The following is a 52,576-nucleotide window of genomic DNA, read 5'->3' as shown; positions in this document are numbered from 1 at the left end:
GACCTCCTTGGCCACCAGGTTCATCCCGTCCCTGATGGGGTTCACCAGGGCCACGTCGGCCATCCGGTACGCGGCCAGCGACCGGGCGAAGTCGTCCTTGACGTGCACGACGACCGGCGTCCAGCCGTCCGTGCCGTACTGGGCGTTGATCTCGTCGGCCAGCCGGGAGACCTCGGCCGTGTAGTCGCGGTAGACCGCGAGATCCTGGCGCGAGGGATAGGCGAGCGCGATGTGCACGACCCGCTCGCGCCACTCGGGGTGCTGTTCCAGCAGCTCCCGGTAGGCCAGCAGCCCCCGGACGATGTTCTTGGACAACTCGGTGCGGTCGACCCGCACGATCGTCCTGCGGCCCTCTCCGACCTGCTCACGCAGTGCGGCCATGCGCTCGTCGACGTCCGGCCGGCCGGCGCGTTCGCGCAGGAAGTCGGCGTCGGCTCCGAGGCCGTGCACCCCGAGCCGGGTGTGCCTGCGGCCGTGGCCGGGCATCCGGTACTCGAAGGCCGGCTCCTGGTCCTTGGGCCACAGCGACACCCCGTCGTACTGGGACAGCACGGAGGCGGCGCAGCTCTGGAACGAGCGCATCCAGCGCCTGGTGAGGAACCCGAGCCGGTCCGCGCCCAGCATCCCCAGCAGCAACTCCTCCGCGATGTCGTCCGGCAGCAACCCGAAGTACTCGGGCGGCGCCCACGGGGTGTGCGAGAAGTGTCCGATCCGCAGGTCGGGGCGGAGTTCGCGGACCATGCCGGGCACCAGGGCCAGGTGGTAGTCCTGCACAAGGACCACCGCGTCGTCGGCGGCTTCCGCGGCGATGGCCTCGGCGAACGCCCGGTTGCACAGCCGGTACGCGCTCCACTGCCGCCTGAAGTCCTGGTCGAAGACCGGCTGCAGCGGCGTCTGGTACAGCATGTGGTGGACGAACCACAGCACGGAGTTCGCGATGCCGTTGTACGCGTCGGCGTGGACGGCCGCGTCGATGTCGAGCATCCGCACACCGGGTTCTCCCACCCCGCGCCGTACCGCCTGCCGGTCGCCGTCGCTCAGCGCCGAACACACCCACAGCGACTGTGCGTCGGAGCCGATGGCGGACAGGCCGGAGACGAGCCCTCCGCCGCCGCGGCGGGCGTCGAGCCCGCCGTCCTCGGTCAGCGTGTACGAGACAGGGCCGCGGTTGGACGCGACGAGGATCTGTGCTGCGTCGGAGACCATGTGCCGAAACCTAGCCCGTACCGCCGGGCCTCAAACGTGCGGTTCCGGGCGGGTCGCGGGCCGGGCCACGCTCGGGCCCGGCCCGGTGCGGGTGGTCTGCGTCCGGTGCATATGTGCCTCCTTGGACGGGCCGGGCCAGGGCGTGAGGTCAGTGGTCGCGGCGGCGGCGGCCGCGGGTGGCCGCCACCGCGACGATGCCGGCCGCGGTGAGGCTCAGCGCGACGCCGCCGAGCAGCCACAGCTGTTCCGCCGTGCCGCCGGTGCGGGCCATCTCCACCTGGTGCACGCGGGGCGTGTCCTGCTCCGCCGGGGCCGCCGTCGCGGGGGCCGCGGGCGCCGCCAGTGCCGTCGCCGCGGCGGCCGGGCCGAGGGCCGCGGCGGCGGTGACCGCCAGCGTGCCGATGAGTCGGGTCAGCCGCTCGCGGCCGACAGAGGGCGTGGCCCTGCGGTGCCTGCCGCGCGCCGGTGCAAGAAATCCGATGAGTCCCATACGCCGGAAATGTATGCAAAATGACCGGCGGTTCCTGGTTATGCCGCGCGACGCGCCGCGTACTCACCGATCTCGAGCATCGGCGGACGCTCCTCGGTGTCCACCCGGTAGGTCCGCGGTGCGAAGCCGCCGTCGACCCGCTCGAACTGGGTGATCGACGGACGCACCAAGTGGGGCCGGGACAAGCGCAGTTGGGCGGTGCGGTAGATCGTCGCGGCCATTCTGCCGAGCGCCTGCCCGTCCTGGTGGCGGTGCTTGCGGGTGCCGACGTCGACCTGCGCGAGAGCGTCCAGGCCGACCAGGTTCAGCGAGTCGACCAGCAGGCCGAGCTCCACGCCGTAGCCGACGGGGAAGTGCAGTCGCTCCAGCAGGGAGCGCCGTGCCGCGTACTCGCCGCCCAGCGGCTGGACGAAGCCGGCGAGCTGCGGCCAGTGCAGATTCAGCAGCGGGCGGGCCACCAGCTCGGTCACCCGGCCGCCCTGGGCCGGTGTCCCGTCGGGCCCGGGCGCGGCGCCCCCGCCCAGCGGGCGGTCGTACATCGCCTTGACGAACTGGACCTCGGGCTCCGTCAGCAGCGGGCCGACGATGCCCGAGACGAAGTCGGGGGAGAAGTCGCGCAGATCCGCGTCGACGAAGCAGACGATGTCGCCGCTCGTCACCATGAGTGACCGCCACAGCACCTCTCCCTTGCCGGCCACCGCGGGCAGGCCCGGCAGGATCGAGTCCCGGTGCACCACCCGGGCACCTGCCGCGGCGGCCACCTCGGACGTGCGGTCGCTCGAGGCCGAGTCGATCACCACCAGCTCGTCGACGAGCGGGACGGCCTCCATGAGCTCCCGGCGGATGATCCGCACGATGTCTCCGACCGTCGCTTCCTCGTTCAGCGCCGGCAGCACCACACTGACCGTCGACCCCTGCCTGACCTTGGCGGATATCAGCCGGTCGAGCGAGCGGTCGGATGCGGACCAGGAGCGCCGGCTCAACCAGCGCGCCACCTCATCGAGCACGTCGCGTCTCCCTTGACAGTAGGTCGTGTGATCCATCTCGCGGGTCGGACGACTATCTCAACCGTCCGAGGGTTCGGTTACAGTCTTGAGCAACGCGAAGGACCCTCGCATCTCGGGGGTGCACGCACACAAACGCCCGGACCGCACGTCCGGTGCCATACCGCTCATCCAGAGGGGCAGAGGGAACGGCCCGTTGAAGCCCCGGCAACCCTCCCGCCGACCGCGAGGTCACGGTGGGGAAGGTGCCAATTCCGTCTTGTGGCGAAATGCGTCACGAGGAAGATGAGGAGAAAGGGCCTCGCCATCATGGCTGCGCAGACTGTCGCAAGCACCCCCGCCACCACGCCCGTGGATCTCGGACCCGCCGCCGCACTGTCGTGCCGCGAGTGCGGACAGCGCTTCGAACTCGGCCCCATCTTCGCCTGCGCCGAGTGTTTCGGGCCGCTCGAAGTCGCCTACGACCTGCCGAGCGGCGACGTCGAGAAGCTCCGCGCACAGATCGAGGCGGGCCCCGCCAACATCTGGCGCTACGCCCCCCTGCTGCCCGTCCCCGCCGACGTGGCCGACAAGCCCAACCTGAACCCGGGCTGGACCAAGCTCGTCAAGGCCGACAACCTCGCGCGCGAACTGGGCGTCACCGGCGGTCTGTTCATCAAGGACGACTCCGGCAACCCGACGCACTCCTTCAAGGACCGCGTCGTCGCCCAAGCCATCGAGGCCGCTCGTGCCTTCGGCTTCACCACCCTGTCCTGCTCCTCCACCGGCAACCTCGCCGGCGCGGTCGGAGCCGCCGCCGCGCGGGCCGGCTTCCGCTCCTGCGTGTTCATCCCGCACGACCTCGAGCAGGGCAAGGTCGTCATGGCCGCGGTGTACGGCGGCGAACTCGTCGGTATCGAGGGCAACTACGACGACGTGAACCGCTTCTGCTCGGAGCTCATCGGCGACCCGCTGGGCGAGGGCTGGGGCTTCGTCAACGTCAACCTGCGCCCGTACTACGCGGAGGGCTCCAAGACCCTCGCGTACGAGATCTGTGAGCAGCTCGGCTGGCGGCTGCCCGACCAGCTCGTCGTCCCGATCGCGTCCGGCTCGCAGCTGACGAAGATCGACAAGGGCCTTCAGGAGCTCATCAAGCTCGGGCTCGTCGAGGACAAGCCGTACAAGATCTTCGGTGCCCAGGCCGAGGGCTGCTCGCCGGTCTCCACGGCCTTCAAGGCCGGGCACGACGTCGTGCGCCCGCAGAAGCCGAACACCATCGCCAAGTCGCTCGCCATCGGCAACCCGGCCGACGGGCCGTACGTGCTGGACATCGCGCGCCGCACGGGCGGCGCGGTCGAGGACGTCAACGACGAGCAGGTCGTCGACGCCATCAAGCTGCTGGCCCGCACCGAGGGCATCTTCGCCGAGACGGCGGGTGGCGTGACCGTGGGCGTGACGAAGAAGTTGATCGAGGCGGGCGTCCTCGACCCGGCGCTCACCACCGTCGTCCTCAACACCGGTGACGGCCTCAAGACCCTCGACGCGGTCGCGGAGACCTCGCAGGCGACCGCCGTCATCCGCCCGAGCCTGGACGCGTTCCGCGACGCGGGCCTGGCCGCTCACTGAATCCGCAACCCGCCGTACTCCGCCGAGAGGTGACGAACATGAGTGTCAACGTCCGCATCCCCACCATTCTCCGTACGTACACGGGCGGCCAGGCCGAGGTCCCGGCGGAGGGTGCGACCCTCGCCGAGGTCATCGCGGACCTGGAGAAGAACCACACCGGCATCGCGGCCCGCGTCCTGGACGACCAGGGCAAGCTGCGCCGCTTCGTCAACGTCTACGTGAACGACGACGACGTCCGTTTCGAGCAGGGGCTGGAGACGGCCACGCCGGACGGCGCGGGCGTGTCGATCATTCCTGCGGTCGCCGGCGGCTGACGCGATATGGGGGCGGGCGACTGATCCATCCCCAGAGATTTACCCGCAGTTACAGAAATTGCCCCCTCCGCGAGAGAAGCGGAGGGGGCAATTCTGCATGGTTGAGCGCGATAGAGTCTGGGAAGCCCCCTCCGCCGGCCGCTCGAGAATGCCTTCAAGTTCCGCAAGAATGCGGCCAAACTGTGCGATCGAATTGCCTCTTAGGCGTCATTTGCCGGGCCCGACTTGCCCCGGAATTACATGAATTCATATGAATCAGCCGTTCGGTCCTGCCCAGATTTCTCGTCCGATTGACCTGTTGCAGAGGGCAGTTGGGCGGATACATTCAGCCGCGGTCGACGCGTTCCGGCGCACACCCCTCCTGCTGGGGTGAGGTCTGACCCAGGTCCGCGAAGTGCGGTCCTGCGCAAGGGCCAGTAATAGGGGAGTTAGGCATGGCTCAGGGCACCGTCAAGTGGTTCAACGCGGAGAAGGGGTACGGCTTCATCGCGGTCGACGGTGGTGCGGATGTTTTCGTCCACTACAGCGCGATCCAGATGGACGGGTACCGCACCCTTGAAGAAGGTCAGCGAGTCGAATTCGAGATCTCGCAGGGCCAGAAGGGTCCGCAGGCGGACATGGTGAAGCTCGCCGTCTGATCTGTTCCAGGCGCGATCGGCCACCGACGCACTCACGCGCGAGGGGCCCGCAACCCGGTCACGGGAGGCGGGCCCCTCGTGCGTGTGCACGAGGACGCGCCCGCGTGTCCGCATCCTCGAAGCCGCTTGCACTCTCGGGGGTCGAGTGCTAATCATTGGCGTTAGCACTCTCCCAGTGAGAGTGACAGAACTTGGATCGGGTCGGTGAGGTCCGCACACCTGGTGGGGCAAGGAACCACAGGGTACGCAGGCCGTCCGTCGCGGGCACCGGATGCGATCCGAAGCAATCCACCCCAGTCCGGGAGGACCACTTCACATGGCCAAGATCATCGCGTTCGACGAGGAGGCACGGCGCGGTCTCGAGCGCGGGATGAACCAGCTCGCCGACGCCGTCAAGGTCACCCTTGGCCCCAAGGGCCGGAACGTCGTCCTCGAGAAGAAGTGGGGCGCCCCCACGATCACCAACGATGGTGTTTCCATCGCCAAGGAGATCGAGCTCGAGGACCCGTACGAGAAGATCGGCGCCGAGCTGGTCAAGGAAGTCGCCAAGAAGACGGACGACGTCGCCGGTGACGGTACGACCACCGCGACCGTCCTCGCCCAGGCGCTCGTCCGCGAGGGTCTGCGCAACGTGGCCGCCGGCGCCAACCCGATGGCCCTGAAGCGCGGCATCGAGAAGGCCGTCGAGGCCGTCTCCGGCGCCCTGCTCGAGCAGGCGAAGGACGTGGAGACCAAGGAGCAGATCGCCTCCACCGCCTCCATCTCCGCCGCCGACACCCAGATCGGCGAGCTCATCGCCGAGGCCATGGACAAGGTCGGCAAGGAAGGCGTCATCACCGTCGAGGAGTCCCAGACCTTCGGTCTGGAGCTGGAGCTCACCGAGGGTATGCGCTTCGACAAGGGCTACATCTCGGCGTACTTCGCCACCGACATGGAGCGTATGGAGGCGTCCCTGGACGACCCGTACATCCTGATCGTCAACTCCAAGGTCGGCAACGTGAAGGACCTCCTTCCGCTGCTGGAGAAGGTCATGCAGTCCGGCAAGCCGCTGCTGATCATCGCCGAGGACGTCGAGGGCGAGGCCCTGTCCACGCTCGTCGTGAACAAGATCCGCGGCACCTTCAAGTCCGTCGCCGTCAAGGCCCCGGGCTTCGGCGACCGCCGCAAGGCCATGCTGAACGACATCGCCATCCTCACGGGCGGCACGGTCATCTCCGAGGAGGTCGGCCTCAAGCTCGAGAACGCCGGCCTGGACCTGCTGGGCCGCGCCCGCAAGGTCGTCATCACCAAGGACGAGACCACGATCGTCGACGGTGCCGGTGACAGCGAGCAGGTCGCCGGTCGCGTCAACCAGATCCGCGCCGAGATCGAGAACAGCGACTCGGACTACGACCGTGAGAAGCTCCAGGAGCGCCTCGCGAAGCTGGCCGGCGGCGTGGCCGTCATCAAGGCCGGCGCCGCGACCGAGGTTGAGCTCAAGGAGCGCAAGCACCGCATCGAGGACGCCGTTCGCAACGCGAAGGCGGCCGTCGAGGAGGGCATCGTCGCCGGTGGTGGCGTGGCCCTGCTCCAGGCCTCCTCGGTCTTCGAGAAGCTCGAGCTCCAGGGTGACGAGGCGACCGGCGCCAACGCCGTGAAGCTCGCGCTCGAGGCTCCGCTCAAGCAGATCGCCGTCAACGGTGGTCTCGAGGGTGGCGTCATCGTCGAGAAGGTGCGCAACCTGCCCGTCGGCCACGGCCTCAACGCCGCGTCCGGTGAGTACGTCGACATGATCGCCGAGGGCATCATCGACCCCGCGAAGGTGACCCGCTCTGCCCTGCAGAACGCGGCCTCCATCGCGGCGCTGTTCCTCACCACCGAGGCCGTCATCGCCGACAAGCCGGAGAAGGCCGCCGCGCCTGCCGGTGGCGGCATGCCGGGCGGTGACATGGACTTCTGATCGACCGACAGGTTGATCAACCGTCCTTGACCGAGGGCGGCACCCCACTCCCAGGGGGTGCCGCCCTCGGGCGTTTCCGGCTGCTTTTACGCGGTCCGACCTTCACCCTGCTTCTGCATCGCGGGGGGCGGGGTCGTCGCCGGCCGGTGGCGGCCCAGTGCGACGGCCACCGCCAGGTACGGCAGGGCCAGCAGGGCGAAGACCGTGCCGTGCGAGGCGTGCGGGGACAGGGCAGCGTACGTGCCGAAGGCCAGCAGCGAGGCGACGTTGGTGCCCAGTCCGGCCAGCGACGTGACGGTCGCGCGGCTCGGTCCTGTGATGGCTGCCTGGAGGCGGGCGTCGGCCAGCACGTCCGCCAGCTGGAAGACCAGGAACGCTGCCCCGAGCAGTACGAATCCGGCGACCGTGCCGGACAGCGCCCCCGCCGCGAGCGCCACTGCCGCCGCGGCGACCATCGCACCGACGGTGCGCCCGGAGAGCCGCTCGCCGGGCCCCACCAGCAGCGAGCCGAGCGTCACGCCGACCCAGACCACCAGCACCAGCAGCGGCACGGTCTCGGTCGCGACGCCGGTGGACGCGGCCAGCAGCGGCACGTACTCGTCCAGTACACCCCACACCGAGGTGATCACGACGGCGAGGGTCATCGTCCGCCGGACGGTCCGACTGCTGCGCACCTCGGTGATGCCGGAGCGCAACGTCGCGATGCGGCCGGGTCGTTCGGCCTTCTCGCGGTGGACGGCAGTGCGGTGTTCGGGCAGTGTCGCGCCCACCGCCGCGCACAGGAGGCAGGTGCCGACGCTGGCGCCCCACACCAGGGTGTGACCGCCGAAGGCGAGCGCGGGCGCGGCGGCGGCGGTGGCGGCGGCCGTTGCCGCCATGCCCACCGCGGCGGCCCTGCCCATGATCTGCCCGTACCGGTCGGTGGCGCCGAGCCGTTCGAGTTCTTCGTGCACGAGGGCTTCCGTCGAACCGGACCGCAGGGAGCCGCCGACGGCCCAGAGCGTGAAGCCGGTGGCGTAGGTGAGGTACGAGGGCGGCAGAGCCCACAGGGCGAAACCGACGGCCGTCAGTAACGGGCCGACAACCATCATGGCCCGGCGGGACACGACGTCGGCCCACACGCCGGACGGCACCTCCACCACGAGGCCGACGATGCACCAGATGGCGAAGAGCGAGGAGATCTCGGCGGTGGTCAGGCCGTTCTCGGCGAACAGCAGAGCGTAGAGCGGATAGAGGAGGACGAAGTCCTCAAGTCCCGCGTAGGCGTACAGCTTTCGGCACAGACTGCGGACGCGGGGGTCGGCCGGGCACGACAAAGAGGCGAGCATGCGTGTGGTCCTTCGGAGGAACGGACGGGGGACGCCGGGTGCTCACCCGCGAGGCGGCCCGCGACAGCCCGTTCCTGGACCCGCTGCGGTGGATCAATGTCGTCGTCGGCTCATGGGCCCTAATTTACGCCCGGGCGTGGCCGCGGGCTTCTCGTTTTCGTGGGCGGCACGGACGGCCGTGGAGGCTGGGGAGTGGGAAGGGGGCCGGCCGCGGCCGGCTCTCCCGGGTGCGGGTGTGCTTCCTGCGTGCCCCTGCCGGTCGGGTGAACGTCGAACGTACGGGCGCGTGACGCGGGCTTCCCGACAATCGGAACGTCAAGATCAACTCTGCCGGCCGGGATCTCCCACGGCCCCGGCGCTGAGGTCCCCGTCGTGTTCCCGTCCTCGGAGGAATCCGCTGTGAAGCACTTCCGTACCCTGCTGTCCCTCGCCGCGTCCGCAGCAGCGGTCGTGGTGCAGGCCGCCCCTGCGCATGCCGTTGTCCCCGACGGCACCTTCATCGTCCGTGACGTCGGGACCGGGCAGTGCCTGGCCCCGGCGGGTGAGGGCCCTTTCGCGCCCGCTGTCCTCGGGGACTGCGCCGAGTGGAACGTCACCGGCCTGGGCGACGACCTGGTCCGCATCACCGAGGTGGGCAGTGAGCAGCGCTGCCTGGGTGTCGCCCCGCTGCAGATCCACCCGCCGCTCGTGGACGCCGTGCCGTGCCTCTACGACACTCCCACGGAGTGGCGCCTCGAAGGCCCTGCCGAGGGGCCGCTGGACATCGTGAGCCCGGGCGGGACGGAGTGCGTACAGCCGTCAGGCGGGCCGGGCTCCCGCATGCAGTTGGGCGACTGCGAGGCCCCGCGCTTCGTCCTCGAGCCCACCGGCTGACGGTGCGACGGGATGCGTCGGCTCTTCGGGGAGGGCCGGCGCATCGTGCTGGGCGCATGCGCACGACGACCGTGTGCGACGGTCGACCGCCGTGTCGGGGCAGGAAGTGCGGGGGAGCCGGCGGCCGTCGACCCGGTCACGGCGGGGATGCCGCCCCTTGCGTCCGCTCCTCGCGAGTGAACGTGCCGAGGCCGGTCTTGTCGAGGCTTTCCACGCGCACCTTCGAGGCCTTGCCGGCCGAGTCGACGGTGAAGGTGACGCCGGTCGGGCCGGCCGCGTTCTCGCCCACCGGGGTGAAGCTGAAGGTGTTCCCGTCGTAGTGGGTGAGCGGGAAGCGCTGTGGCTTCGGGCCCAGTTGGAGGGTGAGCCTGCCGTCGGCCGCGGCGGTGACCGCGAGCGGACCGTAGTAGTCGTTGCGGTAGGTCCCCGTGTACGTGTCGTCGGGCTGTGCCTCGGCCGTGTCGGACGGCGGCCTGGTGTAGTCGGTGGGCGAGCGGGCCTTCCGCTCTTCCTGCTGGTAGACCTTGCCGATCCTGGTCAGCCAGTCGTCCGTCGGCTTCCCGTACTGCGCCGTGTCGTAGAAGTTGACGGCGATGGCGTCCGCGAGGCCCACCGGCTCCCCGTTGGTGAGGACGACGATGCCCAGCTCTTCGCTCGGCAGCATGCTGACGTTGGTGTTGACGCCGAGGTTGAACGCGCCGGAGTGACCGAGCCGGAGCCTGCCCCGGTCGTCGTAGCCCACGTTCCACCCGAGGCCGTAGAAGCCGGTGCGGCCGGCAGGGTTGGCGGGGGGATGGGAGTCGATCTCGGGGAGGTGGGTGCGGCTGAGCGGGGCCGTGGGGATGATGTGGTCGTCGCCGAGACTGCCGCCCGCCAGTTGCAGGCGCATCCAGCGGGTCATGTCGCGTGCCGTTGAGCTGACTCCGCCGGCGGGGGCCGTGACGTCGGTGTCGCGGACGTACTTCGGCTCCCAGGTGCCGCCCGCCTTGACGTGCATGACCGCCTTGTTGCCCGCCTTCTCGTAGTCGGCGAAACGGGAGCTTGTGGAGTGCATGCCGGCCGGGGCGTAGAGCGTGTCCTCGCACAGTTGCTCCCAGGGCGTGTTCTTCGCGTTCGCCACGGCCTCGGAGGCGGCCGTGACGCCGAAGTTGTTGTACGCGTAAGAGGCACGGAAGGGAGTCAGTGGCTCGTGACGTAGTCGCGAGAGCACGTAGTCGCGGTCGTAGCCGAGGTCCTCGAGCAGATCGCCCGCGTGCTCGGGGAGACCACTGCGGTGCGAGAACAGGTCGGCGACGGTGACGTGTTCGGTCACCCACCGGTCCTTGAGCGCGAAGCCGGGGAGGTGTCCGACCACAGGGTCGTCCCAGGTGATCGCCTTGTCGCCGACCGCTCCGGCGACGACGGTCGAGGCCATCGGCTTCGACACCGACGCGAGCTGGAACACCGTGTCCGGCGTGACGGCTCCGGGCTTGCCGGCCTCCCGTTCGCCGAAGCCCCGGATGTGGATGACCCGGTCCTCGTGGACGACCGCCACGGCCACGCCCGGCACGCCGGTCCGCTTCATGCCGTCGAGGACCATGCCGTCGAGCCGGGCGACCGCGTCGTTCACCTGCTTGTCGGTCAGCTGGGGCGGTGGCGGGGGAGCCACCGCGGCGTCGGCGGCCGTGACATGGGTCGTCACCAGCAGGGAAGCCAGGACCGCTGCGCAGAGTGTCCGGCGCCTGCGGTGTCCCGAACCCCGCTCGACACCCATGAATCCATTCAACGCCGGGGCAGGGCCCGTGTCGCGCGCTGAGGATCGGTGCTGGTCACGGGGGTCGGAGCGGGGGTCCCCGCCGCTGTCGTTTCGAGCGGGCGGGCGGCCGCCGCGCGGGCCTCGGCGGCGTGGGCGCGGACGCGGGCGGCGGGGAGAGTCGGTGGTGCGGGCGGGGCCGCGCCACGGCAGCGGGCGCAGGCCCCGTCGACGAGGGCGTCGGACGGGCCCGGCGCCCCGCACTCGCCGCATTCGAGAATCCGGATCGGCGGCGGTACGCGGACGGGCTCCGGCGGCAGCTTGTCGATCAGGCGGCGGCGGGCGAGCGCGGCGGGGGCGTGCACCGGCGACGGCAGGCCGGCCGTCAGCGCCTGTGTGATCCGGCGGGCGTCCGAGCCCCGCGCGAACCACTCCTCCACGAGCGGCGCCAGCGCCTCGCACTCGGCGTGCGACAGCGACATCACCGGCTGCTCTCGGCCCAGCGCCGCCAGCAGGACGTACGCCCGGGAGCGGGTCGGCCGGCGCTTCTCCACCGGCACGTCGCCGCGCTGGAACGCCGCCCACCAGGCGTCGTCGCGCGCGGTCCGGGACCACCAGGTGCGGGTCACCCACAGGAGCGATCCCGCCTCGCTCTCCACCAGCTCGAGGCCGCGCCGCAGATGACCGGCCTCGATGAGGCGGCCCAGGATGCGGGCGGTGGCGTACTGGCCGTGGGTGGTGTGCTTGGCCAGCGTCTTCACCGAGATGTCGCTGTTCTCGGCGAGCTTGTCGATGTACGCCGCGAGGGGCCGGTCCCGCTTCGGGAGGTGGTCGAAGTCGTGGTCCGTGCGAGGGCGTTGGTCCGGCGCGAGTCGCTTGCCGTAGCCGGGGTTGGCGAGGGGATGCGGGGCAGCACTAAGCTGGCAGTCAGCCATGGATCGAGGCCTCATTCGATCTTGTGGTCAGACCCCCGCAGGTGTTGGTAGCACCTGGCGGGGGTTGTTCGTTTATCGGAACGAACGCTAGAGCGTGATGACGCTGCGTGGCAAGTCGGTCGCACGATGTCAACTCGACAGGGCGGGTGGGTGGGTTGAAATGGGACCCACCACCCACATCACTGTGAAGAGCGCTCGAATCTCGGGACTTGAGCTCCGGGACTTCTGCCTCAGCCGCGCTTGAGGTCGGTGACGAAGGCCGTCCAGGCGGCGGTGGGGAAGGCCAGGTGCGGGCCGTCGGGGTGCTTGGAGTCGCGGACGGGGACGACGCCGGGGTGGCCGTCCGCGACTTCGAGGCAGTCGCCGCCGCTGCCGTCGCTGTAGGTGGACTTGCGCCAGGTGGCGACTTCGAGGCAGTCGCCGCCGTCGCCGCCGCTGTAGCTGGACTTGTGCCAGACGGCCGTCGTCAGGTCGTACTCATGGCTGCTCGTCTTCATGCGCGTCATCCTCCGCCACTGAGTCGATCAGGGCCAGGGACGATTTCGGAGACAGCGCACTGGCCCTGACCAGATCGTAGGCGAGCTGGTGGCGGGCGACAGCCGCGGGATCGTCCTCCAACTGGCCCGCGCCGGGGCCCTGCAGATAGGCGAGCGGGGGTGCGTCCGGGAAGGACATCAGCTTGACGGCGCCGCCCATCGACGCGTGCGCGCCCGCCGTGAACGGCAGTACCTGCACGATGATCCGGTGCCGCCTGGCCAGGTCCGTCACGTGGCACAGTGCCTCGGCCATCACCGCGGGGCCGCCCACCGCTCTGCGCAGCACGGCCTCGTCGAGGACCGCCCACAACAACGGCGTTGTTGGATCGGCCAGCAGTCGCGCGCGGTCGAGCCTCGCCTCCACCAGCTCGTCGATGACGGACTCGGGCGCCGTCGGCTGGTAGGCGCGGAACACCGCCCGCGCGTACGGCTCCGTCTGGAGCAGACCCGGGATGAGCAGCGGCGCGTACTCCTTGATGGTCTCCGCCGCCGCTTCCGCCTCCGCCGCCTCGGCGAAGTGGTCCGGATAGCGCGACTTGTTGGACACCTCGCAGTTGCGGGTGAAGAAGGAGTCCGTGTCCAGGACCTCGTCCAGGCGGGCGGCGTGCTCGGGGAGGATGCGGCGCGTGCCGGCTTCCATCTGGCCGATGTAGGAACCGCTGACGAACAGCGGCTCACCCAGCTCGTCCTGCGTGAGACCGGCCCTTATGCGGGCGTGGCGCAGCTCCGCGCCGAGCAGGGCGCGTGGTGAGGTCGACGGGTCGAGGTCCTTGGGTCCGGGCATGGTGCAACTCCCCGATCAACAGGTCACGTTGTTGGGCCGCCGTCTCTTCCCAGGCTAGCCAGCACTTGTACACGCTGGGTGAGGAATCGGAACACTGCGTACTGGAGGTGCGGAGGGCATGACGGTGGTGCGATCGGCCGAGCGGCTGCGGGCGGCCGAGGAGGTGGTGGCTCAGCTCAGGGCGGGGCTGGACGTGGTGTCGGTGAGGTTGCCGTCGCTGCGGGTGGACGTGGTGTCGCTGGCGAGCGAGGCGCCGTATCCGCTGATCGACCTGGGGCGCTGCAACGTGGACACGGCGCTGCGGCTGGCGGCCGTGCTGCAAGGGCTGGAGAAGTGAGCGCGCCGCCGGGCGACGGCGGGTACGTCGTCGACGTCCGGGACGGGCGGGTCGGGACCGTGATGGGGCAGGTCGGCACGTATGTGCAACTGCGGCCGCCGGGCGGTGGCCTGGAGTGGGACTGCCCACCCGCGGACGTACGGCCGGCGACGCCCGGGGAGGCGCTGCGGGCACGGGTGCGGGAGGTGAACGCGCAGGCACGGCGGCCGTGACGGGGCCTGCGGCGGGCCGGGCGGTCCGGCGTCCGGCGGTCCGGCGTCGGGCGGGGCGCAGGTTCTCGTGACCACGTTCGTGTCGGCCATTGCCGGGCCCGGCTCGTGGCGGCGTTCTTCGAGGTGCTGCCTGTTGAGGCCCCCTGAGCGTGGGCCTCAACGGCTACTTACGGCCACGTGCCGGTGGAGCAACGGCATTGGGGTGACCGACAGGGGGGAAGGTCCATTCCCGACGGGGCCGGACACGGCTCGCCGCGCGGACACCATCAGGGGGAGCGACACATGTCATTGACCGGAGGGCGGACCGGGCCGCGGAGCCTGGCCGCGTCGGTGCTGATGCTCGGGTTGTTGCTGGGTACGGGCGGGGGCACCGCAGAAGCGTCCGCCGGGGCGCGGACGCAACCGCCGGGCCACGCCCAGCAGCTCACGGCAGGGAAGGACCGCAAACCCGCCCCGTCCGGCAGGTCGATGACCCGGATCGACGGTGACTGGTACCGCGATCCGATCGGTCACCGGTCGTACGTGCACCGGCAGGCGGTGTGGGGCCACCGGTCGCAGCTCGAGGGGGGCAAGAACCGGCAGCGGATCGACGGGGGGCGGAACGTCGCGATCGGGTTCGTGGACATCACGGGACTCGAGGACGTGGACACCCGGGGTCTGGAGGTGGTGGAGACCGCCGCGCTGAAACGGGACGACCCGGCGCTGTACGAGCAGTTACGCATGGACGAACGCCCCGGGATCGAGAGGTTCGTCGTCGTCCCGCACGCCAACGAGGCCTCGGCGGGTATGGACGGCAACCACTCCGAACTGCGCATCCTCATCTGGGACCTGGCCCTTCTGAGCCAGAACGCGCGCAAACCGGTCCCCGAGGAACGGCTCTTCGTGATCTACAGCGACCGGTCGCCATGCAAGCAGCAGTGCGCCGGCCGGATCCCGGCCGGCACTGATGTCATCTATTCCGTCGTGGACGGCAAGGGCTCGGCCGACGAGCTGAACGACCTGATCAACAGGGCCAAGGCGCAGGCCGACGCCGAGAAGGCCACCGTGGCCCGGGAGGTGGGGGCCCACAAGCAGCTGATCAAGGAGCGCAAGGCCGCGGAGAACGAGCGCCTGCAGCAGACCAGGAAGGAGAACCAGTTCTTCCGCAACCCCCGCTCCGCCAAACCGTGCGACGGCCAGGCCCTGGGCATGCGCTCCCAGCTGACGACCGTCGCGCTGACCGCTCCGCGCAAAGCACCGCCGGCGGCCGACCCGTGCGGAGAGAGCGACACCGCGGGCGGCGCCGCCGACGGCCTGAGCCGGGCGCTGACACAGCCCGTGCCGCAGGCGCCCGGCGGGATCGACTTCTCGTCCCTGCAACTGCGCCATCTCGCCGACCCCGGCGACGGCAGTGGTCTGCAGTACGCCTTCCAGGCACCCGTCTCCGCCGACGGCGGTGGTTCGCCGGCGACGGGCCTCGACGCCGCCGAGGGCAGCTCCGACGCATTCTTCGTCTGGCTCTCCCTCGAACCGTCGGCGTTCTGGGTCAACCTCAACCCCAACGAACCGGACCGCATCGTCGACGAGCGGCTCGGCCGCACGGACGCCGGACGTGCCCTGCTCGAGGCCGATCTGCTGATGAAGAAGACGATCGGCAAGCTCATCCACCCGCACACCGTGCGGGGCCGGAAGTTCTGGGACGGCATCCGGGGGGACTGCATGTCGTACCGGACGTGGATCCTGCCCGCACCCGCATCGATTCACCAGGACGGCGACAAGCTCTACATTCTCGACGCCCCACTCGACGTCAGGATGGAGACCCAGTACCTGGAGCAACGGGGCGAGTCCGCCACCCGTTCGTGCCCGAAGCAAGACAAGGCCACCGAGGACCACAACGAGCAGCATTTCCGCACTCTGATCCTTTCCGAGCTCAAGAAGGCGATCAACACCGCGCCCGAGTACGCCGACCTGCGTCGCGTCTATCTCGCCCGGGTCGCCGCCGAGTGGTACCGCGACCTGAGCCGTGGCAAGGACACCACCTACGGTGACCTCATCGGCACCGGCGACATCGACGACTGGCGGATCACCGGCCCCTGGAAGCCGACCGACACCTTCGACCGCTTCGTCGAGTCTTACACCAAGGGCGAGTTCAAGGTCACGGACAGGACCACCGAAGGCGGGACCACCTATGTACGCAGTTATGTCTACGGTGGCGTCGACTTCAGCAGGATTCCCCTCAAGGAGGTCCCGGTCGACCGTTTCACCGCTGACCATGCGAACCTTCCCGAGGAGGTCCGGCGCTCGCTGAACGCGCCGTCCACCGACGGCAACGGAGGGATCTGGCTCGGCGCGCCCACACCGCGTCAGGCTGCGGGCCCCGACTCCGACTCCGGCTCCGGTCCCGGCTCCGGCTCCGACTCCGACTCCGAACCGCAGGCGCCCGGACAGCGCGGGGCCGCCGACGCCGGTCCGCAAGAAGAGTCCTCGAGCGTCGGCGCGGTTGCCCTGCGCACGCTGCCCGTGGTTCTGGTCGCAGCGGCCTTGTCGCTCTGGTGGAGGCGCCGTCGTCCCCATTCCGCCGTTGCTGCCGGGCCTCGGCGGAACGCCGCGGTTCCCGGCACACGGGACGGGGCCCGACGCGACCGCGGGCAGGACGATTTCTTCTGATCCTCTGAAGCGATCAAAGGCAGCGGGCGGGCGTACCTGCGGGCCGACGCCCGCCCGCTGCTCAACTCCCGGGAACCGGATCCTTCGTGGGCAGCGGCTCAGAGGTGTTCGCCGTCCCCGCGGACGTCACGGGCTTCGCCCGGCGGGTCCACAGCAGCGTGCCGAGCAGGAGGGCCGCGGCGCCCACCAGCCACGGCAGCGGGCCGACGGGAAGCGAACCGACGAGGAGTCCGGCCAGCGCGCCGGTCAGCTGCAGGGCCAGCGACTTCACCGACAGGGCGGTCGCGCGGACCGTACTCCCGATGCGACGGTGAAGCAGGTCGTTCTGGTTCGGCGCGGCTGCGCCGTGACCGAGGTAGACCAGGCCGTATCCGGTCGCGGCGAGGACGAGGGGCACGGGGCCGTCCCATGTGGCGGTCACGCCGAGCAGCAGCAGCCCCGTCGTGCCTACGCCGAGGGAGGCCAGGATCGCGCGTTCGCTGCTGCCCGTCAGCCGGGCCGCCAGTGGTGCGCACTGGCTGCCGACCGCGGCGCACAGGAAACCGGCGCAGGCGAGCGCGGCGAAGAGAACGGCTCCGGACTCGGGTGCGCCGGTGAGCGTGGCGGCCCGGCCGGGGGTGAGGAGCTCGAGGGCGGCGAACGACGCGCCGACCGTTGCCGCCGTCAGCAGGACCCGGCCGACCAGCGGCTCCGTTACGCCGAGCCGCAGCCCGCCCAGCATCGTCGCCGGGACCCCGCGCAGCACCCCGCGCAGTGTGGCGGGCGGCCGGGGCGGCTCGGGCAGGGCGGTCAGCACGTACGCGACGTATCCGACGCCGACGGCGGCTCCGAGCAGCCCGGGCACGGACAGGGGCAGCACAAGCCCGCCGGTGGCGTCGGCGAGGCGAGCGCCGGGGTCGGTGCCGAGACCGAGCAGGAAAGGCAGGGCCCCACCGGTGAGCGTGCCGGCGGCCAGCGCGGCGGAGGAGGCGGTGTTGCCGCGGGCCAGGCCGGTGCGCAGTTCGGCGCCGGGGCCGGAGTGGGCCTGCACGGTGTCGACGTACCAGGCTTCCGCCGGGCCGCTGGACAGGGCGCGGCCCGTGCCCATCAGGAACATGGCGACGGCGAGCATCCAGACGGTGGTGCCGAGCGCCATCAGGGCCAGACCGGACAGGTTGAGCAGCCCGGAGGCGGCGAGGACGGCACGGCGGCCGATGACGTCGGACAGGCCGCCGGTCGGCAGTTCCATCGCGGACACGGTGACCGAGTAGACGGCAAAGAGCCCGGCGACGCCGGCGAGACCCACGCGTTCGGTGAGGAGCAGCACCTGAGACGGAACGTAGAGGCCGACGGGCAGCCAGAAGAGGAACATGGCGGCGACGAAGCGGCGGCGGGCGGCGCCGGGATCGAGGAGCCGGTTCACGGGCGGTCCTCCGGACGGACGGCGAGGCCGGCGGTGAAGAGCACGACCTGCTCGGCGCGCGGATCGCCCTCGTCGCGTGCGGCCAGCGCGGCGACGGCACGGCTGAAGGTCTCCGACAGTTCCGCGAGCGCTTCGGGCGTCAGGCGGGCCACGAGGTCGGTGAATCCGGATGCTTCCCGCCACTCGTCGCCGAGCCGTCCGGCGGTCAGGTCCTCCTGATGTCGGACCAGGGAGCGCTCGAGGTGGTCGAGCTGGACCCGGCGTGCCAGGTCGATGAACGCCTGCGCCTCGATCGAGCCGGTCATCGCGGCGTTGCTCCAGCTCGTGACCTCGTGCAAGGCCTTCCATCGCCGCTCGCGGCCGTCGCGGTGCTCGGCCTCCGCGATGAACGCGTACTTGGCCAGCACCCGCAGGTGGTAGCTGGTCGACGCGGACGACTCGCCGGTCCTGACGGCCAGTTCGCTCGCGGTGGCCGGTCCGTCCATGCGGAGCATGCCCAGCAGGCGGATACGGAGAGGGTGCGTCAGGGCCTTGAGGGCGGCGGCGTCTTCGCGGGGGTCGAGTACGCGGTGTCGTTCGGCATCGGTCACGGGGGGAGCGTAGAGCGCACCCGCGGTTCTGCAAAAGTATTTTTGCAGAATTTCTTTGGGATACCGCGCCCCGGGTTCCCGCCCATCCTCCGCGGACCGACGGGCCGTTGAGTGCCGGGCCGCTGAGTGCCGGTCAGGTCTCGATCGGAACACTCATGCAGCTCTCATCGTCGCCTTAACTCCTCATCACGCCCCGTCCATACCTTCGCGCCATGTTCTTCACCTACCTCCGGCGCGAGTTGCGCCGCCGCAGGAAAGCGGCGCTCGTCGTCGCCTCGGGGCTCGCCCTCGGGATCGCGCTGGTCATCGTCGTCAACTCGGTGTCGTCCGGGATGAACCGCGCCCAGGGCAAGGTGCTGGAGTCGCTGTACGGACTCGGTACCGACATGACCGTCACCAAGGCCGCGGAGCCGCCCGGCGAGGGCGAGACCCGGCGGCCCCGCTTCCGGTTCGACGCCCAGGACGAGGGCGACGAGACCCGGCAGAGCAACGACATCGTCATGGTCCAGGGCTTCGAGACGCTCGCCGCGTCCACCGTCGACAAGGTCGGGGAGCAGGACGGCGTCACGGACGCCGTCGGCGGGCTGAGCGTCAACGTCGTCAAGGTCGACGGCGAGTTCAAGCGCGGCGCGGTGCAGGCGCAGCCCGCGCAGCCCGTGCAGCCGGGGCAGGGCGGCCCCGGCGGTGGCGACGGCGGCGCGGTCCGCGGGGGCGGCGCCGACTTCGACGTCGACTCGTACACCGCGTACGGAACGGACGTCACCCACCAGGAACTCGGCCCCCTCACCTCCTCGAAGATCACCTCCGGGCGGACCTTCAAGAAGACCGAGACCGACGCCGCGGTCGCCGTCGTCGACAGCGCGTACGCGAAGGAGAAGGACCTCGCCGTCGGCAAGGAACTGGTCATCTCCGGGACCGACTTCACCATCATCGGTATCGCCACCGCGGACAGCGGCGACGCCGCGGCCAACGTGTACCTGCCCCTCGCCCGGACACAGAAGCTCGCCGATGCCGAGGACAAGGTGACCACGGTCTACGTCCAGGCGGCCGGCTCCCAGAAGATCGACAACGTCAAGCAGTCCATCCAGAAGAACATCTCCGGTACGACGGTGACGACGTCGGCCGACCTCGCCGACACCGTCTCCGGTTCCCTGTCCACCGCGTCCGACCTGGCCTCCGGTGTCGGCAAGTGGCTGTCGATCCTGGTGCTGGTCGCGGCGTTCCTCGTGGCGGGTCTGCTCACGTCGTCCGCGGTGAGCCGCCGCGTACGGGAGTTCGGCACGCTGAAGGCGCTCGGCTGGAAGAGCGGCCGGGTGACCCGTCAGGTGGCCGGTGAGGCGCTGGTCAACGGGCTCGTCGGCGGCGCGCTCGGTATCGCCGTCGGAGTCGCCGGGGCGTGGCTGATCACGACGTTCGGCCCGACGCTCACCGCCCAGCTCGGCGGGGGTGCGGGCGGTGCCGGCGGTCCGGGCGGCGGTGGCGGTCTCCGGGTCGCCGGACCCGGGAGCGGCGGGCCCGTACGGGACTCTGCCTCCCGCGCCCTCGACATCGCGCTCACCGCGCCCGTCTCGCTCACCACGATCGGGCTCGCGGTCGCGCTCGCGGTGGCGGGCGGCCTCGTCGCGGGCGGCTTCGGCGGCTGGCGCGCCTCCCGGCTGCGGCCGGCCGACGCGTTGCGCCGCGTCGAGTGACCCGGCGCGGACCGGCGCCATTTCTTCCACGTAGCAACAGGAGTTGATGATGTACCAGCTCAGTGGCGTCACCAAGCGCTATCGGCGGGGCAAGGACACCGTGAACGCCCTCGACGGCGTCGACCTGACCATCGAGGACGGCGGCCGCCTCGTCATCCAGGGCCCGACGGGCGGCGGCAAGTCCACGCTCCTGCAGATGCTCGGCGGCCTGGACCGGCCCAGCGAGGGCAGTGTGGTCCTGGACGGGACCGACCTGGCGACGCTGCCGGAGGCGAGGCTGACGCGGGTACGGGCCGAGAAGATCGGCTTCGTCTTCCAGAGCTTCAACCTGATCCCGACGCTCACGGCCCAGGAGAACGTCGAGACCGCGCTGGTCCCGATCGGCCTCAAGGCGGCCGAGCGCCGGGAACGGGCGGCGGAGGCGTTGGCATCGGTGGGGCTGGGCGAGCGGCTGCGGCATTTGCCCGGTGAGCTGTCCGGCGGCCAGCAGCAACGCGTGGCGATCGCGCGGGCACTGGTGAAGCACCCGGCGGTGCTGCTCGCGGACGAACCCACGGGCAACCTGGACGAGTCGATGCGCGACGAGATCATGGAGGTGCTGGAAGGCCTGTGGCAGGAGCACGCCTTCACGTTCGTGATGGTCACGCACGACTCGTCGCTGGCCCGCAGAGCCCGGCGGGTGGCGACGATCCGCAAGGGGCGCGTGACGGTGAAGGAACGGGCGGGAGCGGCGTAGGCGGGAGTGGGCCGGGTTGTGGGCGTGGCCGGGTTGTCGGGGCGCTGCCCCGAGCCCCGCGCCTCAAACGCCGGCGGGGCTGGGGTGAGCCCGCGGCTCAAGGGGCGGTGGGGCTGGGGTGAGCCCGCGGCTCAAGGGGCGGTGGGGCCGGGGTGGGTGCCGGGCGCGGAGGTCAGCGCCGCGCGCAGGTGGCCCCCGCTGTGGGACAGGAGCGTCGCCGCCGTCGGGGCGTCGACGCCGCCCAGGATCACCAGGATCGCGTTCTTCACCTCGCCGTCCGTCGCCGCCAGAGCCGCCTCGATCTCCTCGTCCGGCGCCTCCGTCGCCAGTGCCACGATCCGCCTCGAGCGGGCGCGCAGCTTGTCGTTGGAGGCGCGGACGTCGACCATCAGGTTTCCGTACGTCTTGCCGAGCCGGATCATCGTGATCGTCGAGATCATGTTGAGGACCAGCTTCTGCGCCGTGCCGGCCTTCAACCGGGTGGAGCCGGTGAGCAGTTCGGGGCCGGTCACGACCTCGATCCCGTGGTCCGCCGCGGCGGCCAGTTCGCTGTCCGCGTTGCAGGACAGGCCGATGGTGAGCGCGCCCAGCGCCCGGGCGTGCTCCACCGCGCCGACCGCGTACGGGGTCCGGCCGGAGGCGGAGATGCCGACCACCGTGTCGTCGGCCGTCAGCTTCAGGCCGTCCAGGTCGGCGGCGGCCAGCTCCTTGCTGTCCTCCGCGCCCTCGACGGCCTTGAGCATGGCGGTCGGCCCGCCCGCGATCAGGCCGAGGACCTCCGACGGGTCGGTGTTGAAGGTGGGCGGGCACTCGCTGGCGTCGAGGACCCCCAGACGCCCGGCCGTACCCGCGCCCGCGTAGACGAGCCGGCCGCCACGGGCCATGCGCTCGGCGGTGTCGTCGATCGCGGCGGCGACGGCCGGGAGCTGCGCGGCGACGGCGGCGGGCACGCTCACGTCCTCGCCGTTCATGATCCGGGCGATCTCGATGGTGGGCAGCCGGTCGATGTCGGCGAGCTCGGGGCGGAACGCCTCGGTGGTGAGAGCGGCGAGCTGGGCGCGGAGTTCACCGTAGGTGGAGGTCATGAAAGGCGGCTCGGCTTTCTCGGTGCGTGAGGGGCTCGGTTCAGCGGGTGCGGGCAGTGTGGCGGTGCGCGAGCGCCTCGTACGAAGCGGCGAGGGCAGGGGCCGCCGACTCGTACGTACGCTGTGCCACGCCGATGAAGAGGCAGTCGACGACGAGCAGTTGACTCGTGCGGGACGACATCGCCGCCGGGCGGAGCTCGCTCTCGCGGGCGGTCGACGTCGTCAGGACGTGGTCGGCGTACTGGGAGACCGGGCCGTCGGGGCGGCCGGTGATGGCGATCGTCGTCGCCCCGCGGTCGAACGCCACCCGCAGCGGTTCGATGACGTCCCCCGTGGAACCGGAGTGGGTGATCGCTATGGCCACGTCTCCGGAGCGCAGTTGCACGGCATTGGTGACCGCGAGGTGCGGATCGGCGTGCGCATGCGCGATCAATCCGATGCGGAGCAGCTTCTGGGCGAGGTCCATGCCGACGAGCGAGGACGCGCCCACGCCGTAGATGTCGATGCGCCGCGCGGTCGACGCGGCGGCCACGGCCGCGCCGAGCTGCACGGTGTCGAGCCCTGCGGCCGTGTCGGCGAGGGTCTGCTGTTCGTCGTAGGCGAGTTTGGCGACGACGTCCGCGATGGGGTCGTCGACGGCGATGTCGGTGGTCAGGGCGGGAGCGCGGCCGGACTCCTGGTGGGCGGCGAGGCCGGCGAGCGCGAGACGCAGATCGCGGTAGCCGGGGTAGCCGAGCAGGCGGGCCGTGCGGACCACGGTGGCCTCGCTGGTGCCGGTGAGTTCGGCGAGGCCGGTGACCGTGAGGGCGGCGCAGCCTGCCGGGTCGTCGGCGACGGCTTCGGCGACCCGCTGCATGGAGCGGGTCATGGACGGCGAGAGCGTGCGGACCTTGGCCGCCAGGGCGGCAGGGGCCGGAGCGTCGACGCTGAAAATTTCCTTCACTGGATTGGTCACATATGAAAGATATTTTCGCGTTTCGGGTGGCGTCAAGACCCGGAGACAATGGGGGCATGGACGACGACTCGATACCGCTGGAGCGGGCACTGCACGCGGCACGCGCCCTGGTTCTCGCGGACCTCGCGGCCCGGAACGTGGCGGACGCCGGCGTCGTCTCCCTCGTCGAGGAAGCGGTCGCCCACCGCCGTTGGTGGGTCGGGCAGTGGCCCGAGGGCGTCGAGTACGTCGCGGGTCTGGTCGCCCAGGACGTCCAGGACGCGCTGCTGGAGAGGCACGGCCGCTGGCCGCTGTGCCCGGTCTGCGACGTCGGCGACCCGCACTCCCTGGAGGTCGAGCCCGAGCTGGGCGCCGATCCGCACTGGGTGTGCGGCAAGGCGGGCGTGGTCGTGGCCCCCGTGGGCGGCCTTCAGTGACGGTGTACATCGATCCGCCGACCTGGCCGGGGCACGGCCAGATGTGGTCGCACCTCGTCAGCGACGTGTCGTTCGAGGAACTGCACACCTTCGCGGCGGGGATCGGCTGCCCGCCGCGCGCCTTCGAACGGGACCACTACGACGTGCCCTCCCACCGCTACGCGGACGCCGTGGCCGCGGGCGCGGTGGAGGTGTCGAGCCGCGAGGTGGTCAGACTTCTCACGGAGACAGGGCTCCGCAGGCCCAAGGGCCGGTCGGCCTAAGCCTCTCCGGGAGCCCCTACCGCCCCGGGCGCTCACACCTGCTCCACACGGACCGCCCGGTCGCCGGCGGGCGACTTCGCGACCACCCGCGACCTGCCGTGCAGCCTCATCGCCGGCGCCACCAGCGCGATGGCGACGACGGTCATCGCCGCGCCCGCCCAGGCCGTGGAGGCGAAGCCGAAGTCCGCGTCGATCACCACTCCGCCGAACCACGGTCCGCCCGTGTTGCCCAGATTGAACGCGGCGGTCGTCGTCGCGCCGGCGAGTGTCGGGGCCGCGCCCGCGACGTTGAACATCCGGGCGTTGAGCGCCGGTGCCGTGAAGAAGGCGGAGAAGCCGAGCAGGAACGACAGAGTGATCGCGGCAGCGGCGTACGAGGCGAACAGGGCGAGCGCCGCCAGCAGCACGGTCGAGGCGGCGATGCCGCTGAGCATCACCCCGAAGAGATGTGCGTCGGCGACCCGGCCGCCGACCGTCGTGCCGATCAGCGCGCCGATCCCGAAGAGCGCCAGCACCATCGGCACCCAGCCGGCGTCCAGCCCCGCCACGTCCGTGAGCAACGGCGCGAGGTACGAGAACGCGCAGAACACGCCACCCGCCGCCAGCGCGGTGATCGCCACGGCCAGCCACACCTGACGGTCGCGGTAGATCGACAGCTCCTGCTTCAGGCGTGGTGCCCGCTCGGGCAGCGGGATGCGCGGGATCAGCGTCAGTACGCCGACGAGCGCCACGGCCGACGCGGCGCCTACGGCCCAGAACGCGGAGCGCCACCCCAGGTGCTCGCCGAGGAAAGCGCCCGCGGGGACGCCGAGGACGTTCGCGATCGACAGTCCGCCGATCATGACGGCCATGGCCCGGGCCCGCGAGGTCACCGGCACCATGGCGATCGCGACCGCCGCGCCGACCGCCCAGAACCCGGCGCAGGCGAGTGCGCTGATCACCCGGGACGCGAAGAGGATTTCGTACGAGGGCGCCAGCGCGCCGGCGAGCTGGCCGAGTCCGAACACGGAGATCAACGCGACCAGGGTGGTCTTGCGCGGCAGCCGGAGCGTCGCGACGGCGAGCAGCGGAGCACCGACCACCATGCCGACCGCGAAGGCCGAGATCAGCAGCCCGGCCCGTGGGATCGAGACGTCCATGTCCTCCGCGATCGGCGGCAGGAGTCCGGAGAGCATGAATTCGCTGGTGCCGAGAGCGAAGACGGACAGGCCGAGTATGTAGACGGCGAGCGGCATGCGGGTGCCGACGCGACGTGCGGGAGGAACGGGCATGACAGTTGCCAACAGGGTGTTCGTCCCTGTCATTCCCCGTCGGGCCGCCGTCTCACGATGCGGCCAGCAGCTCCAGTTCGACCGTCAGGTTGTGGCGGGCGGCTGCTTCCCATTCGCGTGCCCCGTGCGGGGTGCGGAACAGCCGCGGCAGCCGCAGCAGCTGTCGCAGTACCGCGGCGCGCCCGTCCCGGAACGCCTCTTCGGGCACGAATGCGTACTCCTCACGCACGGCAGCCGCATACGCGGCGTACGCCTCCGGGGCCGCCGCGAGGATCGCCAGGTCGGCGTCGCACAGCACCTCGCCGTTGCGGTCGGAGTCGGCCGGATTGTGGGTGACGGTGAGACGCACGAGGCGGGCGACCTCGGCGGTGGCCCCGGCGCTCAGCCCCGCCTCGGGCAGCGCGCGCTCGGCGATGCGGGCGGAGCGCTCCTCGTTCTCGGAACGGTCCGGCAGATACACGGCGTCGTGGAACCAGGCGGCGAGCCGGACGAGGTCCGGGGCGTCCGCGTACCGCTCGAGCTCGTCGACGCGGTCGAGAACGGCGACGAGGTGGGCGGTGGTGTGATACCGCCGCTGCGGCTCCGCCCAACGGGCGAGCAGGTTGTCGGCGTACGGCAGCGGGTCCGGCTCGCTCGCTCCTTCGCGGGCCCCTTGGAGCGCCTGGGCCCAGCGGGCGCGGAGGTCGGCGGTGCGGTCGGTCATGGGGCGACTCTAGACGTGACGCGGCCACCCCCACCCTGACGGGCCGGGGCGGCCGCGTGCGTGCTTCGGTCAGGCGGCGTCGGACCTGCTTCGGCTCATGCCGCTTTGAAGCCGCGCAGGCGCAGGCTGTTGCCGACGACGAAGACGGACGAGAACGCCATGGCCGCGCCGGCGATCATCGGGTTGAGGAGGCCGGCGGCGGCCAGGGGGAGGGCTGCGACGTTGTAGGCGAAGGCCCAGAAGAGGTTCGAGCGGATCGTGCCGAGGGTCCTGCGGGAGAGGCGGACGGCGTCGGCGGCGGCGTTGAGGTCGCCGCGTACGAGCGTGAGGTCGCCGGCCTCGATGGCGGCGTCGGTGCCGGTGCCCATCGCCAGGCCGAGGTCGGCCTGGGCGAGTGCGGCGGCGTCGTTCACACCGTCGCCGACCATGGCGACGCTGCGCCCCTCGGCCTGGAGCCTCTTGACGACGTTCACCTTGTCCTCGGGCATGACCTCCGCGATCACCTCGTCGATGCCGACCTCTGCGGCCACACTCCGGGCGACGGCCTCGTTGTCGCCGGTGAGCAGGATGGGCGTCAGTCCCAGCGCACGCAGCCGGCGGACGGCTTCGGGGCTGGTGTCCTTGACGGCGTCGGCGACCTCGAGGACGGCGCGTGCCTCGCCGTCCCAGGCGACGGCGATCGCGGTGCGGCCGGCGGCTTCCGCCGCGTCCTTGGCCCGGGCGAGGCCGGCGGGCAGTTCCATCGACCAGTCGGTGAGCAGTTTCTCGCGGCCGACGAGGACGGCGTGGCCCTCGACGACGCCCTGGACGCCGAGGCCGGGGACGTTCGCGAAGTCCTCGGGGGTGGGCAGGGTGCCGACCCTTTCCGCGGCACCGGCGGCGACGGCCCGGGCGATGGGGTGCTCCGAGGCGTGCTCCAACGCGCCCGCCAGCCGCAGCACTTCGGTCTCGCTGGTGGGGGCCGCGGTGTGTACGGCGAGCAGGGTCATCCGGCCGGTGGTGACGGTGCCGGTCTTGTCGAGAACGATCGTGTCGACCTTGCGCGTGGTCTCCAGGACCTCCGGGCCCTTGATCAGGATGCCGAGCTGGGCGCCGCGGCCGGTGCCGACCATCAGCGCGGTCGGTGTGGCCAGGCCCAGGGCGCAGGGGCAGGCGATGATCAGGACGGCGACGGCGGCGGTGAACGCGGCGGTCAGTCCGGAGCCGTTGCCGAGCCAGAAGCCGAGCGTGCCGAGGGCCAGCGCGATGACGACGGGCACGAAGACGGCGGAGATCCTGTCGGCGAGACGCTGGGCTGCGGCCTTGCCGTTCTGCGCGTCCTCGACGAGCTTGGCCATCCTGGCCAGTTGGGTGTCGGCGCCGACACGGGTCGCCGCCACCACGAGCCGCCCGCCGGCGTTCAGCGTGGCGCCGGTGACGGTGTCGCCGACACCGACCTCGACGGGGACGGACTCGCCGGTGAGCATCGAGGCGTCGACGGCGGACGCGCCCTCGACGACCGTGCCGTCGGTGGCGATCTTCTCGCCCGGGCGGACCAGGAACCGGTCACCGACCCGCAGGTCCGCGGTGGGGATCGTCTCCTGGCGCCCGTCGCGCAGGACGGTGACTTCCTTGGCGCCCAGCTCCAGGAGCGCCTTGAGCGCGGCGCCCGCCTTGCGCTTGGAGCGGGCCTCGAAGTAGCGCCCGGCCAGGATGAACGCGGTGACGCCGGCGGCCGCCTCGAGGTAGATGTTCCCCGCGCCGTCGCTGCGGGCGATCGTGAACTCGAAGGGGTGCGTCATGCCGGGGGTACCGGCGGTGCCGAAGAACAGCGCCCAAAGCGACCACAGGAACGCGGCCGACGTGCCGACCGAGATCAGCGTGTCCATCGTGGCCGCCCCGTGCCGGGCATTGGTCCACGCGGCACGGTGGAACGGCCAGGCCGCGTACGTGACGACCGGCGCGGCGAGGGTGAGGCTCAGCCACTGCCAGTACTCGATCTGCAGCGCGGGGACCATGGCCATCGCGACGACGGGAACGGACAGTGCCACTGCGGCGATCAGGCGCTGCCGCAGGGGCCGCAGCTCCTCGGCCGCCTCGTCCTCGCCCCCGGTCGGGCCGGCCTGGCCGGCGCTCTCCGTGCGCGGCGGGGCCGGCTCGTGCGCGGTGTAGCCGGTGGCCTCGACCGTCGCGATCAGGTCGGCGACGGAGACGTCCTCGGAGAAGGCGACCTTCGCCTTCTCCGTCGCGTAGTTCACCGTCGCCTCGACGCCGTCCAAGCGGTTGAGCTTCTTCTCGATACGCGCCGCGCAGGAGGCGCAGGTCATACCGCCGATCGCGAGTTCCACCGCACGGTCGGTGGCGGACTGCGTCCGCGTCTGCGACATGGCTCCTCCTGGCTGTCGATTATACCCCTGGGGGGTATCTGCGACTCCCATGTATACCCCCTGCCCGTATGCGACGCAAGGTGCCGGCCGCGGGGGCGGCGCCTCAGGCTGCCTTCGCGCGCGGCGGGCATTAGGCTGTCCATTGGACTAGACCTGTTGGATCATGATCGTTCTACCGCCGACCGTGCAGCCGCCCCTGGAGGAATGGGTCCCATGAGCAACCACGCACTCCTTGAGGTGATCGCCCTCGACGCGCAGGACGCGGTCGCCGCCCAGTCGGGAGGGGCCGACCGTCTCGAGCTGGTCACCGACATGGCGGCGGACGGGCTGACCCCGGCCCTCGGCACGTTCACCGCGATCCGCTCGGCGGTCGACATCCCGCTGCGGGTGATGCTCCGTCTCACGGACGGCTTCGCGGCAGGCGGCCCGGCGGACGCCGACGCTCTCGTCCGCGCCGCGGAACAGCTGCGCGAGGCGGGCGCGGACGAGTTCGTCCTCGGCTTCCTGGACGACCACGGCCATCCGGACCTGGTCACCGTGGAACGGCTGCTCGCGGTACTGGACGGCTGCCGCTGGACGTTCCACCGCGCCATCGACAACGCGGCGGACCGGGACGCCCTGCGCAAGCAACTCGCGGACCTGCCCGGCCTCGACACGTACCTGACCGCGGGCTCCGCGTCCGGCGTCGACGACGGCATGCCGACGCTCCTGGCGGAGGCGGCGCGGCAGGGCGAACCGGGCTACGAGCCCCTGATCCTGGTCGGCGGCGGCCTCCGCCTGGAGCACGTCCCCCGCCTGAGGGCGGCGGGCGTGACGGGCTTCCACATCGGCGGAGCGGCCCGCCCGCAGGGCTGGGCGGCACCGGTGTCGCCTGCCGCGGTCCGCGAGTGGCGCGAGGCGCTGGACGGGTAGTCGGCGTCCGGGGCGTGGCCCGGACGCCGGGCGTCAGTCGGTTCCGGCGGCGGCGGTGGGTGCGGGGGCGTCACCCGAGGTTCCGGGCGCGGGTGTCTGCCGGGTCCGGCGGCCTTGGTTCGCGGCCCGGCCGACGGGCGTCAGCCGAGTTGCGGGGGCAGCGGCTTCGCGTGCAGCACCGTCAGGCCCGAGACCGCCCTCGTCAGGGCCACGTACAGGCGGCGCAGGCCTGTGCGGAGGTCCGGTTCACAGGCGACGATCGTGGCCGGTTCGTCGAGGACCACGTAGTCGTACTCAAGGCCCTTGGCCAGCGACGCCGGGACCAGGGTGAGCCGGGACCCGGCCGTCGTCTCCTCGCCCGGGGACAGATGGGGCAGGCCGGCGCCGGTGAGGGCCGCCGCGAGGGCCGGGACACGGGAGTCCGCCGCGATCAGGCCGATCGAGCCCTCGTTCTCCAAGGCCTGCGTACACGCCGCCACGACGGCCGCGTCGAGGTCCGCGGCCTCGCGGACCGCACGGACGGAGAGGGAGCCGGGGCTCTCGCGGACCGAGGAGACCGCCGCAAGGCCCGGGGACATGTGCGGCAGAAGGCGGGACGCATAGGCGATCACCTCGCGGGGGACGCGGAAACCAGCGGTGAGCTCCTCCACGGCCGCGTCGGGCTTGCCGAGGTGGGACAGGGCCTCGGCCCACGATCCCGTCGCCCACGGGGTCGTGCCCTGGGCCAGGTCGCCGAGGACCGTCGCCGAGCCCGTGGAGCAGCGGCGGCCCACAGCGCGGTACTGCATCGGGGAGAGGTCCTGGGCCTCGTCGAGGACGACATGGCCCAGGGACTGCGTGCGCTGCACGAGATCCGTGACCTCGTCGATCAACACGGCATCGGCCAGGGACCACTTGGCGGACTTCGCGCTGCGGGGCGGCTTGCCGAACAGGATCGTGTTCTGTTCCTCCGACGTGAGGATGCCGTCGGCGTGCGCCGCGAGGAACTCCGCGTCGGACAGCAGGCGCAGGACGAGCTTCGCCGGGTCGACCGGCGGCCAGATCGCCTTGACCGCGGCCTTGACGGCGGTGTTGCGGGCCACCGAGTCCTGGACGCGGTCGTCGGGGGCCTCGCCGGCCTGTTCCATGCGGACGAGCACCGTGTGTGCGATCCGCTGCGGCAGGGCCTCGCGGGCCGCGCCGTAACGGATGTCGCGGTCGAGCAACTCGCGGACGATCTCCTCGAGTTCGTACGCGGGAACCCGCCAGCGACGCGATCCGCGTACGACGACCACCGGCTCGGCCGGCATCGTGACATGGGAGCGGACCGCCCGTCGCAGAACCTCCGCCATTCTCGCGTCGCCCTTGACGACGGCCGCGGCGGCGCCGTCCTCGCCGCGCACGTCCACATGCGCGACGAGATCGTCGACCGTGGACTGCTTGACCTCCAACTCGCCGAGCGCGGGGAGGACCTGCTCGATGTAGTGGAGGAAGGAACGGTTCGGCCCGATGACCAGGGTGCCCGTACGGGCCAGCCGCTCCCGATGGGCGTAGAGGAGGTACGCGACCCGGTGCAGGCCGACGGCGGTCTTGCCGGTGCCGGGTCCGCCCTGCACGCACACCGTGCCGGACAGGCCGCTGCGGACGATCTCGTCCTGCTCCGGCTGGATCGTCGCGACGATGTCGCGCATCGGGCCCACGCGCGGCCGCTCGATCTCCGCCTGGAGCAGCTTCGACGTCTGCTCGGCCTCCGAAGGGTCGGTGAGGTGCTCGTCCTCGTACGCCGTGAGCTCCCCGCCGGTGTAGCCGAAGCGCCGGCGCAGGCCGACGTCCTGCGGGTCCTTGCGGGAGGCCCGGTAGAAGGGCTGGGAGACCGGCGCGCGCCAGTCGATCACCATCGGGTCGCCCTGGGCGTCGTGGACGTGCCGGCGGCCGATGTACAGCGTGGCCTCATGCGCCTTCGGCGCGGGGTGCCCGCCCTCCTGGGTGGTGGGCAGGTAGTCGAGCCGACCGAAGAAGAGCGGGGTGTGGGCGAGGTCGGCGAGCGCCTCGATGCGCTGCTCGATCTGCGCCCGGAGGACCGTGGCGTTGACCCAGTTCGCGGTGACGTCCTTGATGTCGAGGGACTGCACGTCCTCCCGCATCGCCCGCAGCGCGGACCGGGACGCGGCGAGGTGCGCCTGCTCACGGCCGAGCGGATCGCCGCCGTCGGGGCCGGCGACGGCGGACGCACCGGATCCGGTGGTTACGGCGGGTCCGGCGGGTCCGGCGGATACGTCGGGTACAGGGGCGTGCGCGGGCACGGGCGGCCTCCGGCTACTGAGCTGCGTGATCACGACATGGCGGACCGGCCGGTTTCCGTCCGGGCGGTGGCGCTCCTCGAGGGAGGCGGGGAGTGCCCCGCGGCCTGGGCCCGGGGCAAGCTCGCGATTCTAGGGGGCCCGGGATCGGGGGCGAACGGTTTTCCCGCCGGGGTATCCGTCCCCGGAGCCGCGGGGTCATCCCCGTAGGGGACGCACTCTGCCTGGAGTAGTACGCGCGGGGTCGCGGGGTTCAGCCCAAGGCCCGATGCTCCGACCGGGTGAATCGCCGACCATGGAGACATGACCCCAGCGACCCTCATCCCAGGAACCCACTCACACGGCGCCACGGCCAGCGGCGCCGGAGACGTCCCGCACCACCGCGTCGGCAACGCCCTGCGCGCGGTCAAGGTCTTCGCGAGCGCCGTCTTCAGCGTCGCCGTCCTCGGCGAGTACGCCGAAGAGGCCGGCGTCCGCCGCCGCTGAGCGCGGCGGCGGCGCGCACCCTCGAGGCTCAGCTCACCGGGTCCTCGCCCGCGAGCAGCTCGTCCGAGTCGATGATCCGGTACGCGTAGCCCTGCTCGGCCAGGAACCGCTGGCGGTGGGCCGCGAAGTCCTGGTCGATCGTGTCCCTCGCCACCACCGAGTAGAAGTGGGCCTTGTGCCCGTCCGCCTTGGGCCGCAGGACCCGGCCGAGGCGCTGCGCCTCCTCCTGGCGCGAACCGAAGGTGCCGGACACCTGGATCGCGATCGTCGCCTCCGGCAGGTCGATGGAGAAGTTCGCGACCTTGGACACCACGAGCACGCTGATCTCGCCGTTGCGGAAGGCGTCGAAGAGCTTCTCGCGCTGGGTGTTGGGCGTCTCGCCCTTGATCACCGGCGCGTCCAGATGCTCGCCGAGTTCGTCGAGCTGGTCGATGTACTGGCCGATGACGAGGGTCTGCTGGCCGGCGTGCTTGCGCACCAGCTGCTCGGTCACCCTGCGCTTGGTCGCGGTGGTGGCGCAGAAGCGGTACTTCTCCTCCTGCTCCGCCGTCGCGTAGGCCAGCCGCTCGGAGTCGGTCAGATTGACCCGTACCTCCACACAGTCCGCCGGGGCGATGTAGCCCTGCGCCTCGATCTCCTTCCAGGGCGCGTCGAACCGCTTCGGCCCGATGAGCGAGAACACGTCCGACTCGCGGCCGTCCTCGCGCACGAGCGTGGCCGTGAGGCCGAGGCGACGACGGGCCTGCAGATCGGCGGTGAACTTGAAGACGGGCGCGGGCAGCAGGTGCACCTCGTCGTACACGATCAGACCCCAGTCACGGGAGTCGAAGAGCTCCAGGTGGGGGTAGATCCCCTTCCGCTTGGTCGTCAGCACCTGGTAGGTGGCGATGGTGACCGGGCGGATCTCCTTCTTCGTGCCGCTGTACTCGCCGATCTCGTCCTCGGTCAGCGAGGTGCGCTTCACCAGCTCGTGCTTCCACTGGCGGGCCGAGACGGTGTTGGTGACCAGGATCAGGGTGGTGGCCTTCGCCTGCGCCATCGCACCGGCGCCGACCAGTGTCTTTCCTGCGCCGCAGGGGAGGACGACGACGCCCGAGCCGCCGTGCCAGAAGCCCTCGACGGCCTGCTGCTGGTACGGCCGCAGGGCCCAGCCGTTTTCGGCCAGCTCGATGGCATGGGCCTCGCCGTCCACGTAACCGGCGAGGTCCTCGGCCGGCCAGCCCAGCTTCAGCAGCGTCTGCTTGATCTGCCCGCGCTCGGAGGGATGCACGACGACGGTGTCCGGGTCGATCCGGGCGCCGACGAGCGGCTGGACCTTCTTGGACCGCAGGATCTCCTCGAGGACCGGCCGGTCGGTGGTGGTGAGGACGAGCCCGTGGGTGGGGTGCTTGGACAGGGTCAGCCGGCCGTAGCGGGCCATCGTCTCCGCGACGTCGACGAGGAGCGCGTGCGGAACGGGGTAGCGGGAGTACTCGACCAGCGCGTCGACGACCTGCTCGGCGTCGTGCCCGGCCGCCCGGGCGTTCCACAGGCCGAGCGGGGTCACCCGGTAGGTGTGGATGTGCTCCGGCGCACGCTCCAGCTCGGCGAAGGGCGCGATGGCGCGACGGCAGGCGTCCGCCTGCTCGTGGTCCACTTCGAGGAGGAGCGTCTTGTCGCTCTGGACGATGAGGGGCCCGTTCACGCCACACCCTTTCTTCGGGTCGGTCCGTCCGATTTGGACATGGCCAAACAACCAGTGTCGCGCATCGCCGGAGTGTCCGGGGAGCCTGCGGGTATCCGCGTGTCCATGACCAAGGAAGCCGAACCCCGCCGTGAGTGGGGCAGAACCGTCCTGAGGGCCTTCCTGATCGTCTGCGCGTTCGTCGCGATGGTCCTCTTCTCGGCCGTGCTCGCACGGCTCACGCTGTCGCCGTCGGCCGCGTCCGAGGGCGTGGCGACCGCCAACCTGCGGCCCGGGGCGTCGCTGCGCCAGTACGCGCAGGACTACACGTTCCTCGCGGCGTGCAAGCAGGTGGGTGGCAATCTGCTGCTCGGCGTCCCGTTCGGCGTGCTGCTGCCGGTGCTGGTGCCGCGTTCGCTGCGGCTGGTGCGGGTGATGGTGCTCACCGTGCTGGTGATGACCCTGGTGGAACTGGCGCAGGGCGCGATCGTCACCGGCCGCGCCTTCGACGTGGACGACGTGATCATCAACACCACGGGTGCGTTGATCGGGTACGTACTGCTGGGCCGGCGGCTGGGCCGGGCGGGACGCAGGCGGCGCGGCGAGCCGCAGGGGGCCGCGGACTCGGCGGCCCAGGGCCCCGCAGACGCCGAGCAGTCCACGAGGTCGGCGAAGCGCACGAAGCCCGCCAAGTTCGCGAAGCTTGCGAAGCCCGCCAAGTCCGCGAAGCCCGTCGCCGCATCCGCGGGCTGGGGGCCGGGCGGCCTGTTCAGGTGGCGTCGTCGGCCAGTTCGGCCACGCCCGTGATGCGGTGCAGCGGATACGTGCGCACCTCGTCCGCGGTGTGGTCGTACGCCGTGACGAAGCCGCCCTCGACCCGGACGGGTGCGATGACGCGCTGGCTCGCGGAACCCTCCGCGTTCACATAGCCGATCCAGACCGCGGAACCGGTGAGTGCGGCGGCCTGCACGGTCGCGAGGGTCTCCGCCGAGGTGGTGCGCGGCAGTTCACCGCCCTGGGGCCGGCCCGCCACCGCGGCAGGTTTGCGTACGACGGTGGCGGCGAGATCGCCCGCCCTGATCGCCTTGACCGCCGCGCCGAGCAACGTGCCGTCCGGCACGGGAGGCCCGTCCGGCACGGGGGTGGGCGCGGCGCGCGGCGGCGTGCGGCGGGCGTGGGCGCGGGTGATCAGCACATCACCCTCCGCGCTCTCCGCGGCCGGCGCGTATCCCATGACGCGCAGCCCCTCGAGGAGCGTTCCCGGATCGGCCTGGGACGCCAGCACGGTGGGGGCCAGGCGGCGCAGGCCGAGGCCCTGCGAGCGTTTGTCGGCGAGGATCTCGCCGAGGAGCGCGTCGTCGTCGCAGCGCACATAGGCGGAGGCGGCGCCGATGCGCAGATGGCCGTGCCGGCGGGCGACGTCGTCGATGAGGTAACTGAGCGGCTGGGGGACGGGCGTTCGCGAGTGCGCGGCCAGGAAGGCGTGCAGGTCCGACGCGGCCTTCCCGGCGTCCAGGGCGCGCCGCACCGAGGCGGGGGTGAAGCGGTAGACCGTGGCGCCGCCCTTGGACTCCACGTCGGCGAGGACGGCGAGCGTCTCGGCGAGCGGCCGTTCCAGAGGGCCGGGTGCGACGGCGGTGAGGTCGGCCTGGAGGAGGACGTGGTCGAGCGGCTCCGGCAGGAGCGGCGCGAGCGCCTTGACCGCGCGGGCGCGGCGCGCGGCGAGCGCCTCCTGGCCGGCGCCCCCGCGGGCTGTATCGGGGCCCGCAGCTGTGTCGGCGCCCGCAGCTGTGTCGGCGCCCGCACGGGCCGCGCCGCCGGTCATCACGTCCGGTCCGTCGGGGCGGTCCGCCTCGTCCAGGCCGAGCAGGGCCCGAGCGTGCGTCGAGAGGGCGCCGCGGCCCGTCACGCCGATCAGCTCCGCCTCCGAGAGGGTCCACGTCGCGGCCAGTGCCCGCAGGTCCTTCGCCCCGCCGGCGGCGTCGCCGCGCAGCGGACGTTCCCAGCGCAGCCGGGCCAGCAGCGTCTGAGGGTCGGGGGCCGTGCCCGGGGGGAGGGCCGCGAGCAGCTCCAGAATCCGGTGCCGGACCTCCACGGTCGCGGAGCGGTCCAGGTCCGGCCCGAGCGCGGACAGCGTGCGGCCCTTGCTGTCCTGACTGCCGACGAGCCCCGGCGTGCGCGTCGCCGTCAACCAGGCGATGGCGAGTTCACCCCACCTTTCCGCCACCGGGAGTTCGAGCCACTCGTCGTACGCCGGTGTCGGGGCGTACCGCTCGTCGGCCTCTCCGTCGGACGCCAACAGCCCGGCCGCATAGGCCAGTTCCAGCCAGAACGCCGCCAGCTGCTCGTTCGTGTCCAGCGCCGCGGCCGTCCGCTTGAGATCCCGTACGGAGAGACCTCCCGCGCGCAGCACCGCCGGCCCGCCCTCGTGCCAGTCCTTCAGCAGGTCCTCGACCGTGGTCAGCGCCGTGTAGGCCTGGCCCGCCGCCGCACTGTCCACAGCCTGTGGACCGTATGACGAGGCCGGCTCGACGGCCGGCGGAACCGGCTCCAGCACCCGGTGCGCCCGCCCCGCCCGGAGATGCAGCGCCGCCTCCCGCGGCAGCGCCACCGTGCGCGTCGACGCCGGAAGCAGCAGCCCCCGGTCGCGCAGCCAGCGCACGGGCGGCGCCGGATTGGACGTCACCTCGCCGTACGGCGGCCCCCACACCAGGCGGTCGAGGATCCCCAGCGCCTCCGGCGGCGCCGTGTCCAGCAGCGCCGCCATCCTCGTCCGGTCCGTGAACAGCGAAGTCAGCGCCGCGACGGCGGACACCGGGTCGTGCGTGGTCGGCAGGCCCGCGGCCGCCAGGATTTCCTGCAGCCGGCCGGGCGACATCCCGGCGGTCGCCTCGGAGACGGTCGGGCCGAGCCCCGTCGGCGACGGACGGGTGGGCGACGGCGCGAGCAGCTCCCGCGCGGTGCGCACCAGCCGCAGCCGGTCCTCGCCGCCCCACACCAGCGCCTGCCGGCGCAGCGACGCCAAGGCCACCGGCAGGGCGGCCTCGACGGCCGGGTCGCCGTCGTCGCCGGTCAGCAGCGCGAGCAGCGTGCCGTACGGGGCGGGGTCCGATGCGGCGGCCAGCGCCTCGGCGGTCTGCAGCGCGAACCGGTCCAGCCGCTCGAGGGCCCGCACGACCGACGCCCGGGTGCCGGCCCGGGTCGCCAGCTGGGTCACGTCGTTCGGCACCGGGCTCAGCAGATCGGGGCGGGCGCGCAGCAGCGCGGCCAGCTCCTCGTCGCCACGGGCGCGCAGCGCCTCGGCGAGGGTGCGCGGGCCGCCGCCGGTGGCGCTGCTGCCGCTTCCTTCGGGCATGGTCCCCATCCGCCCCACGTTAGCCCCTGGAGCGCTACCGTCGGGGACAGGGCGGCCCGGGAAGGCGGGCGGCCGGCCTTCGCAGGCCCTTCGCTGGGAACGTCGTCAGGGGAACCGCCGGTGGGGATCGAGAGCGACCAGCTCGTCTACGACTATCTGAGCCGCGTCGGTGACCTGGCTCAGCAGGCCCAGCTCCCGTCCGGTGCGCGCATGCGGCTCGTGACGACACTGCGGAGCGAGATCGACAAGCAGCGGGCGAAGTTCGGCGGAGACAGCCCGGCGGGCGTCCGCCGCATCCTCGGACGGCTCGGCACGCCGGACGAGGTGGTGGCGTCGGCGGCCTCCTCGACGACTTCCCCTTCCCCGACGACCTTCCCGACGGCTTCCCCGGCCGCGGTGTCCGAGCCGCAGGACACGGGGAGTTCGCGTGCTGCGCCGGGCGCGGCGTCCGAGGACTCCGGGGGAGGCGCGATGCCGCGCCAGCGGGGGTGGCGTCGCGTTCCCCGGCCGCGTCGCGCCGACACCCCGGCCCCCGCACCGCGTCCGGCGGTCTCGCCGCCGCACCTGGCCGGCATGGACGAGCTGGGTCCTTCGGGCTCCGAGCCGGACTGGTGGCGCATCGATCCCGGTCCTTTCGGCTCGAGCGACAGTGTGGCCGGGTTCGTGGGGGGCGTCGAGATCCCCGAGATACTGAAGCCGCCGTCGGCACCGGACGACGCAGCGCAGAGCGAGGCGGAGCCGGAGCCGGCCCGGGTCGCGGAGCCGGAGGCCGCGCCGGGCGGCCGTCGGCGTCTGCTGCGGCGTCTCCTGCGGCGCGGCGGGACCGTCGTCGCGGAACCGGCGCAGCCCGCACAGCCGGAGCCGGCCGCGCGGGCAGGCTTCGGCAGCCCGATGCTGCTGCTCGCCGCCGCGCTGCTCGTTGCGGGCGCGGTCCTCGGTTCGCTGATCGCCCTGGGCCTCGGCTGGCTCCTCGCGTACGGCTCCCGCCGGCTCTCCCGCGCCGAGGTCAAACTGGCCGTGCTCGGCCTGCCCGGCACGGTCGCCACGGGCGCACTGCTGTGGCTGTGGGGCCGCATCAACGGGCACTGGGGCGAGCCCGTGCCGGAGGGCGGCATGCGGGACGTGCTGACGGAGATGTGGCCGTGGGTGCTGAGGGGGGCGGCGGTGGCGTCTGCGCTGTTCCTGGTGTGGCGGGGACGCCGGGCACGCTGACCCCCACGCCGGGCTTCCCCCACCCGGGCTCCGCCCGGCCCCGTGGCCTGTATCGGGCTAGACATCGGGCCCTGTATCGGGCTCCGCCCGGACGGGGGCTGTGTCGGGTTCCGCCCGGGCTCGGGGGCTGTGTCGGGTTCCGCCCCGACCTGGGCCTGTATCGGGTCCCGCCCGGACATCGGGCCCTGTATCGGGCTCCGCCCGGACCTCGGGTCCGTACCGGGGTCCGCCCCGACCCCGGGCCCTGTACCGGGCTCCGCCCGGGGCCCCTCGGGCCCCGGGGGCCCTGCGTGGTCTCGTCGACACCCTCTACGGCCCTGGCGGCCGTGAGTGGCGGGTCAGCTGCTGGGCGCAGGGGAGCTGTCCCCGGACGGGCTGTGGCCGCCACGCGCGGCAACCGCATCCTCGTCGGCTGCGCCCCACGCGGGCCCGGGGCCGGAGCCCCGGGCAGGCCGTGAGACGAGTTGCCCCGACGGGGGTGAGGCCGCCGCTGCGCGGCAGACGCCGCCCCGTGGGGTCCGGCTACTTCGTCAGGTGGGACTGCAGCTCGTCGAGGATCTTCGACGCCGCCGTGTAGCCGATGCCCTGGATCCACAGTTCGTCCTCGACGGCGAAGGCCTTGTCGTTCTCGACCGCCTTCATGCCCTTCCACAGCGCGCTGTCGAGGGTCTGCTTCCGCTTGGCCTTCGTCGGGTCGCCGTACGTGGAGTGGAAGACGACGTCCGCGTCCGCGAGGTCGATCTTCTCGGGGCTCACGTCGTACGAGAAGCCGTCCTTGGCCTTGTCCGTGATGGCGGGGCGGCCCACGCCGACGTCGGAGAGGAGCGTCGAGATGTAGTTCCGCTTGCCGTAGATGCGGATGTCCGCGCCCTCGACGAAGCGGACGACGTTGACCTCGGTCTTTGCGGCCTTCTCCTTGCCGCCCAGCGCCTTGGTGACCTTCTTGGTGTGTGCGTCGTAGTCGGCGACCGCCTTCTTGGCCTCGGCCGTCTTGCCGAGGGCGTCGGCGTGGAGCTGGAAGTTCTCCTTCCAGGGGTGGCCGGTGGTCTCCGTCATCACGGTCGGCGCGATCTTCTTCAGCTCGGCGTACTTGTCGCCGTGCCGGATCTTGCTGGTGAGGATCAGGTCGGGCTGGAGGGCGGCGATGGCCTCCAGGTTGGGCGTCATCATCTCGCCGACGTCCTTTATGCCCTCGACCTTGTCCTTGGGCAGGTAGGGCAGGAAGCCGGACTCGGTGCCCGCGTGGGTGGCGCCGACCGGCTTGACGCCGAGGGTGATGGCGGAGTCCAGCTCGGCCGTGTCGAGCACGACGACGCGCTTCGGGGCCTTCTTGACCTGGACGTCACCCATGGCCGTCTTGACCGTGCGCAGGTCGCTGCCGCCGGCGGCGGACTCCTTGCCCTTGTCGGACGGCTCAGAAGAACCGCACGCGGAGAGCACGAACGCGGCGGTGAGCGCGAGGGACCCGGCGAGGAGGCCGCGGCGGCGGAGGGCGGTGATCATGACAGGGGGCGACCTTTCAGGCGGACTGCGTGGACGGCGTGGGGGCTTTTGCGGGGGAGTACGGCGCTCCCGGTACGACGAGCGGCGACCCGGTCACCGGGTCGGGGACCACGACCGACTCCATGCCGAACACCTCGCGGACCAGCTCGGCGGTGACGACGTCCGCCGGACGCCCCTCCGCCACGATGCGCCCGGCCTTCATGGCGACGAGATGGTCGGCGTAGCGGGCGGCCTGGTTGAGGTCGTGGAGCACGGCGACGACCGTGCGGCCGCGTTCGTGGTTCAACTGCCGTACGAGGTCGAGCACCTCGACCTGGTGCGCGATGTCGAGGAACGTGGTCGGCTCGTCCAGCAGCAGCAGATCCGTCTCCTGAGCGAGCGCCATCGCGATCCACACGCGCTGGCGCTGACCGCCGGACAGCTCGTCGACGGGCCGGTCGGCGAGGCCGGTGACGTCCGTACGCGCCATCGCGTCCGTCACCGCGCGCTCGTCCTCCTGCGACCACTGCTGCCACCAGTGCTGGTGCGGCTGGCGGCCGCGGGCCACGAGGTCGGCGACGGTGATGGCCTCGGGCGCGACCGGGGACTGCGGCAGCAGGCCGATCGACTGCGCGATCTTCTTCGTCGGGATCTTCGACAGCTCGGCGCCGTCGAGCAAAACCGCCCCACCCCTGGGCCTCAGCAGCCGGCCGAGCGCCCGCAGGGTCGTCGACTTGCCGCAGGCGTTGGGCCCGACGATGACCGTCACCTGCCCGTCGGGGACGGCCAGGTCGAGCTCGTGCACGACCGTGCGGTCCTCGTAGGCGAGCGTCAGCTCGCGGGCCGTCAGCCTGCTCACGACTTTCCTCCAGCGGTGCGGCTACGGATGATGAGCCAAATCAGATACGGGGCCCCGACGGCGGCCGTCAGCACACCCACCGGCAGTTCCGTGGGCGAGAACAGTCGCCGCGCCGCCAGATCGGCGAGGACGACGATCACCGCGCCGAGCAGTGCGGAGCACAGCAGCGGGATCTGGGCGGTACGGGTCGCCCGGCGCGCGATCTGCGGCGCCAGCAACGCCACGAAGTCGACGGGGCCGGCCGCGCCGGTCGCGACCGACGCCAGTACGACTCCGAGGAGCACCAGCCCGAGCCGTACCCGGCCGAGCCGTACGCCCAGAGCGGTCGCCGTGTCGTCGTCCATGGAGACGGTGCGCTGGGCGCGGGCGGCCCACAGGATGGCGGGCAGCAGGGCGAGCAGCGTCCAGCCGAGCGGCGCTGCCTCCTCCCAGCCGCGGCCGTTGAGCGAACCCGTCATCCAGATCTGCGCCTGCTGGGCGACGAGATAGTCGCCCCTGGTCATGAACAGCGTCGTGACCGAACGGAGCGCGATCGCGAAGCCGATGCCGATGAGGACGAAGCGAGTGGCGTGCAGTCCGCCGCGCCAGGCGAAGACGTACACGAGCGCGGCGGCGACGACACCACCCGTCACGGAGAGATACGGCAGCACCGTGTAGGAGGTGACGCCGAACGTGAGCGCGCCGACGGTGAGAGCGCTCGCGCCCTGGCTGATGCCGATGATGTCGGGGCTGGCGAGCGGGTTGCGCGCGACGGTCTGGATCAGCGCACCGGCGACTCCGAAGGCTGCGCCGACGAGGAGCCCGAGGACCATGCGGGGCAGCCGCAGCGTCCCCACGACGAGCTCGTTCGGCGACGGCTGCCCGAAGAGCACCTTGAGCACTTCGCCCGGCGCGACGAAGCTCTCGCCGACACAGAGGTAGGCGACGCAGGACGCGCAGAGCACGAGGGCGAAGGCGGCGGCGACGGCCGCGGCGCGGCGGTGCAGCAGGAAGCTGGCGCGGCCGGTGCGGGCGACGGCGTAGCCGGCGGGACGGACGGTCGTGACAGCGTCAGCGCTCACGCGGCGCCCTCCCTGTGTACGGGCCGCGTGTACGGGCCGCCCGGTTCGCGTGCGGGCCGCGTGTACGGGCCGCCCGGTTCACGTACGGGTCGCCCGGTCCGGCCCCGGCCAAGAACGGACGTCACGCCGGCACCGCCTTCCGCCGCACCAGCGCCACCAGGAACGGCACGCCGATCAGCGCCGTCATCACGCCCGCGGGGACCTCGCTCGGCGGGAAGACGATCCGGCCGATCACGTCCGACACCAGCAGCATCACCGGGCCGACGACCGCCGCCATCGGCAGCACCCATCGGTGGTCGCTGCCGACGATCGCGCGGGCGATGTGCGGGACCGCGAGGCCGATGAACGCGATCGGGCCGGCCGCCGCGACGCCCACGCCGGTCAGGACCGTCGCACCGACGCCGCCCACGATCCGGACCGTCGCGACGTTCTGCCCGAGGCCCTTCGCCACGTCCTCGCCGAGAGCCAGCGCGTCGAGTCCGCGTGCCACCCACACCACGAGGGCCGTGCCCACCAGCAGGAACGGCCAGATCTGGCCGACCACTTCCGCGTCGCGCCCGGCGACCGAGCCGACCTGCCAGAAGCGGAACTCGTCCAGTGCCGCCGCCTTCGTCGTCAAGATGCCCATCGTGACCGACACCAGCAGCGCGTTGATCGCCGCGCCGCCGAGCGCCAGTTTGACGGGGGTCGCGCCGCCGCGGCCACGGGCCGCGATCGCGTACACGGCGACCGAGGCGACGGCCGCGCCCGCGAAGGCGAACCACACGTACCCCGTGAGCGTGTGCACTCCGGCGAAGGCGATGGCCAGCACCACGCCCACCGAGGCGCCCTGGCTGATGCCGAGGATGCCCGGATCGGCGATCGGGTTGCGGGTGATGCCCTGGAGGACCGTGCCGGCGAGGGCGAGCGCGGCGCCGACCATCAGACCGATGAGGGTGCGCGGCACGCGCAGCTCGCGGACGACTTCGGCGTCGGGGCTGTTTCCGCCGTTCAGTACGGCGTCGAGGACGGTGGACGGTGCGACGGCGCGTGCTCCGACCGCAAGGCTGAGCAGCACCGCGAGCAGCAGGGCGGCTACGGCGGCGGCCGTCCACCCGATGCGGCGGGCCGCGAGCGCGCGTCTGGCTGACATGGGCACCAATCGAAGGCGGACGGCTCAAGGAAGCCGGCGAAAGCAAGGTTGGTAAGGCTGGGCTAAGTCTAGGCGGGCCCGAATCCGTGCCGACGCGTGGGCACAATGACCCCCATGGCTTCCTCTTCCGCGCCGCGCCCGCTCACCGTCGGATTCGATCTGGACATGACGCTCATCGACTCACGCCCCGGAATCCACGCCGCCTACCGGGCGCTCTCCGCGGAGACGGGGGTGCGGATCGACGCGGACCTGGCCGTCACCCGTCTCGGACCGCCGCTGGAGCAGGAGTTGGCGCTCTGGTTCCCCCACGAGCGGGTCCAGGAGATGGCCGACCGGTACCGCGAGATCTACCCCGGACACGCCATCGGGCCGACCCCGGCGATGCCGGGCGCCCGCGAGGCGATATCGGCGGTCCAGGAGCTCGGCGGACGCGCGATCGTCGTCACCGCCAAGCACGAGCCCAACGCCAAGCTCCACCTCGCGCACCTCGGCATCGCCCCCGACGAGGTGATCGGCTGGCTGTGGGCGGAGGCCAAGGCGGAGGCGCTGCTCGAGCACGGCGCGGCGGTGTACGTCGGCGACCACATCGGCGACGTACGGGGCGCGCGCCTCGCCGGCGCCCTGTCGGTGGCGGTGCCGACGGGGCCGTGCGACGCGGGCGAACTGAGCGAGGCCGGCGCGGACGTGGTCCTCGAGGACCTCACCGCGTTCCCGGCCTGGCTGCGCGACTACAGCGCGGACCCCGCCGGCGCGGAGCCCGCGGCGGGCCGTGCGGATCTGGCCTGACGCCGCTGCGCGGCGATCGAACGCAGCACGCCGGCCGCGGCGACCAGGAAGCCGACGCCCATCAGCATGCTCACCGCGTACGCGACGGTCGGGAACGGCTCGGTGCCCAGGAACAGCGGGGCCACCGTGACCAAAGTGGCTACGGCGCCGACGATGAAGACGATGGCGCCGGCGCGCACCAGGCCGTCGCCCGGGGCGGGAGCGGCCGAGGCAGGAGTAGCAGTCATTCGGCCAGGGTAGTTCCCTTGCGCACAGGAACCGATCAGGGACGTCTTGTCACCAGCCTCTGGACCATTAGCCTTGGGGGTGGCGGGTCAGGCGACCCGCTGTAGTGCTATCCAGAGCCGTTTTTTCGGCGCCCCAACTTGCGGTGCCCCAGCGCCCAACGAGTACGAGGACGAGGACAGACGTGCCTACCGGCAAGGTCAAGTGGTTCAACAGCGAGAAGGGCTTCGGCTTTCTCTCCCGCGACGACGGCGGCGACGTCTTCGTGCACTCCTCCGTGCTCCCGTCCGGAGTCGAGGCCCTGAAGCCGGGTCAGCGCGTCGAGTTCGGTGTCGTCGCCGGTCAGCGCGGCGACCAGGCGCTGTCGGTGACGCTGCTGGACCCCACCCCCTCCGTGGCGGCGGCCCAGCGGCGCAAGCCGGACGAGCTGGCGTCCATCGTGCAGGACCTCACCACGCTGCTGGAGAACATCACTCCGATGCTGGAGCGCGGCCGCTACCCCGACAAGGTGCACGGCGCGAAGATCGCGGGCCTGCTGCGAGCGGTGGCGGACCAGCTGGACGTCTGAGCCAGACCGGCGGAACGGGCGTGCTCACACGAACGAGAGCGCGCCCGGGCCGAGGGGCGGTACGAGCCCCTCGGCCGCCGCGCGTGTCAGCAGCCCCCGCACGGCCGCGTAGCCGTCGTCCCCGAGGTCGGCCGTGAACTCGTTGACGTACAGCCCGATGTGCTGGTCGGCGACGGCCGGGTCCATCTCCTGGGCGTGCTCGAGCACATAGGGACGCGACGCCTCCGGGTCGTCCCACGCCATGCGTACGGACGTGCGCGCCGACTCCGCGAGCAGACGCAGTGTCGGTGCGCCCAGCGACCGCTTGGCGATGATCGCGCCCAGCGGGATCGGCAGACCAGTCGTGGACTCCCAGTGCGCGCCCATGTCGGCGAGAGAGTGCAGCCCGTAGTCCTGGTAGGTGAACCGGGCCTCGTGGATGACGAGCCCGGCGTCGACCTTGCCGTCGCGCACGGCCGGCATGATCTCGTGGAACGGCATCACGACGACCTCGCCGACACCTTCGGGGACGACGTCCGCGGCCCACAGCCGGAACAGCAGATACGCGGTCGAGCGCTCGCTCGGCACGGCGACGGTCTTCCCCGTGAGGTCCGTAGAGCCTTCGGCCCGGGAGGTGCCCCCATGAGCACCGGCCTCCCGGGTGAGGACGAGCGGGCCGCAGCCCCGGCCCAGCGCGCCGCCGCACGGCAGCAGCGCGTACTCCTCGAGAACCCACGGCAGCACCGCGTACGACACCTTGAGCACGTCGAGTTCACCGCGCTCCGCCATCCCGTTGGTGATGTCGATGTCCGCGAACGTCACATCCAGCGCGGGCGCGCCGGGGACCCGGCCGTGCGCCCAGGCGTCGAAGACGAACGTGTCGTTCGGGCAGGGCGAGTACGCGATGCGCAGGGTCACGAGTGCTCCTCGAGGACGGGGGCGAGCTGGTGGAACGCCCGTCGCAACGCGGCCAGGGCGTCGCCGATGCGCCAGGCGGGGCGGTCCCGGGGGCCGACGGCATTGGAGATCGCGCGGATCTCCACGACGGGCACGCCGTGCACGGCGGCGGCCTCCGCGACGCCGAAGCCCTCCATCGCCTCCGCGGCGGCACGCGGATGCCTGGCCGACAGTTCGGCGGCGCGGGCGGCGGTGCCGGTGACGGTGGAGACGGTCAGTACCGGTGCGTGGGTCGCGCCCAGCGCCTCGGCGATGAGCGCGGACAGGCCGGGCGGAGAGGGGTGCACGGTGCGGCCGAAGCCGAGTTCGTCGACGGGCAGGAAGCCGTCAGGGGTGTTCGCGCCTAGGTCGGCGGCGACCACGGAGTCCGACACGACGAGCGAGCCGACGGGCGCGTGCGGCGGGAAGCCGCCGCCGATGCCGGCCGACACCACCAGGCCGTAGGGCCGGTCCGCCACGGTGAGCGCCGTCGCGGCGGCCGCGGCGGCACCGGCGGGACCGACACCGCCGACGAGCACGTCGTAGGCGGGGGTGCGGGTCAGCGCGTAGCCGCCGGGGAGGGAGACCGCGGCGCCCTCCACGTCCGCGACGACGGCGGCGGCCTCGGCCGCCACCGCAGTCACGACAAGTACGCGCACGGCATCGACCTCCGGGTCAGGAGGCCTTCTCGAACGAGAAGTTCCAGATGCCGACGACCTTCTTGCCCTTGGTCTCCATGACGCTGACGGCCGTCTTGGTCGTCGGCTCACCGGTCGGCGAGGTGAAGAACGCGTTGCCCGGAATGGTCCGGTACGTCTTCTTGTAGGGCTCCTGCTCCACCGGCTGCGCGCCGAACAGCAGGGTCCAGCCGTTCTCCGCGATCTCCGGGTCGACGCCCATGCGGACCTGGTCGTCCATGGCGACCTTGATGGACTCCGTCGGCTTCTGGGTCAGGCAGCCCTGGATCTCGGACTCCTTGATCGCCTCGCCGTCGTTGTAGCAGGCGGCCTCCGCGTGGACGGAGTCCGTACCGATGGTCACCGTGACGAGCGGCGTCGGCTTGTCGCAGGCGGAAAGGACGAGGAGCCCGGCGGAGACGGCGCCGAGAGCGGCAGCTGCCCGGCGGCGCTTGCCGGAGAAGAACGCAACGGTCATGAGCCGAAGGCTATCGGGCCCGCTTCGTCCTGCCGCGCGGGGGTACGCGGCGCGGCGTGAGCTGGTTACGCCACGAGGGTTGCGGACTCGCGGGTGGGAGCGGCGCCCGCGTGCCTCGCCTACGCCACCCTCGCCCGCGGCCGGCCGCTCCGCCGTCCCGCCCCCAGCAGTCCGCGCCCGGCCACCACCGCTCCCGCCGCGACGATGCCCGCCGCCACCGACATACCCACTACACCGTTCAGCGGCAGCACGATCCCGATCGCGCCCCCCAGCACCCACGCCATCTGGAGCAGCGTCTCCGCGCGGGCGAACGCCGACGTACGGACCTCTTCCGGGACGTCCCGCTGGATCAGCGCGTCCAGGGACAGCTTCGACAGCGCCTGGGACAGCCCCGCCATCGCGCCGAGCACCGCCACCATGCCCGCGCTGAAGAAGACCGCCGCCGTGACGGCCGCCGCCAGGACCAGGGACAGCATCGTCACGATGATCGCTTCGGGGGCGCGGGACTTCAGCCAGGCCCCGATGGCCGTGCCCAGCGCGTTGCCCAAGCCCGCCGCGACGCCCACCATCCCCAGCGAGACGGCGGCCGACTGGCCGGCGAGCGGATGCTCGCGCAACAGGAACGCGAGGAAGAAGATCAGGAACCCGGACAGCGCACGGTGCGCGGCGTTCGCCTGCAGTCCGTGCAGTACCGACGGGCCCACCGTGCGCAGGCTCGGCTTCGTCTCGCCGTGGTTGAGCATGCGCACCTTCGACTCGCCCTTCGCCGAGTCGACCTTGGGCGCCATCGTGAACGCCCAGTACGTGCCGAGGACGAACAGCACGAACGCCCCGTACAGCGGCCACTGCGGCCCGATCTGCTGCAGCCCCACCCCGGCCGGCGCCGCGATCCCCGTCGCGAGCAGGCCCGCCAGGGTGACCCGCGAGTTCGCCTTCACCAGTGAGAACGTCGGTGGCAGCAGCCGGGGCACAACCGCACTGCGCACCACCCCGTACGCCTTGGAGGACACCAGTACGCCCAGTGCCGCCGGATACAGCTCGAGGTCGCCCGTCGCGACGGCGCCCGACATCATCAGCGCCAGCAGCGCGCGGGCCAGCATCGCGCCCGCCATGGCCGCACGACGGCCGTGCGGGACACGGTCGAGGAGCGGGCCGATCACCGGGGCCAGCAGCGCGAAGGGCGCCATCGTCACGACGAGGTAGAGCGCGACCCGGCCGCGCGCCTCGTCGGTCGGTACGGAGAAGAACACCGTGGACGCCAACGCGACCGTGATCATGACGTCGCCGGCGCCGTTGACGGCGTGCAGCTCGATCAGTTTGCCGAGGCCCGACTCGCCCGCTCCATGAGCGTGCGTCGCTTTGCGGATGCCGCGGGCGGTTCCGGTGAAAGGGAGGTGCAGGGCACGGCCCACCGTCCGGCCCGCCCTGCGGAGCGGCCCGGCTGAGTCGGACGACCTTGCGGCTGCCACCCCGTCATAGTGCCCCACCCCCCGCGTCCCCGAACCGTGACAGCGCCCCGGCGTCCGGGGTGTTTCGCCTTTGCCGCCACAGCGTCCTGCTCCCGCCTCCCGCTCCGGCGAGCAGGCCGCACCCTTGTCGGTTCGTCCCGTGTTGGGACGGGCAGGTGGGCGGCGGGCGTAGGAAGGGGTAGCGTGCGTAGCGCGCCACCGGCGGTTGTTCTCGGCCGCGCGCCTCTTCGGCATCCCGCAGAATGGATGACGTTAGGTGTGCCCGGGATCAGGACGGTCCGGGCGTGCTCACGTCGATGCGGCCCCCTGGTCCGCTCCGTGCGCCGCCCAGTACCTCGGAATCGGCCGAGCGCATCCGTGAGACGGCGTAGGAGAGAAGCGAGACCTGTGAGTGCTGCGACGACGCGAAGCCGTACCCCCGACCGTCTGTGCGCCGAGGCGGTAGACCTTGCCCGGGAGGCGGCCGAGGAGGCCGCTGCGCCCGGGGTGGTCGGAGACCATGTGTCGGTCGTCTCCGAAGGGGACCGGGTCGTCACGCACTTCTTCGAGTGCCAGGAGCCCGGCTACCGGGGCTGGCGCTGGGCAGTGACCGTCACGCGCGCCTCGCGCGCCAAGGTCGTCACGCTCGACGAAACCGTCCTGCTGCCCGGCCCCGACGCGTTGCTCGCCCCCGAGTGGGTGCCGTGGAGCGAACGGCTCCGGCCCGGCGACATGGGCCCCGGCGACCTGCTGCCCACCGAGGCGGACGACCTGCGCCTGGAGCCCGGCTACACCGGCGAGGACGAGCCGCCGCCGAACTCGGTCCTCGCCGAGCACCCGCCGTCGCACGACCTGGTCGAGCGGGTCGAGGCGGAGGACGCGGAACTGACCGACCGCAGGCCGGCCATCGAGTCGACGACGAACAACGGCCGCGGCCAGATCGCGGCGCTCGCCGAGGAACTGGGCATGCGCAGGGCGCGCGTGCTGTCCCGCTACGGCCTGCACACCGCGGCCGACCGCTGGGAGGAGTCCTTCGGCGCGAAGACGCCGATGGCGCAGGCGGCTCCGGCGGCGTGCGTCACGTGCGGCTTCCTGGTCCCGATCGCGGGCTCCCTGCGGCAGGCGTTCGGAGTGTGCGCGAACGAGTTCTCGCCGGCGGACGGCCGCGTGGTGTCTCTGACGTACGGCTGCGGTGGTCACTCGGAGGCGGCGGTCATGCCGAAGCCGCCGAAGCCGGCGGAGCCGGTCTTCGACTCGATGGCGGCGGACGAATTCCCCCTCCGCCCCGCCCGCGACGGCGGCTCGGTCCCCACGGAGCCGGACGGCACGTCGGAGGACTTGGGCCACTCGTAGCGCGGCTCGGGCAACTCAGCCCGTCCGGCGTTCGGGGACATGGCCGCGGGGGGCAAGTCAGCCCGTCCGGCGTTCGGGGACATGGCCGCAGGGCGGGCACCTCAGCCTGTCCGGCGTTCGGGAACATGGCCGCAGGCCGGGAAACTCAGCCTGTCCGGCGTTTGAGGACGCCGCCGCAGGCGGTGCTGCGGCCACCGGGGGTGCGTCGGGGCGGGCCCCGGCCGATACGGCCCGGCCGCAGCGGCGGGCAACTCAGCCGCGGCGGCGCCCCGGTTTCGGGAAGGGGCGGGGTGGGGGCCTCGCCGTGCGTCACCGCGGCCCGCCACGCGGTACCTTCGGCCCCAGAACAAGCAAGCCCCGCCGAGGCCCCCGGACACACCGGAATCCGCCCGGTGATGCGAGAGAGCGGAGTCACACCGTGAGCGTCAGGACGACCGAGTGGGCCGACCCGTTCGGGACGGCACGGCTGCGGCGCGGTGTGCTCGACGCGTGGGGCGCGAGCCCGGCCCGGTTCCGGGAGGACGCGAACGCCGAGGAGGACCTCGCGCTCGGCGGCTACCGCGACCGTCTCGTGGTCGAGCTGGCGCAGAACGCCGCCGACGCCGCCGCCCGCGCCGGCGTCCCCGGCCGGCTGCGGCTGACACTGCGCCCGGCCGGCGGCCAGGAACCCGCCGTGCTCGCCGCCGCGAACACCGGCGCCCCGCTCGACGCGACCGGCGTCGAATCGCTGAGCACCCTGCGCGCCTCGGCCAAGCGCGAGGGCCACGAGGCAGCCGTCGGCCGGTTCGGTGTCGGCTTCGCCGCCGTCCTCGCCGTGAGCGACGAGCCCGCCGTCATGGGCCGTCACGGCGGTGTGCGCTGGTCGTTGGCGGAGGCCAGGGAGCTGGCCGGGCAGGTCGCCAAGGCCAGCCCGGGCCTCGGGGACGAGCTGCGCCGCCGGGACGGCCACGTACCGCTGCTGCGGCTTCCGCTGCCGGCCGAGGGCACCCCGCCCGAGGGCTACGACACGGTCGTCGTGCTGCCGCTGCGCGACGGCGCAGCCGTCGACCTGGTGGAGCGGCTGCTCGCCGGTGTCGACGACGCGCTGCTCCTGACGCTCACCGGCCTCGCCGAGATCGTCGTGGAAACCCCGGACGGCGTACGGGTGTTGAAGCGCCACGCGCAGGACCCGTACGTGCGGGTCGAGGACAGCGTGCGCGGTGAGCGCCGCTGGCGCGTCGTCAGCCACGGCGGCCCCATCGAGCGGGCGCTGCTCGCCGACCGGCCCGTCGAGGAGCGCCTGCGGCCGCACTGGACCGTCACCTGGGCCGTGCCCGTCGACGACGAGGGCGCCCCGGACCGTCCGCAGACCCAGCCCGTCGTGCATGCGCCGACCCCGACCGACGAGCCCCTCGGCGTACCGGCGCTGCTCATCGCGTCCCTGCCGCTGGACACCACCCGCCGTCACCCGGCCAAGGGACCGCTGACCGACTTCCTGGTGGAGCGCGCGGCCGACGCGTACGCCGAACTGCTCGGCGCCTGGCAGCCGGTGACGACAGGGACCATCGACCTCGTGCCGGGGCCGCTCGGCAAGGGCGAGCTGGACGGCCGGTTGCGGGCGGCGATCCTGAAGCGGCTGCCGCGCACCGCGTTCCTGGAGGCGGCGGTCCCGCGGGACGCCGCGGACGAGGACACCGGCCTGCCGGACCGGGTGACCAGCGGAGGGCTGCGGCCCATCGAGGCGGAGGTCCTGGAGGGCGCGGGCACGGACACCGTGCGGGTACTGGCCGAGGTGCTGCCGACGTTGCTGCCGGCCGGTCTCGAGCGCCGTGTGGAGCTGCGCACGCTGGGCGTGGCGCGGGTGCCGCTGACGGAGGCGATCGACCGGCTGGCCGGTCTGGAACGCGAACCGGCATGGTGGCAGCGGCTGTACGAGAGCCTCGCCGGCGTCGACCCCGACCGCCTGTCCGGCCTGCCGGTACCCCTCGCGGACTCCCGCACCACCATCGGCCCCCGCCAGACACTGCTGCCGCTCGCCGACACCCCGGCCGACCTGGCCCGGCTCGGCCTCAAGGTCGTGCACCCGGACGCCGCCCATCCGCTGCTGGAGAAGCTGGGCGCGCTGCCCGCGACGCCGCGGGCCGTTCTCACGACGCCCCAGGTGCGGGCGGCCGTCGCGGCGTCGCTCGACGCGGGCGAGATCTGGGACGAGGACGCGGACTCGCTCGACGCGGAGGAACTGGCGGAGACGGTCCTCGCCCTGGTCAGGGACGCGGAGTTGGAGCCGGGCGACGAGCCGTGGCTCGGCGCGCTGGCGCTGCCCGACGAGGACGGGGAGCTCGCTCCTGCCGGTGAGCTCGTGCTGCCGGGCAGCCCGTTCGCCTCCGTCGTCCGCGAGGACGAACTCGCGCTGTGCGACGCGGAACTGGCCGAGCGGTGGGGCGAGCAGCCGCTCGCGGCGTGCGGCGTCCTCGCCAACTTCGCCCTGGTCCGCGCCACCGACGTCGTCCTCGACCCGGACGAACTCGAGCCGCGCGAGGGCGACTACGCCGAGCCGGACGACGCCGGACTGCTCGACGCGGTCGACGTGTGGGCCGAGGACGTGCTCGACCGGCTGCCGGACACGCCGGTGCCGCCGGTCGCCACGGAGATCGTCGCCGTGCGGGACCTGGACCTGGTGGACGACGACTGCTGGCCGCAGGCCCTGGCGCTGCTGGCGCAGCCGCCGCTGCGGGACGCGCTCACCCAGTCCGTACGGATCCTGCTGCCGGACGGCACGACGGAGACGGTGCGCCCGTACACGGCGTGGTGGCTGCGCGACCACCCCGTGCTCGACGGCCGCCGCCCGGCCGGTCTGCGCGCGTCGGGCGCCGACCCTCTGCTGGAGGGCCTGTACGAGTCGGCGGACACCACCGGCTTCGAGGACGCGCAGGTGCTGCACGCCCTCGGCGTCCGCACGTCCGTCGCCGCGCTCCTCGACGAACCGGGGGGCGCGGCGGAGCTGCTGTCGCGTCTCGCGGACCCGGACCGCCAGGTGTCGGCCCGGCAACTCCACGCCCTCTACACGGCGCTCGCCGATCTGGACCCCGAGCAGGTCACGCTCCCCGACGAGTTGCGGGCGGTCGTGGACGGCGAGGTGGTCGTGGTCGACGCGGCCGAGGCGGTCGTCGCGGACACCCCCGACCTCCTCCCGCTGTCCGCCGGCGTGCCCCTGCTGCCGGTGAGGCCCACGCGCGCGGAGGACTTGGCGGACCTCTTCCAGGTGCGCCGCCTGAGCGATGCGGTCGAGGCGGACGTCACGACGGACGGCGAGGAACACGAGGTCCCGGAGTCCGTCCGCATCCTGCTGGGCCCGTCGACGCCCTCCTCGTACGTCGAGCACGAGGAACTGATCGCGGGCGGCATCGAGCTCGACTGGCGCCGCGCCCCGGACGGCACACTCCACGCCGCGACCCTGGAGGGCGTGGCAGCCGGCCTCGCCTGGTCGGCCGGCCAGTGGCCGCGCCGCTTCGAGGTCGCTGCGCTGCTGGAGGACCCGTCCCGCACGGAGGAGCTGGGGCATGGGCGAGGAAGGACAGCGCCTCGCGGAACTCGCCGACGACTTCGAGCGGCGGCACCCCGCCGTCACGGTCGACGTGACCCCGGTGAG

Annotated in this window: 47 protein-coding genes and 1 riboswitch; of the genes, 20 read left to right on the top strand and 27 right to left on the bottom strand. The window is 72.2% G+C overall.

The annotated features are described in order from the left end of the window. From ABZ070_RS07510 to ABZ070_RS07500, 3 genes are all read right to left on the bottom strand, one after another. Nucleotides 1-1,206: trehalose-6-phosphate synthase (locus ABZ070_RS07510; protein ID WP_356630959.1), on the bottom strand; the 1,206-nt coding region annotated here is incomplete at its 3' end. 148 nt (nt 1,207-1,354) lie between these two features. Continuing rightward, nucleotides 1,355-1,696, bottom strand: coding sequence for a hypothetical protein (locus tag ABZ070_RS07505; protein WP_356630957.1), 342 nt, complete (start codon nt 1,694-1,696; stop codon nt 1,355-1,357). A 38-nt stretch (nt 1,697-1,734) separates the two neighbouring features. Continuing rightward, nucleotides 1,735-2,703 (bottom strand): glucosyl-3-phosphoglycerate synthase, encoded by a 969-nt coding sequence (locus tag ABZ070_RS07500; RefSeq protein WP_356630955.1) that lies wholly within the window; start codon nt 2,701-2,703, stop codon nt 1,735-1,737. 161 nt (nt 2,704-2,864) lie between these two features. Next, nucleotides 2,865-2,992, top strand: a riboswitch (SAM riboswitch). Nucleotides 2,993-3,009: 17 nt separating this feature from the next. Here ABZ070_RS07500 and thrC point away from each other — a divergent pair. The 4 genes from thrC to groL all read left to right on the top strand — a co-directional run bounded on the left by thrC (nt 3,010) and on the right by groL (nt 7,196). Continuing rightward, nucleotides 3,010-4,305, top strand: a complete 1,296-nt coding sequence (gene thrC, locus ABZ070_RS07495) for a threonine synthase (protein WP_356630953.1) — start codon at nt 3,010-3,012, stop codon at nt 4,303-4,305. Nucleotides 4,306-4,343: 38 nt separating this feature from the next. After that, nucleotides 4,344-4,619, top strand: coding sequence for a MoaD/ThiS family protein (locus ABZ070_RS07490; protein ID WP_018847107.1), 276 nt, complete (start codon nt 4,344-4,346; stop codon nt 4,617-4,619). A 434-nt stretch (nt 4,620-5,053) separates the two neighbouring features. Continuing rightward, nucleotides 5,054-5,257: a cold-shock protein gene (locus ABZ070_RS07485; protein WP_005315736.1), complete on the top strand. Its 204-nt coding sequence runs from the start codon at nt 5,054-5,056 to the stop codon at nt 5,255-5,257. Nucleotides 5,258-5,573: 316 nt separating this feature from the next. Then, nucleotides 5,574-7,196, top strand: a complete 1,623-nt coding sequence (groL, locus tag ABZ070_RS07480) for a chaperonin GroEL (protein ID WP_356630951.1) — start codon at nt 5,574-5,576, stop codon at nt 7,194-7,196. Between the two features lie 86 nt (nt 7,197-7,282). Here the strand turns inward: groL and ABZ070_RS07475 are convergent, their stop codons facing one another. After that, a complete protein-coding gene (locus ABZ070_RS07475; protein WP_356630949.1) occupies nt 7,283-8,524 on the bottom strand; it encodes an MFS transporter in 1,242 nt (413 codons plus the stop codon). Nucleotides 8,525-8,923: 399 nt separating this feature from the next. On the opposite strand from ABZ070_RS07475, the gene ABZ070_RS07470 reads away from it, so the two are divergent. After that, nucleotides 8,924-9,397, top strand: a complete 474-nt coding sequence (locus ABZ070_RS07470) for a hypothetical protein (protein ID WP_356630947.1) — start codon at nt 8,924-8,926, stop codon at nt 9,395-9,397. A gap of 136 nt (nt 9,398-9,533) precedes the next feature. Here ABZ070_RS07470 and ABZ070_RS07465 read toward each other — a convergent pair whose 3' ends face one another. The 4 genes from ABZ070_RS07465 to ABZ070_RS07450 all read right to left on the bottom strand — a co-directional run bounded on the left by ABZ070_RS07465 (nt 9,534) and on the right by ABZ070_RS07450 (nt 13,384). Continuing rightward, nucleotides 9,534-11,150, bottom strand: a complete 1,617-nt coding sequence (locus ABZ070_RS07465; protein ID WP_356630945.1) for a serine hydrolase — start codon at nt 11,148-11,150, stop codon at nt 9,534-9,536. Nucleotides 11,151-11,158: 8 nt separating this feature from the next. Beyond that, the gene (locus ABZ070_RS07460; RefSeq protein WP_356630943.1) at nt 11,159-12,064 is read right to left on the bottom strand and encodes a hypothetical protein; all 906 of its coding nucleotides are present in this window, start codon (nt 12,062-12,064) and stop codon (nt 11,159-11,161) included. 230 nt (nt 12,065-12,294) lie between these two features. After that, complete coding sequence (locus ABZ070_RS07455) at nt 12,295-12,561, bottom strand: DUF397 domain-containing protein (protein ID WP_356630941.1); 267 nt, start codon at nt 12,559-12,561, stop codon at nt 12,295-12,297. Beyond that, a complete protein-coding gene (locus ABZ070_RS07450) occupies nt 12,542-13,384 on the bottom strand; it encodes a helix-turn-helix transcriptional regulator (protein WP_356630939.1) in 843 nt (280 codons plus the stop codon). The genes ABZ070_RS07455 and ABZ070_RS07450 overlap by 20 nt, the downstream gene beginning before the upstream one ends. 118 nt (nt 13,385-13,502) lie before the next feature. Here ABZ070_RS07450 and ABZ070_RS07445 point away from each other — a divergent pair, with 118 nt between their 5' ends. From ABZ070_RS07445 to ABZ070_RS07435, 3 genes are all read left to right on the top strand, one after another. Then, nucleotides 13,503-13,721: a hypothetical protein gene (locus ABZ070_RS07445; protein ID WP_356630937.1), complete on the top strand. Its 219-nt coding sequence runs from the start codon at nt 13,503-13,505 to the stop codon at nt 13,719-13,721. Next, nucleotides 13,718-13,933, top strand: coding sequence for a hypothetical protein (locus tag ABZ070_RS07440; RefSeq protein WP_356630971.1), 216 nt, complete (start codon nt 13,718-13,720; stop codon nt 13,931-13,933). The genes ABZ070_RS07445 and ABZ070_RS07440 overlap by 4 nt, the downstream gene beginning before the upstream one ends. A 282-nt stretch (nt 13,934-14,215) precedes the next feature. Then, nucleotides 14,216-16,579 (top strand): hypothetical protein, encoded by a 2,364-nt coding sequence (locus ABZ070_RS07435; protein ID WP_356630935.1) that lies wholly within the window; start codon nt 14,216-14,218, stop codon nt 16,577-16,579. A gap of 61 nt (nt 16,580-16,640) precedes the next feature. Here ABZ070_RS07435 and ABZ070_RS07430 read toward each other — a convergent pair whose 3' ends face one another. Both ABZ070_RS07430 and ABZ070_RS07425 read right to left on the bottom strand, forming a co-directional pair. Next, on the bottom strand, nt 16,641-17,930 hold the full coding sequence (locus ABZ070_RS07430; protein WP_356630969.1) for an MFS transporter: 1,290 nt from the start codon (nt 17,928-17,930) through the stop codon (nt 16,641-16,643). A gap of 47 nt (nt 17,931-17,977) precedes the next feature. Continuing rightward, nucleotides 17,978-18,571 (bottom strand): helix-turn-helix domain-containing protein, encoded by a 594-nt coding sequence (locus tag ABZ070_RS07425; protein WP_356630933.1) that lies wholly within the window; start codon nt 18,569-18,571, stop codon nt 17,978-17,980. A gap of 212 nt (nt 18,572-18,783) precedes the next feature. On the opposite strand from ABZ070_RS07425, the gene ABZ070_RS07420 reads away from it, so the two are divergent. Further along, a complete protein-coding gene (locus ABZ070_RS07420; protein ID WP_356630931.1) occupies nt 18,784-20,262 on the top strand; it encodes an ABC transporter permease in 1,479 nt (492 codons plus the stop codon). A 49-nt stretch (nt 20,263-20,311) separates the two neighbouring features. After that, on the top strand, nt 20,312-20,998 hold the full coding sequence (locus ABZ070_RS07415; RefSeq protein ID WP_356630929.1) for an ABC transporter ATP-binding protein: 687 nt from the start codon (nt 20,312-20,314) through the stop codon (nt 20,996-20,998). Between the two features lie 131 nt (nt 20,999-21,129). On the opposite strand, the gene murQ is transcribed toward ABZ070_RS07415, so the two are convergent. Continuing rightward, nucleotides 21,130-22,083, bottom strand: coding sequence for an N-acetylmuramic acid 6-phosphate etherase (murQ, locus tag ABZ070_RS07410; protein WP_356630927.1), 954 nt, complete (start codon nt 22,081-22,083; stop codon nt 21,130-21,132). Between the two features lie 40 nt (nt 22,084-22,123). Further along, the gene (locus ABZ070_RS07405) at nt 22,124-23,038 is read right to left on the bottom strand and encodes a MurR/RpiR family transcriptional regulator (RefSeq protein ID WP_356630925.1); all 915 of its coding nucleotides are present in this window, start codon (nt 23,036-23,038) and stop codon (nt 22,124-22,126) included. Nucleotides 23,039-23,094: 56 nt separating this feature from the next. Here ABZ070_RS07405 and ABZ070_RS07400 point away from each other — a divergent pair, with 56 nt between their 5' ends. Both ABZ070_RS07400 and ABZ070_RS07395 read left to right on the top strand, forming a co-directional pair. Continuing rightward, nucleotides 23,095-23,454: a hypothetical protein gene (locus tag ABZ070_RS07400; RefSeq protein ID WP_356630923.1), complete on the top strand. Its 360-nt coding sequence runs from the start codon at nt 23,095-23,097 to the stop codon at nt 23,452-23,454. Next, nucleotides 23,451-23,717, top strand: coding sequence for a DUF4031 domain-containing protein (locus ABZ070_RS07395; protein ID WP_356630921.1), 267 nt, complete (start codon nt 23,451-23,453; stop codon nt 23,715-23,717). Before ABZ070_RS07400 ends, ABZ070_RS07395 begins: the two co-directional genes overlap by 4 nt. 32 nt (nt 23,718-23,749) lie before the next feature. Here ABZ070_RS07395 and ABZ070_RS07390 read toward each other — a convergent pair whose 3' ends face one another. The 3 genes from ABZ070_RS07390 to ABZ070_RS07380 all read right to left on the bottom strand — a co-directional run bounded on the left by ABZ070_RS07390 (nt 23,750) and on the right by ABZ070_RS07380 (nt 28,057). Beyond that, nucleotides 23,750-24,952 carry a Cmx/CmrA family chloramphenicol efflux MFS transporter gene (locus ABZ070_RS07390; RefSeq protein WP_356630967.1) on the bottom strand — a complete coding sequence of 401 codons (1,203 nt, stop codon included), beginning with the start codon at nt 24,950-24,952 and terminating at the stop codon, nt 23,750-23,752. An 88-nt stretch (nt 24,953-25,040) separates the two neighbouring features. Continuing rightward, nucleotides 25,041-25,691, bottom strand: a complete 651-nt coding sequence (locus ABZ070_RS07385) for a hypothetical protein (protein WP_356630919.1) — start codon at nt 25,689-25,691, stop codon at nt 25,041-25,043. Between the two features lie 95 nt (nt 25,692-25,786). Next, entirely contained in the window at nt 25,787-28,057 is a 2,271-nt protein-coding gene (locus ABZ070_RS07380; protein WP_356630917.1) for a heavy metal translocating P-type ATPase, read from the bottom strand. A 213-nt stretch (nt 28,058-28,270) separates the two neighbouring features. Between ABZ070_RS07380 and ABZ070_RS07375 the strand changes: the two genes are divergently transcribed. Then, a complete protein-coding gene (locus ABZ070_RS07375; protein ID WP_356630915.1) occupies nt 28,271-28,969 on the top strand; it encodes a copper homeostasis protein CutC in 699 nt (232 codons plus the stop codon). 140 nt (nt 28,970-29,109) lie between these two features. Here the strand turns inward: ABZ070_RS07375 and ABZ070_RS07370 are convergent, their stop codons facing one another. Then, on the bottom strand, nt 29,110-31,251 hold the full coding sequence (locus ABZ070_RS07370; protein WP_356630913.1) for a UvrD-helicase domain-containing protein: 2,142 nt from the start codon (nt 31,249-31,251) through the stop codon (nt 29,110-29,112). Between the two features lie 300 nt (nt 31,252-31,551). Between ABZ070_RS07370 and ABZ070_RS07365 the strand changes: the two genes are divergently transcribed. Continuing rightward, a complete protein-coding gene (locus ABZ070_RS07365; protein WP_356630911.1) occupies nt 31,552-31,734 on the top strand; it encodes a hypothetical protein in 183 nt (60 codons plus the stop codon). Between the two features lie 28 nt (nt 31,735-31,762). On the opposite strand, the gene ABZ070_RS07360 is transcribed toward ABZ070_RS07365, so the two are convergent. Beyond that, complete coding sequence (locus tag ABZ070_RS07360; RefSeq protein ID WP_356630909.1) at nt 31,763-33,418, bottom strand: DNA repair helicase XPB; 1,656 nt, start codon at nt 33,416-33,418, stop codon at nt 31,763-31,765. A 105-nt stretch (nt 33,419-33,523) separates the two neighbouring features. Here ABZ070_RS07360 and ABZ070_RS07355 point away from each other — a divergent pair, with 105 nt between their 5' ends. Further along, complete coding sequence (locus ABZ070_RS07355) at nt 33,524-34,204, top strand: VanZ family protein (RefSeq protein WP_356630965.1); 681 nt, start codon at nt 33,524-33,526, stop codon at nt 34,202-34,204. On the opposite strand, the gene ABZ070_RS07350 is transcribed toward ABZ070_RS07355, so the two are convergent. Further along, nucleotides 34,167-36,752, bottom strand: a complete 2,586-nt coding sequence (locus ABZ070_RS07350; protein WP_356630963.1) for a helicase C-terminal domain-containing protein — start codon at nt 36,750-36,752, stop codon at nt 34,167-34,169. The two genes, ABZ070_RS07355 and ABZ070_RS07350, sit on opposite strands and share 38 nt — an antisense overlap. A 120-nt stretch (nt 36,753-36,872) precedes the next feature. Here ABZ070_RS07350 and ABZ070_RS07345 point away from each other — a divergent pair, with 120 nt between their 5' ends. Next, the gene (locus ABZ070_RS07345; RefSeq protein ID WP_356630907.1) at nt 36,873-37,964 is read left to right on the top strand and encodes a hypothetical protein; all 1,092 of its coding nucleotides are present in this window, start codon (nt 36,873-36,875) and stop codon (nt 37,962-37,964) included. Nucleotides 37,965-38,486: 522 nt separating this feature from the next. Here the strand turns inward: ABZ070_RS07345 and ABZ070_RS07340 are convergent. The 4 genes from ABZ070_RS07340 to ABZ070_RS07325 all read right to left on the bottom strand — a co-directional run bounded on the left by ABZ070_RS07340 (nt 38,487) and on the right by ABZ070_RS07325 (nt 42,498). After that, on the bottom strand, nt 38,487-39,467 hold the full coding sequence (locus tag ABZ070_RS07340) for an iron-siderophore ABC transporter substrate-binding protein (protein ID WP_356630905.1): 981 nt from the start codon (nt 39,465-39,467) through the stop codon (nt 38,487-38,489). Between the two features lie 16 nt (nt 39,468-39,483). Further along, a complete protein-coding gene (locus ABZ070_RS07335; protein WP_356630903.1) occupies nt 39,484-40,305 on the bottom strand; it encodes an ABC transporter ATP-binding protein in 822 nt (273 codons plus the stop codon). After that, complete coding sequence (locus ABZ070_RS07330) at nt 40,302-41,366, bottom strand: iron chelate uptake ABC transporter family permease subunit (RefSeq protein WP_356630901.1); 1,065 nt, start codon at nt 41,364-41,366, stop codon at nt 40,302-40,304. Before ABZ070_RS07330 ends, ABZ070_RS07335 begins: the two co-directional genes overlap by 4 nt. A gap of 121 nt (nt 41,367-41,487) precedes the next feature. Continuing rightward, nucleotides 41,488-42,498, bottom strand: a complete 1,011-nt coding sequence (locus ABZ070_RS07325; RefSeq protein ID WP_356630899.1) for an iron ABC transporter permease — start codon at nt 42,496-42,498, stop codon at nt 41,488-41,490. A gap of 105 nt (nt 42,499-42,603) precedes the next feature. On the opposite strand from ABZ070_RS07325, the gene ABZ070_RS07320 reads away from it, so the two are divergent. Next, nucleotides 42,604-43,284, top strand: coding sequence for an HAD family hydrolase (locus tag ABZ070_RS07320; protein ID WP_356630961.1), 681 nt, complete (start codon nt 42,604-42,606; stop codon nt 43,282-43,284). Here the strand turns inward: ABZ070_RS07320 and ABZ070_RS07315 are convergent. Continuing rightward, nucleotides 43,227-43,511: a hypothetical protein gene (locus tag ABZ070_RS07315; protein ID WP_356630897.1), complete on the bottom strand. Its 285-nt coding sequence runs from the start codon at nt 43,509-43,511 to the stop codon at nt 43,227-43,229. The genes ABZ070_RS07320 and ABZ070_RS07315 overlap by 58 nt on opposite strands. A 182-nt stretch (nt 43,512-43,693) precedes the next feature. Here ABZ070_RS07315 and ABZ070_RS07310 point away from each other — a divergent pair, with 182 nt between their 5' ends. Further along, a complete protein-coding gene (locus tag ABZ070_RS07310) occupies nt 43,694-44,077 on the top strand; it encodes a cold-shock protein (RefSeq protein ID WP_356630895.1) in 384 nt (127 codons plus the stop codon). Nucleotides 44,078-44,101: 24 nt separating this feature from the next. On the opposite strand, the gene ABZ070_RS07305 is transcribed toward ABZ070_RS07310, so the two are convergent. From ABZ070_RS07305 to ABZ070_RS07290, 4 genes are all read right to left on the bottom strand, one after another. Then, on the bottom strand, nt 44,102-44,974 hold the full coding sequence (locus ABZ070_RS07305) for a 1,4-dihydroxy-6-naphthoate synthase (RefSeq protein ID WP_356630891.1): 873 nt from the start codon (nt 44,972-44,974) through the stop codon (nt 44,102-44,104). After that, nucleotides 44,971-45,651 (bottom strand): futalosine hydrolase, encoded by a 681-nt coding sequence (locus tag ABZ070_RS07300; protein WP_356630889.1) that lies wholly within the window; start codon nt 45,649-45,651, stop codon nt 44,971-44,973. Before ABZ070_RS07300 ends, ABZ070_RS07305 begins: the two co-directional genes overlap by 4 nt. A gap of 16 nt (nt 45,652-45,667) precedes the next feature. Continuing rightward, nucleotides 45,668-46,147, bottom strand: coding sequence for a DUF2771 domain-containing protein (locus ABZ070_RS07295; RefSeq protein WP_356630887.1), 480 nt, complete (start codon nt 46,145-46,147; stop codon nt 45,668-45,670). Nucleotides 46,148-46,266: 119 nt separating this feature from the next. After that, a complete protein-coding gene (locus ABZ070_RS07290) occupies nt 46,267-47,616 on the bottom strand; it encodes an MFS transporter (protein WP_356630885.1) in 1,350 nt (449 codons plus the stop codon). A gap of 387 nt (nt 47,617-48,003) precedes the next feature. Here ABZ070_RS07290 and ABZ070_RS07285 point away from each other — a divergent pair, with 387 nt between their 5' ends. Then, the gene (locus ABZ070_RS07285) at nt 48,004-48,948 is read left to right on the top strand and encodes a DUF3027 domain-containing protein (RefSeq protein ID WP_356630883.1); all 945 of its coding nucleotides are present in this window, start codon (nt 48,004-48,006) and stop codon (nt 48,946-48,948) included. 418 nt (nt 48,949-49,366) lie between these two features. Beyond that, nucleotides 49,367-52,576, top strand: a 3,210-nt coding sequence (locus ABZ070_RS07280; protein WP_356630881.1) for a molecular chaperone Hsp90, incomplete at its 3' end; no start/stop codon positions are given.

The organism is Streptomyces sp. NPDC006283, from assembly GCF_040613325.1.
Classification (GTDB): Bacteria; Actinomycetota; Actinomycetes; order Streptomycetales; family Streptomycetaceae; genus Streptomyces.
The sequence above is the reverse complement of the archived record's forward strand: the minus strand, read 5'-3'. Positions and strand labels throughout refer to the sequence as shown.

What these genes read in the sequence shown, in the direction of transcription:
- ABZ070_RS07505 (WP_356630957.1), bottom strand. Translation starts at nt 1,696, where the DNA reads ATGGGACTCATCGGATTTCTTGCACCGGCGCGCGGCAGGCACCGCAGG.
- thrC (WP_356630953.1), top strand. Translation starts at nt 3,010, where the DNA reads ATGGCTGCGCAGACTGTCGCAAGCACCCCCGCCACCACGCCCGTGGAT.
- ABZ070_RS07490 (WP_018847107.1), top strand. Translation starts at nt 4,344, where the DNA reads ATGAGTGTCAACGTCCGCATCCCCACCATTCTCCGTACGTACACGGGC.
- ABZ070_RS07485 (WP_005315736.1), top strand. Translation starts at nt 5,054, where the DNA reads ATGGCTCAGGGCACCGTCAAGTGGTTCAACGCGGAGAAGGGGTACGGC.
- groL (WP_356630951.1), top strand. Translation starts at nt 5,574, where the DNA reads ATGGCCAAGATCATCGCGTTCGACGAGGAGGCACGGCGCGGTCTCGAG.
- ABZ070_RS07475 (WP_356630949.1), bottom strand. Translation starts at nt 8,524, where the DNA reads ATGCTCGCCTCTTTGTCGTGCCCGGCCGACCCCCGCGTCCGCAGTCTG.
- ABZ070_RS07465 (WP_356630945.1), bottom strand. Translation starts at nt 11,150, where the DNA reads ATGGGTGTCGAGCGGGGTTCGGGACACCGCAGGCGCCGGACACTCTGC.
- ABZ070_RS07460 (WP_356630943.1), bottom strand. Translation starts at nt 12,064, where the DNA reads ATGGCTGACTGCCAGCTTAGTGCTGCCCCGCATCCCCTCGCCAACCCC.
- ABZ070_RS07455 (WP_356630941.1), bottom strand. Translation starts at nt 12,561, where the DNA reads ATGAAGACGAGCAGCCATGAGTACGACCTGACGACGGCCGTCTGGCAC.
- ABZ070_RS07450 (WP_356630939.1), bottom strand. Translation starts at nt 13,384, where the DNA reads ATGCCCGGACCCAAGGACCTCGACCCGTCGACCTCACCACGCGCCCTG.
- ABZ070_RS07445 (WP_356630937.1), top strand. Translation starts at nt 13,503, where the DNA reads ATGACGGTGGTGCGATCGGCCGAGCGGCTGCGGGCGGCCGAGGAGGTG.
- ABZ070_RS07435 (WP_356630935.1), top strand. Translation starts at nt 14,216, where the DNA reads ATGTCATTGACCGGAGGGCGGACCGGGCCGCGGAGCCTGGCCGCGTCG.
- ABZ070_RS07430 (WP_356630969.1), bottom strand. Translation starts at nt 17,930, where the DNA reads ATGTTCCTCTTCTGGCTGCCCGTCGGCCTCTACGTTCCGTCTCAGGTG.
- ABZ070_RS07420 (WP_356630931.1), top strand. Translation starts at nt 18,784, where the DNA reads ATGTTCTTCACCTACCTCCGGCGCGAGTTGCGCCGCCGCAGGAAAGCG.
- ABZ070_RS07415 (WP_356630929.1), top strand. Translation starts at nt 20,312, where the DNA reads ATGTACCAGCTCAGTGGCGTCACCAAGCGCTATCGGCGGGGCAAGGAC.
- murQ (WP_356630927.1), bottom strand. Translation starts at nt 22,083, where the DNA reads ATGACCTCCACCTACGGTGAACTCCGCGCCCAGCTCGCCGCTCTCACC.
- ABZ070_RS07400 (WP_356630923.1), top strand. Translation starts at nt 23,095, where the DNA reads ATGGACGACGACTCGATACCGCTGGAGCGGGCACTGCACGCGGCACGC.
- ABZ070_RS07390 (WP_356630967.1), bottom strand. Translation starts at nt 24,952, where the DNA reads ATGCCGCTCGCCGTCTACATACTCGGCCTGTCCGTCTTCGCTCTCGGC.
- ABZ070_RS07385 (WP_356630919.1), bottom strand. Translation starts at nt 25,691, where the DNA reads ATGACCGACCGCACCGCCGACCTCCGCGCCCGCTGGGCCCAGGCGCTC.
- ABZ070_RS07380 (WP_356630917.1), bottom strand. Translation starts at nt 28,057, where the DNA reads ATGTCGCAGACGCGGACGCAGTCCGCCACCGACCGTGCGGTGGAACTC.
- ABZ070_RS07375 (WP_356630915.1), top strand. Translation starts at nt 28,271, where the DNA reads ATGAGCAACCACGCACTCCTTGAGGTGATCGCCCTCGACGCGCAGGAC.
- ABZ070_RS07365 (WP_356630911.1), top strand. Translation starts at nt 31,552, where the DNA reads ATGACCCCAGCGACCCTCATCCCAGGAACCCACTCACACGGCGCCACG.
- ABZ070_RS07355 (WP_356630965.1), top strand. Translation starts at nt 33,524, where the DNA reads ATGACCAAGGAAGCCGAACCCCGCCGTGAGTGGGGCAGAACCGTCCTG.
- ABZ070_RS07350 (WP_356630963.1), bottom strand. Translation starts at nt 36,752, where the DNA reads ATGCCCGAAGGAAGCGGCAGCAGCGCCACCGGCGGCGGCCCGCGCACC.
- ABZ070_RS07340 (WP_356630905.1), bottom strand. Translation starts at nt 39,467, where the DNA reads ATGATCACCGCCCTCCGCCGCCGCGGCCTCCTCGCCGGGTCCCTCGCG.
- ABZ070_RS07325 (WP_356630899.1), bottom strand. Translation starts at nt 42,498, where the DNA reads ATGTCAGCCAGACGCGCGCTCGCGGCCCGCCGCATCGGGTGGACGGCC.
- ABZ070_RS07320 (WP_356630961.1), top strand. Translation starts at nt 42,604, where the DNA reads ATGACCCCCATGGCTTCCTCTTCCGCGCCGCGCCCGCTCACCGTCGGA.
- ABZ070_RS07315 (WP_356630897.1), bottom strand. Translation starts at nt 43,511, where the DNA reads ATGACTGCTACTCCTGCCTCGGCCGCTCCCGCCCCGGGCGACGGCCTG.
- ABZ070_RS07295 (WP_356630887.1), bottom strand. Translation starts at nt 46,147, where the DNA reads ATGACCGTTGCGTTCTTCTCCGGCAAGCGCCGCCGGGCAGCTGCCGCT.